The organism is Halomonas sp. G15 (assembly GCF_021282295.1).
GTDB lineage: Bacteria > Pseudomonadota > Gammaproteobacteria > Pseudomonadales > Halomonadaceae > Halomonas > Halomonas alimentaria.
In genome coordinates this window covers 1-57,290 of the sequence record NZ_JAJSPA010000012.1, presented here as the reverse complement: position 1 = coordinate 57,290, position 57,290 = coordinate 1, and the positions used below count along the sequence as shown (strand labels likewise).

General features: G+C 66.1%; 49 protein-coding genes, 2 tRNA genes and 1 other RNA gene (1 of these 52 running past the window's edge). 35 read left to right on the top strand and 17 right to left on the bottom strand.

What is annotated here, in order from left to right:
* Positions 1–468 carry the 3' portion of a molecular chaperone TorD gene (gene torD, locus LWH48_RS07860; protein WP_232912145.1) on the top strand. Its footprint begins 222 nt before the window's first position, so 468 of the gene's 690 nt are visible here — the last part of the coding sequence; the start codon falls outside the window, past its left edge; its stop codon occupies positions 466–468.
* 73 nt (positions 469–541) lie between these two features.
* On the opposite strand, the gene ssrA is transcribed toward torD, so the two are convergent.
* Positions 542–922, bottom strand: a transfer-messenger RNA (tmRNA) gene (gene ssrA, locus LWH48_RS07855).
* A 40-nt stretch (positions 923–962) separates the two neighbouring features.
* Complete coding sequence (smpB, locus tag LWH48_RS07850) at positions 963–1,454, bottom strand: SsrA-binding protein SmpB (RefSeq protein WP_161430112.1); 492 nt, start codon at positions 1,452–1,454, stop codon at positions 963–965.
* 127 nt (positions 1,455–1,581) lie between these two features.
* Here smpB and LWH48_RS07845 point away from each other — a divergent pair, with 127 nt between their 5' ends.
* On the top strand, positions 1,582–2,016 hold the full coding sequence (locus LWH48_RS07845; protein WP_161430113.1) for a type II toxin-antitoxin system RatA family toxin: 435 nt from the start codon (positions 1,582–1,584) through the stop codon (positions 2,014–2,016).
* Between the two features lie 3 nt (positions 2,017–2,019).
* Positions 2,020–2,316 (top strand): RnfH family protein, encoded by a 297-nt coding sequence (locus tag LWH48_RS07840; RefSeq protein WP_232912144.1) that lies wholly within the window; start codon positions 2,020–2,022, stop codon positions 2,314–2,316.
* A 42-nt stretch (positions 2,317–2,358) separates the two neighbouring features.
* On the opposite strand, the gene LWH48_RS07835 is transcribed toward LWH48_RS07840, so the two are convergent.
* Entirely contained in the window at positions 2,359–2,784 is a 426-nt protein-coding gene (locus tag LWH48_RS07835; RefSeq protein ID WP_232912143.1) for an outer membrane protein assembly factor BamE, read from the bottom strand.
* A 72-nt stretch (positions 2,785–2,856) separates the two neighbouring features.
* On the opposite strand from LWH48_RS07835, the gene fur reads away from it, so the two are divergent.
* On the top strand, positions 2,857–3,303 hold the full coding sequence (gene fur / locus LWH48_RS07830) for a ferric iron uptake transcriptional regulator (RefSeq protein WP_161430116.1): 447 nt from the start codon (positions 2,857–2,859) through the stop codon (positions 3,301–3,303).
* An 88-nt stretch (positions 3,304–3,391) separates the two neighbouring features.
* On the opposite strand, the gene recN is transcribed toward fur, so the two are convergent.
* Positions 3,392–5,065, bottom strand: coding sequence for a DNA repair protein RecN (gene recN, locus LWH48_RS07825; RefSeq protein WP_232912142.1), 1,674 nt, complete (start codon positions 5,063–5,065; stop codon positions 3,392–3,394).
* A gap of 241 nt (positions 5,066–5,306) precedes the next feature.
* On the opposite strand from recN, the gene grpE reads away from it, so the two are divergent.
* The 3 genes from grpE (at position 5,307) to dnaJ (ending at position 9,248) form a co-directional block, all read left to right on the top strand.
* Complete coding sequence (gene grpE, locus LWH48_RS07820; RefSeq protein WP_161430118.1) at positions 5,307–5,936, top strand: nucleotide exchange factor GrpE; 630 nt, start codon at positions 5,307–5,309, stop codon at positions 5,934–5,936.
* Positions 5,937–6,060: 124 nt separating this feature from the next.
* Positions 6,061–7,992 (top strand): molecular chaperone DnaK, encoded by a 1,932-nt coding sequence (dnaK, locus tag LWH48_RS07815; protein WP_232912141.1) that lies wholly within the window; start codon positions 6,061–6,063, stop codon positions 7,990–7,992.
* Between the two features lie 104 nt (positions 7,993–8,096).
* Positions 8,097–9,248 carry a molecular chaperone DnaJ gene (gene dnaJ, locus LWH48_RS07810; protein WP_232912140.1) on the top strand — a complete coding sequence of 384 codons (1,152 nt, stop codon included), beginning with the start codon at positions 8,097–8,099 and terminating at the stop codon, positions 9,246–9,248.
* 84 nt (positions 9,249–9,332) lie between these two features.
* On the opposite strand, the gene LWH48_RS07805 is transcribed toward dnaJ, so the two are convergent.
* Positions 9,333–10,289, bottom strand: a complete 957-nt coding sequence (locus tag LWH48_RS07805) for an HNH endonuclease (protein WP_232912139.1) — start codon at positions 10,287–10,289, stop codon at positions 9,333–9,335.
* 182 nt (positions 10,290–10,471) lie between these two features.
* Here LWH48_RS07805 and LWH48_RS07800 point away from each other — a divergent pair, with 182 nt between their 5' ends.
* The 6 genes from LWH48_RS07800 (at position 10,472) to greA (ending at position 17,708) form a co-directional block, all read left to right on the top strand.
* Positions 10,472–10,750, top strand: a complete 279-nt coding sequence (locus LWH48_RS07800) for a DUF2218 domain-containing protein (RefSeq protein ID WP_161430122.1) — start codon at positions 10,472–10,474, stop codon at positions 10,748–10,750.
* Positions 10,747–11,655 carry a DMT family transporter gene (locus LWH48_RS07795; protein ID WP_232912138.1) on the top strand — a complete coding sequence of 303 codons (909 nt, stop codon included), beginning with the start codon at positions 10,747–10,749 and terminating at the stop codon, positions 11,653–11,655. Before LWH48_RS07800 ends, LWH48_RS07795 begins: the two co-directional genes overlap by 4 nt.
* Positions 11,656–11,720: 65 nt before the next feature.
* Positions 11,721–12,527 carry a 4-hydroxy-tetrahydrodipicolinate reductase gene (gene dapB / locus LWH48_RS07790; RefSeq protein WP_232912137.1) on the top strand — a complete coding sequence of 269 codons (807 nt, stop codon included), beginning with the start codon at positions 11,721–11,723 and terminating at the stop codon, positions 12,525–12,527.
* A 270-nt stretch (positions 12,528–12,797) separates the two neighbouring features.
* Positions 12,798–13,946: a glutamine-hydrolyzing carbamoyl-phosphate synthase small subunit gene (gene carA / locus LWH48_RS07785; RefSeq protein WP_232912136.1), complete on the top strand. Its 1,149-nt coding sequence runs from the start codon at positions 12,798–12,800 to the stop codon at positions 13,944–13,946.
* A gap of 58 nt (positions 13,947–14,004) precedes the next feature.
* Entirely contained in the window at positions 14,005–17,235 is a 3,231-nt protein-coding gene (gene carB, locus LWH48_RS07780) for a carbamoyl-phosphate synthase large subunit (RefSeq protein ID WP_232912135.1), read from the top strand.
* Complete coding sequence (gene greA, locus LWH48_RS07775; RefSeq protein ID WP_213312212.1) at positions 17,232–17,708, top strand: transcription elongation factor GreA; 477 nt, start codon at positions 17,232–17,234, stop codon at positions 17,706–17,708. Before carB ends, greA begins: the two co-directional genes overlap by 4 nt.
* A gap of 129 nt (positions 17,709–17,837) precedes the next feature.
* Here the strand turns inward: greA and LWH48_RS07770 are convergent, their stop codons facing one another.
* A complete protein-coding gene (locus tag LWH48_RS07770; RefSeq protein WP_232912134.1) occupies positions 17,838–18,164 on the bottom strand; it encodes a YhbY family RNA-binding protein in 327 nt (108 codons plus the stop codon).
* A gap of 167 nt (positions 18,165–18,331) precedes the next feature.
* Between LWH48_RS07770 and rlmE the strand changes: the two genes are divergently transcribed.
* The 15 genes from rlmE to pnp all read left to right on the top strand — a co-directional run bounded on the left by rlmE (position 18,332) and on the right by pnp (position 34,215).
* The gene (gene rlmE / locus LWH48_RS07765; RefSeq protein ID WP_232912133.1) at positions 18,332–18,991 is read left to right on the top strand and encodes a 23S rRNA (uridine(2552)-2'-O)-methyltransferase RlmE; all 660 of its coding nucleotides are present in this window, start codon (positions 18,332–18,334) and stop codon (positions 18,989–18,991) included.
* Between the two features lie 367 nt (positions 18,992–19,358).
* A complete protein-coding gene (ftsH, locus tag LWH48_RS07760) occupies positions 19,359–21,344 on the top strand; it encodes an ATP-dependent zinc metalloprotease FtsH (RefSeq protein ID WP_232912132.1) in 1,986 nt (661 codons plus the stop codon).
* Between the two features lie 88 nt (positions 21,345–21,432).
* Positions 21,433–22,284, top strand: coding sequence for a dihydropteroate synthase (gene folP, locus LWH48_RS07755; protein ID WP_232912131.1), 852 nt, complete (start codon positions 21,433–21,435; stop codon positions 22,282–22,284).
* Positions 22,284–23,642, top strand: coding sequence for a phosphoglucosamine mutase (gene glmM, locus LWH48_RS07750; protein ID WP_232912130.1), 1,359 nt, complete (start codon positions 22,284–22,286; stop codon positions 23,640–23,642). Before folP ends, glmM begins: the two co-directional genes overlap by 1 nt.
* Positions 23,643–23,716: 74 nt before the next feature.
* A complete protein-coding gene (gene tpiA, locus LWH48_RS07745) occupies positions 23,717–24,466 on the top strand; it encodes a triose-phosphate isomerase (RefSeq protein ID WP_161430131.1) in 750 nt (249 codons plus the stop codon).
* A gap of 4 nt (positions 24,467–24,470) precedes the next feature.
* Positions 24,471–24,830, top strand: coding sequence for a preprotein translocase subunit SecG (gene secG / locus LWH48_RS07740; RefSeq protein ID WP_161430132.1), 360 nt, complete (start codon positions 24,471–24,473; stop codon positions 24,828–24,830).
* Positions 24,831–24,860: 30 nt separating this feature from the next.
* A tRNA-Leu gene (locus LWH48_RS07735) sits at positions 24,861–24,947 on the top strand.
* Positions 24,948–25,074: 127 nt separating this feature from the next.
* A tRNA-Met gene (locus LWH48_RS07730) sits at positions 25,075–25,151 on the top strand.
* 235 nt (positions 25,152–25,386) lie between these two features.
* The gene (gene rimP, locus LWH48_RS07725) at positions 25,387–25,848 is read left to right on the top strand and encodes a ribosome maturation factor RimP (protein ID WP_161430133.1); all 462 of its coding nucleotides are present in this window, start codon (positions 25,387–25,389) and stop codon (positions 25,846–25,848) included.
* Between the two features lie 81 nt (positions 25,849–25,929).
* Positions 25,930–27,420: a transcription termination factor NusA gene (gene nusA / locus LWH48_RS07720; RefSeq protein WP_161430134.1), complete on the top strand. Its 1,491-nt coding sequence runs from the start codon at positions 25,930–25,932 to the stop codon at positions 27,418–27,420.
* A gap of 117 nt (positions 27,421–27,537) precedes the next feature.
* Positions 27,538–30,060, top strand: a complete 2,523-nt coding sequence (gene infB / locus LWH48_RS07715) for a translation initiation factor IF-2 (protein WP_161430135.1) — start codon at positions 27,538–27,540, stop codon at positions 30,058–30,060.
* A gap of 18 nt (positions 30,061–30,078) precedes the next feature.
* Complete coding sequence (gene rbfA, locus LWH48_RS07710; protein ID WP_161430136.1) at positions 30,079–30,486, top strand: 30S ribosome-binding factor RbfA; 408 nt, start codon at positions 30,079–30,081, stop codon at positions 30,484–30,486.
* A complete protein-coding gene (truB, locus tag LWH48_RS07705) occupies positions 30,486–31,403 on the top strand; it encodes a tRNA pseudouridine(55) synthase TruB (RefSeq protein WP_232912129.1) in 918 nt (305 codons plus the stop codon). The genes rbfA and truB overlap by 1 nt, the downstream gene beginning before the upstream one ends.
* 76 nt (positions 31,404–31,479) lie before the next feature.
* A complete protein-coding gene (gene rpsO / locus LWH48_RS07700) occupies positions 31,480–31,749 on the top strand; it encodes a 30S ribosomal protein S15 (RefSeq protein ID WP_161430138.1) in 270 nt (89 codons plus the stop codon).
* Between the two features lie 330 nt (positions 31,750–32,079).
* A complete protein-coding gene (pnp, locus tag LWH48_RS07695) occupies positions 32,080–34,215 on the top strand; it encodes a polyribonucleotide nucleotidyltransferase (protein ID WP_232912128.1) in 2,136 nt (711 codons plus the stop codon).
* A 109-nt stretch (positions 34,216–34,324) separates the two neighbouring features.
* Here pnp and LWH48_RS07690 read toward each other — a convergent pair whose 3' ends face one another.
* From LWH48_RS07690 to dksA, 11 genes are all read right to left on the bottom strand, one after another.
* A complete protein-coding gene (locus LWH48_RS07690; protein WP_161430140.1) occupies positions 34,325–35,500 on the bottom strand; it encodes an acetyl-CoA C-acetyltransferase in 1,176 nt (391 codons plus the stop codon).
* Positions 35,501–35,693: 193 nt separating this feature from the next.
* Positions 35,694–36,074 carry an aspartate 1-decarboxylase gene (gene panD, locus LWH48_RS07685; RefSeq protein ID WP_232912127.1) on the bottom strand — a complete coding sequence of 127 codons (381 nt, stop codon included), beginning with the start codon at positions 36,072–36,074 and terminating at the stop codon, positions 35,694–35,696.
* Between the two features lie 27 nt (positions 36,075–36,101).
* A complete protein-coding gene (gene panC / locus LWH48_RS07680; protein ID WP_232912126.1) occupies positions 36,102–36,950 on the bottom strand; it encodes a pantoate--beta-alanine ligase in 849 nt (282 codons plus the stop codon).
* Between the two features lie 51 nt (positions 36,951–37,001).
* A complete protein-coding gene (panB, locus tag LWH48_RS07675; RefSeq protein WP_232912125.1) occupies positions 37,002–37,793 on the bottom strand; it encodes a 3-methyl-2-oxobutanoate hydroxymethyltransferase in 792 nt (263 codons plus the stop codon).
* A gap of 101 nt (positions 37,794–37,894) precedes the next feature.
* Positions 37,895–38,401: a 2-amino-4-hydroxy-6-hydroxymethyldihydropteridine diphosphokinase gene (folK, locus tag LWH48_RS07670; RefSeq protein WP_232912124.1), complete on the bottom strand. Its 507-nt coding sequence runs from the start codon at positions 38,399–38,401 to the stop codon at positions 37,895–37,897.
* Positions 38,398–39,807 carry a polynucleotide adenylyltransferase PcnB gene (pcnB, locus tag LWH48_RS07665; RefSeq protein WP_232912123.1) on the bottom strand — a complete coding sequence of 470 codons (1,410 nt, stop codon included), beginning with the start codon at positions 39,805–39,807 and terminating at the stop codon, positions 38,398–38,400. The genes folK and pcnB overlap by 4 nt, the downstream gene beginning before the upstream one ends.
* A 907-nt stretch (positions 39,808–40,714) precedes the next feature.
* Positions 40,715–42,109, bottom strand: coding sequence for a sigma-54-dependent transcriptional regulator (locus tag LWH48_RS07660; RefSeq protein WP_161430146.1), 1,395 nt, complete (start codon positions 42,107–42,109; stop codon positions 40,715–40,717).
* Entirely contained in the window at positions 42,106–45,039 is a 2,934-nt protein-coding gene (locus LWH48_RS07655; RefSeq protein ID WP_232912122.1) for an ATP-binding protein, read from the bottom strand. The genes LWH48_RS07660 and LWH48_RS07655 overlap by 4 nt, the downstream gene beginning before the upstream one ends.
* Positions 45,029–45,205, bottom strand: a complete 177-nt coding sequence (locus tag LWH48_RS07650; protein WP_170293762.1) for a hypothetical protein — start codon at positions 45,203–45,205, stop codon at positions 45,029–45,031. Before LWH48_RS07650 ends, LWH48_RS07655 begins: the two co-directional genes overlap by 11 nt.
* A 27-nt stretch (positions 45,206–45,232) precedes the next feature.
* Positions 45,233–46,126: a tRNA glutamyl-Q(34) synthetase GluQRS gene (gene gluQRS, locus LWH48_RS07645; RefSeq protein WP_232912121.1), complete on the bottom strand. Its 894-nt coding sequence runs from the start codon at positions 46,124–46,126 to the stop codon at positions 45,233–45,235.
* Positions 46,127–46,210: 84 nt separating this feature from the next.
* Positions 46,211–46,648: an RNA polymerase-binding protein DksA gene (gene dksA / locus LWH48_RS07640; protein WP_161430149.1), complete on the bottom strand. Its 438-nt coding sequence runs from the start codon at positions 46,646–46,648 to the stop codon at positions 46,211–46,213.
* 236 nt (positions 46,649–46,884) lie between these two features.
* Here dksA and LWH48_RS07635 point away from each other — a divergent pair, with 236 nt between their 5' ends.
* The 7 genes from LWH48_RS07635 (at position 46,885) to lhgO (ending at position 57,138) form a co-directional block, all read left to right on the top strand.
* On the top strand, positions 46,885–48,045 hold the full coding sequence (locus LWH48_RS07635; protein WP_232912120.1) for a pyridoxal phosphate-dependent aminotransferase: 1,161 nt from the start codon (positions 46,885–46,887) through the stop codon (positions 48,043–48,045).
* A gap of 8 nt (positions 48,046–48,053) precedes the next feature.
* Entirely contained in the window at positions 48,054–48,812 is a 759-nt protein-coding gene (gene sfsA / locus LWH48_RS07630; RefSeq protein WP_232912119.1) for a DNA/RNA nuclease SfsA, read from the top strand.
* A gap of 182 nt (positions 48,813–48,994) precedes the next feature.
* Positions 48,995–50,806, top strand: coding sequence for a sensor histidine kinase (locus LWH48_RS07625; protein WP_232912118.1), 1,812 nt, complete (start codon positions 48,995–48,997; stop codon positions 50,804–50,806).
* A complete protein-coding gene (locus LWH48_RS07620; RefSeq protein ID WP_232912117.1) occupies positions 50,803–52,179 on the top strand; it encodes a sigma-54-dependent transcriptional regulator in 1,377 nt (458 codons plus the stop codon). The genes LWH48_RS07625 and LWH48_RS07620 overlap by 4 nt, the downstream gene beginning before the upstream one ends.
* Positions 52,180–52,486: 307 nt before the next feature.
* Positions 52,487–53,503, top strand: coding sequence for a TAXI family TRAP transporter solute-binding subunit (locus LWH48_RS07615; protein ID WP_232912116.1), 1,017 nt, complete (start codon positions 52,487–52,489; stop codon positions 53,501–53,503).
* A 126-nt stretch (positions 53,504–53,629) separates the two neighbouring features.
* The gene (locus LWH48_RS07610) at positions 53,630–55,771 is read left to right on the top strand and encodes a TRAP transporter permease (RefSeq protein ID WP_232912115.1); all 2,142 of its coding nucleotides are present in this window, start codon (positions 53,630–53,632) and stop codon (positions 55,769–55,771) included.
* A gap of 167 nt (positions 55,772–55,938) precedes the next feature.
* The gene (gene lhgO / locus LWH48_RS07605; RefSeq protein ID WP_232912114.1) at positions 55,939–57,138 is read left to right on the top strand and encodes an L-2-hydroxyglutarate oxidase; all 1,200 of its coding nucleotides are present in this window, start codon (positions 55,939–55,941) and stop codon (positions 57,136–57,138) included.
* The last annotated feature ends 152 nt before the right edge of the window (positions 57,139–57,290 follow it).

Genomic DNA, 57,290 nt, shown 5'->3' with positions numbered 1-57,290 from the left:
GAGGCGCTGTCACGGCTGGTGATGTTCACGACTCCCCAACTGGAGCTGGCGGCCGACTTTGCCGAGCTCTTCCTGGCAGATGCGCGCAGCGGAGCGCCGCCCTATGCCTCCCTGTATGAAGGCAACAAGGAGGGCTTTCACGGTGAGGCGGCGGGGCGCATGGAAGAGCGTCTCTCCGCCGCGGGGTATGCGGTCCGACGCGAGGTGAGCGAGCCTGCCGACCATCTTGCCGTGATGCTCGACTACCTTGCCACACGCCTGCAGATGCTGGCCGAGGCGGAGGGCTTAGCACGAGAGTCGCTGCGCTTGGATATCGGGGCATTCCTGGAGCATGAGTTGTGCAGCTGGCTGCCGCAACTGGTGACGCGAAGCACCGCTGTGAGGACGGCCAGCGATTTCTATCCGGCGCTGCTGGCGCTGACCGATGGCTACTGTCGCAGCCTGGCAGGGCGTGTAAGGTCGGCGTGAAGGTCCAGGACGTCGCAGAGATATTGATTGGCAAAGAAAAAGGCGCCCTAAGGCGCCTGATTCTTTTGGGGTTTGGTGGAGGCGGCGGGAATTGAACCCGCGTCCGCCAGCACGCGCCCATTGGCTCTACATGCTTAGATTCCGTTTTTTGATTTAACGCCTCTGGCTCCAACGGTCAGGATCCAGCGACGCGATTCCTCTTAAGTTTAACGACCGGCATGAGGACGCTACCGATCGCGATCCCATCATTCTTGGCTCGTATCCCCTCCGTGATGAATGGGCACATCACTTCGGGGCCGGACTAGAAGCTAACAGCTATTAAGCTGCCAGCGCGCCCTGAGCGTAGTTGTCGTCGTTTGCGACTATTTAGTCGTGATGTTGGATTTACGAGATACATCACGCTCTCGGCATGCACCGCAGGGGTTGTCACCGGCGTCGAAACCATGTCGCCCCCTCAATCGGCATCCTAACAGGATGTCCGAGCTTATGACAGATCAGCCACGGTTTTGTTCCCGCATGATGCGTCCCTTCTGACGCTGCCAGTCGCGATCCTTCTCGGTGGCGCGCTTGTCATGCAGCTTCTTGCCGGTCACCAGCGCCAGTTCGCACTTCACCCGGTTGCCCTTCCAGTAGAGCTTGAGCGGCACGCAGGTGTGGCCCTTGTCCTGGGTGCGCGAGAAGATCCTGGCGATCTCCTTTCTGTGCAGCAGCAGCTTGCGGGTGCGCGTGGGGTCAGCCACCTCGTGGGTGCTGGCGGTGTTGAGCGGCAGGATATGGCTGCCCAGCAGCCATGCCTCGCCGTTCTTGACCAGGATATAGGTGTCGGTCAGCTGGGCCTTGCCCGCACGCAGGCTCTTGACCTCCCAGCCAGCCAGCACCAGGCCAGCCTCGAAGGTCTCTTCGATGTGGTATTCGAAGCGCGCCTTCTTGTTCAAGGCGATGACGTTGCTGCCTGGGCCCTTGCCCTTGGCTTTCTTGTTGGCCATGAAACCTCGTATCGTGTCCTTGCCTGTGGCGGCTCCCTCCGAGATGGGGGGAAGCGTGGTACCATTCAAGGCCTGAAATGACGGCCCATGATACGCCCTGGGCACCGTGAAGTCAGCGAGGAGCGCAATGCCAACGGTCAACCGAACCGCCATGGTGCGGCATACCCCCCAGGAGATGTTCGATCTGGTCAACGATTTCGAACGCTATCCGGAGTTCCTGCCGGGCTGCCGCCGCGCCCGCCTGGTGGAGCGCGACGAGTCGCACCTGATCGGCGAGATGACCCTGGGGCGGGCCGGCATCGAGCAGAGCATCATGACCCGCAACGACCTGATCGAACCCGAGCGCATCGAGATGTCGCTGGTCAGCGGCCCCTTCAAGCGCCTGCGCGGCCGCTGGCTGTTCACGGCGATGGGTGAGGATGCCTGCAAGGTGAGCCTGGAGATGGAATTCGAGTTCGCCAATCGCTTGCTCGGCATGGCCTTCGGCAAGCTCTTCCAGCAGGTCGCCGGGCAGCTGGTCGACTCCTTTACACGCCGCGCCAACGACCTCTACGGGAACTGAGGGATGGCCGAGATCGCGATCGAGGTGGCCTTTGCCCTCCCGGAAAAGCAGCGGATCATCAGCCTGCGGGTGCCGCTGGGCACCACCGCCCGCGAGGCCGTGGCGCTGGCCGATCTGCCGTCACACTTCCCCGAGCTGCCCGCCGACACCTTCAGCGACCCCAACCTGGGCCTGTTCGGCAAGCGCCTTCGCGAGCCGGGGGCCCATCGCCTGCGCGCGGGTGACCGGGTCGAGGTCTACCGCGGGTTGATCATCGACCCCAAGGCGGCGCGTCTGGCGCGGGCCGGCACCAGACGCTGACGCCCCGCCGGGCAGGAGCGCGGGGGGCAGTGCGAGCGGGTATCAGCGCTGGTCGGCGGGTGCCGCGTTGGGCGTCACCAGCGGCGTAGTGGTGCCACCCTCCGGCAGCGGGCCGCCTTCGCTCTGGCGCATCTCGATCGCCTCATCGAGGTCGCCCTCGCGCTGGATATCCACCAGGCGGTTGCCGTCGAAGGTCAGGGTCACGCGGCGGCGTTCGATGTCCTCGTAGGCCTTGTCCAGATAGAAGACGTAGTCCCACTGGCTGGCGTCGAAGGGCGCCTCCAGCAGCGGGCTGCCCATCACATAGACGACGTCGTCGCGAGTCATGCCCGTCCGCAGCTGCTCGACCATCTCGGCAGTCACCAGGTTGCCCTGGGGGATGTCGCGCTTGTAGACGCCGAAGTAGCTGCAGCCGCTGGCCATCAGCAGGGCGGCGGTAAGGGTGACGATTCTGGTCAACTTTTGCATTTGCGCCTGTTCTTCACTATCGTGGTTTCGGTCGATCATACCCGACCCTACCTGATACTGCGAAGAGCAACCATGGCCGACCAGAACCATGAATTACGCAAGGCCGGTCTGAAGGTGACCCTGCCCCGCGTGAAGATCCTGCAGATCCTGGAAAACGCCCAGGGCGAGCATCACATGAGCGCCGAGGATGTCTACAAGACGCTGCTCGATGCCGGCGAGGATGTAGGCCTGGCCACCGTCTACCGGGTCCTGACCCAGTTCGAGACCGCGGGCCTGGTGGTGCGTCACAACTTCGACGGCGGCCACGCCGTATTCGAGATCTCCCAGGAGGAGCACCACGACCATATGGTGTGCCTGGAGAGCGGCGAGATCGTCGAGTTCTTCGACGAGGTGATCGAGCGTCGCCAGCAGGAGATCGCCGAGGAGCATGGCTACGAGCTCGTCGATCACGCCCTGGTGCTCTATGTGCGCCCGCGTGGCTCCAGCGTGACCCGCCAGGACGGCCCGCCGCGCAAGTAGCCGGCAGCGCCAGCCAGCAGCATGACGGCCCCGATCATCGATCGGGGCCGTCGTCGTTTGGGGGCATCGTATGGGGTGATGGCAGGCCCTAGTGGTGGGGGCGCTGGCTGGCGTCGAGCATCTCCCGGGCATGGGCGAGGGTGCGGTCGGAGAGATTGACCCCGCCCAGCATGCGCGCCAGCTCGCCCACGCGGCCGGCCTCGTCGAGCAGCGCCATGCGGGTCAGTGTGGTATCGCCCTCGGCCTGCTTCTCGATATGCAGGTGGCGGTGGGCCTGGGCCGCCACCTGGGGCAGGTGGGTCACGGTCATCACCTGGCCCTGCTCGCCGAGCCGGCGCAGCAGCTGACCGACGATTTCGGCGGTGGCGCCGGAGACCCCCACGTCGACCTCGTCGAACACCAGGCTGGGAATGGTGGAGTGGCGGGCCGCCACCACCTGGATCGCCAGGCTGATGCGTGACAGCTCGCCGCCCGAGGCGACCTTTGCCAGTGGGCGTGCCGGCTGGCCGGGGTTGGCACTGATCAGGAAGCGCACCGCGTCGAGCCCCTCGGCGGCGGGCGCCTCGCGCTCGCTGACTTCCACCTCGAAGCGCGCCTTGCCCATGGCCAGGAAGGCGAGCTGCTCCTGCACCGCCTCGCCGAAGCGGCCGGCGGCCTGGCGGCGGGCCTCGCCCACCTCCCGGGCCAGGCGCTTCCACGCCTCGCGCAGCGCCTCGACCTCGGCGGAGAGGGTGTCTAGGTCCTGGTCGCCCTCTTCCAGTGTCGCCAGTTCGGCCTGCAGGCGCTGATGTAGGGCCGGCAGCTCCTCGGGCATCACGTGGTGCTTGCGCGCCAGGCGGTGTACGTCGCCCAGGCGCTCGTCTACCCAGGCCAGGCGTTCCGGGTCGAGCTCGGTGTCCGCGGCGAGGTGGGAGAGCTCCCGGGCTGCCTCCTCGACCTGGATGCGCGCCTCGCCGAGCATGGCCAGCGCCTCGCCCAGGCGCCCACGCTCGCAGCCGGGCAGCGCCTCGAGGCGGCCGATCGCCTGGGTGAGCAGGCTGATGGCGCCACCCTCGTCATTGTCGCAGCACTCGCTGGCGAACTGCGTCTCGCGCAGGCGCTCCTCGGCGTGGGCCAGCTCCTCCTGCTCCTCCTCCAGGGTCTTCAGCTCACCCTCGGCGAGGCCCAGCTGGTCGAGCTCCTCCACCTGGTAGCGCACCAGCTGGCGGCGGGCGTTCAGCTCGTCGCCATCCTCGGCCAGGCGCTTGAGCCGGCGGCGAGCGGCCTGCCAGGCGCGGAAGGTCACGGCCATCTCGGCCACCGCCTCGCGGTGACCGGCGAAGTCGTCGAGCAGCCGCAGATGGGTCTCCTCGCGCAACAGCTGCTGGTGGGCGTGCTGGCCATGTACCTCGATCAGGTGCTCGCCCAGGGCGCGCAGGTCGGCCACGGTGGCCGGCTGGCCATTGATCCACGCCTTGGAGCGTCCGCTGGCACTGACCACCCGCCGCAGCAGGCAGTCGTCGTCGGGCAGCTCCCGGGCGGCCAGCCAGGCACGAGCCTGGGGCAGGTCGGCGATATCGAAGCGAGCGGAGAGGTCGGCGCGATCGCGGCCGTGGCGCACGCTGGCGGCATCGGCGCGCTCACCCAGGCACAGGCCCAGGGCACCGAGCAGGATTGACTTGCCGGCGCCGGTCTCGCCGGTGATGGCGGTCATGCCGCCGGCGAGTTCCAGCTCGAGATGGTCGACGATGGCGAAGTCGCGAATGGCAAGTTCCGTGAGCATGTTGCCTCCCCGGTCGGGCCTGTTATCGGGCACCTGTTCATTCATACATAATGTGAGTGTTTATACAGTAGTCCAGGATTTCCGACAATGCACGGCAGGCTCGTCTCGCCCGATGCCTTGAGTTCCGCGACGACGTCCCCATATAGCGGGCATAACCGTTTCATGTCCACATTCATCATCTTGCATCGGCGGCCCTTGGCCGCCGCATCTGAATTTCACAGAAGAGCTTCAGGAGAGACCCATGGCCAAAGATCCCCAGACCCCGCTGGACGAGGAGCTCAAGCGCCAGGAGGAAGAGGCGGAGCCCCAGGCCGAGCCGCAGCCCGTGGAGGGTGAGCTGGAGGAGGTTGCCGAGGCCGCCGATCAGGCGGAGCAGGCCGCAGCGTCCGGCGACAATCCCGAGGCCGAGGTTCTGGCCGCACGCGTCGAGGAGCTCGAGCAGAGCGTGGCCGAGGCCAAGGACCAGGCGCTGCGCGCCGCCGCCGAGGCACAGAACGTGCGCCGCCGCGCCGAGCAGGAGGCCGAGAAGGCCCGCAAATTCGCGCTGGAGAAGTTCGTCAAGGAGCTGCTGCCGGTGGTCGACAGCCTGGAGAAGGCGCTCGAGGCGATGTCAGATGAGGCCAGCGAGGCCCACCTGGAGGGGGTCTCCATGACCCTCAAGATGCAGCTCGACGTGCTCGGCAAGTTCGGCGTCGAGGTGGTGGACCCCGCCGGCGAGCCCTTCGACCCGCAGTACCACGAGGCCATGGCCATGGTGCCCAACCCTGAACTCGACCCCAACAGCGTGATGGAGGTGGTTCAGAAGGGCTACCTGCTCAACGGCCGCCTGGTGCGCCCGGCCATGGTGGTGGTCAGCCAGGCCGCCGGCTGAACGGCAACAATTCCGGGGCGCGGGGCTTGAAATGCTTCCCGCGGCCCCCAGATAGATGGCAACTCCGCGGCGAAGGCCGCTGAACACGACTCCTGAATACATCACACGACTTCGAGGATTTCCTATGGGACGCATCATCGGAATTGACCTTGGCACCACCAACTCTTGCGTGGCCGTGCTCGACGGCGACAGCGCCAAGGTGATCGAGAACGCCGAGGGTACCCGCACTACGCCCTCCATCATCGCCTACACCGAGGACGGTGAGACCCTGGTGGGCCAGGCGGCCAAGCGCCAGGCGGTCACCAACCCCGAGAACACCCTGTACGCCATCAAGCGTCTGATCGGTCGTCGCTTCAAGGACGACGTCGTCCAGAAGGACATCAAGATGGTGCCCTACACCATCACCGAGGCAGACAATGGTGACGCCTGGGTCGAGGTGAAGGGCAAGAAGCTGGCACCGCCCCAGGTCAGCGCCGAAGTGCTGAAGAAGATGAAGAAGACCGCGGAAGACTACCTGGGTGAGGAAGTCACCGAGGCGGTCATCACCGTGCCGGCCTACTTCAACGACAGCCAGCGCCAGGCGACCAAGGACGCGGGCCGCATCGCCGGCCTCGAGGTCAAGCGCATCATCAACGAGCCCACCGCGGCGGCGCTGGCCTACGGCATGGACAAGTCGCGCGGCGACAAGACCATCGCGGTCTATGACCTGGGCGGCGGCACCTTCGACATCTCCATCATCGAAGTGGCCGACGTCGACGGCGAGACCCAGTTCGAGGTGCTGGCCACCAACGGCGACACCTTCCTGGGTGGCGAGGACTTCGACCTGGCGCTGATCAACTACCTGGTCGATCAGTTCAAGAGCGACAGCGGTATCGACCTCTCCGGCGACAACCTGGCCATGCAGCGCCTCAAGGAAGCCGCCGAGAAGGCCAAGATCGAGCTCTCCAGCGCCCAGCAGACCGACGTCAACCTGCCGTACATCACGGCTGACAACACCGGTCCCAAGCACCTCAACGTCAAGGTGACCCGCGCCAAGCTGGAGTCGCTGGTCGAGGAGCTGGTCAAGCGCTCCCTCGAGCCGTGCAAGACCGCGCTCAAGGATGCCGGCCTCTCCGCCTCCGAGATCGATGACGTGATCCTGGTCGGCGGCCAGACCCGCATGCCTATGGTGCAGAAGTCCGTGGCCGACTTCTTCGGCAAGGACGCCCGCAAGGACGTCAACCCGGATGAAGCCGTGGCCGTGGGCGCAGCGATCCAGGGCGGCGTGCTGGGCGGCGACGTCAAGGACGTGCTGCTGCTCGACGTCACCCCGCTGACCCTGGGCATCGAGACCCTGGGCGGCGTGATGACCCCGCTGATCGAGAAGAACACCACCATCCCGACCAAGAAGACCCAGACCTTCTCGACCGCGGATGACAACCAGACCGCCGTGACCATCCACGTGCTGCAGGGCGAGCGCAAGCAGGCGGGCGGCAACAAGTCGCTGGGCCGCTTCGACCTGGCCGACATTCCGCCGGCACCGCGCGGCGTGCCGCAGATCGAGGTCGCCTTCGACCTGGACGCCAACGGCATCCTCAACGTGTCCGCCAAGGACAAGGCCACCGGCAAGGAGCAGTCCATCGTCATCAAGGCCTCCAGCGGCCTCTCCGACGACGAGATCGAGCAGATGGTCCGCGACGCCGAGGCCCACGCCGACGAGGACAAGAAGTTCGAGGAGCTGGTGCAGCTGCGCAACCAGGCCGACGGCATGGTCCACGCCGCACGCAAGACCGTGGAAGAGGCCGGCGAGCACGCCAGCGACGAGGAGAAGGAAGCCATCGAGAGCGCCGCCAAGGAGCTCGAGGAGGCGATCAAGGGGGATGACAAGGACGACATCCAGGCCAAGCTCGACAAGCTGACCGAGGCCTCCGGCAACCTGGCGCAGAAGATGTATGCCGCCCAGGCCGAGGCCGGCCAGCAGCCTGGTGGCGAAGCCGGCGACGCCGGTGCCAAGCCGGAAGATGACGTGGTCGACGCCGAGTATGAAGAAGTCAACGACGACCAGAAGAAGCAGTAAACCACGCATCTGAACTACGCATCTAAGCCATGGATGACACCAGCGCGGGGGCCTGACTCCCGCGTTGGTGTTTCCGAGGGACCGCGACGGAGGCGGACAGACCCATGTCCAAACGCGACTATTACGAGGTACTGGGCGTAGAGCGCGGTGCCGATACCAAAGAGATCAAGAAGGCCTACCGCCGGCTCGCCCAGAAGTTTCACCCCGACCGTAACCCGGATGACGAGAGTGCGGCGGAGAAGTTTCGCGAGGTCTCCGAGGCCTACGAGGTGCTCAGCGACAGCGAGAAGCGTGCCGCCTACGACCAGTTCGGCCATGCCGGTGTGGATGGCCAGGCCGGTGGCTTCGGCGGTGGTGGCTTCGGTGGCGCCGGGGCCGGTGGCTTCAGCGATATCTTCGGCGATGTGTTCGGCGATATCTTCGGCGGCGGTGGTGGCCGGCGGCATCCCAACGCCCCGGCCCGGGGCAGTGACCTGCGCTACAACCTCGAGCTCGACCTCGAGGACGCCGTGGCCGGCACCAGCGTGGATATCCGTGTGCCGCGCCACGTGGAGTGTGAGCGCTGCGACGGCGACGGCGCCGAGCCGGGCTCCAGCAAGGAGACCTGCCCGACCTGTGGCGGTCACGGCCAGGTGCGCATGCAGCAGGGCTTCTTCGCCGTGCAGCAGACCTGCCCGACCTGCCATGGCTCCGGCCAGCACATCAAGGTGCCGTGTCACAAGTGCCACGGCGAGGGCCGGGTACGCGAGACCCGCACGCTGTCGGTGAAGATCCCTGCCGGCGTGGATACCGGCGACCGCATTCGCCTCAATGGCGAGGGTGAGGCCGGTATCAACGGTGGCCCGCCCGGGGATCTCTACGTGCAGGTGCACCTCAAGCCGCACCCGATCTTCCAGCGCGACGGCCGCAACCTGCAGTGCGAGGTGCCGATCAACTTCGTCGACGCAGCGCTCGGCGGCGAGCTGGAAGTGCCGACCCTGGGTGGCCGGGTCAAGCTGAAGATCCCGCCCGAGACCCAGACCGGCAAGCTCTTCCGCCTGCGTGGCAAGGGCGTCAAGCCGGTGCGCGGCGGCGCCCCGGGCGACCTGATCTGCAAGGTGGTGGTCGAGACCCCGGTGAAGCTCAAGGAGGAGCAGAAGGAGCTGCTTCGCCAGTTCCAGGAGAGCCTGGGCGGCACCAACAGCGCCCACCACTCGCCCAAGAAGAGCGGCTTCTTCGACGGCGTGAAGAAGTTCTTCGAGGACATGAAGCCCTGACGCTATCACCCCAGCGGCATCGCTCCTCGAGGCGTTCCAGGAGACCCCGGCATCGCGAGATGCCGGGGTCTTCGTGTATGGGCCTCAGCGCTGCAGGTGTGCCAGGCGCCAGGCCAGCGCCTCTCGGTCGGGCTGCCAGCGCGGGTCGCGGGGCAGCACCAGTGGTTGTTCGTCGAGTTCGCACAGCCAGCGGCTGTCGGGCACCAGTGCATCCACCGTGGGGCTGACGTGCCAGCGATGATCCGGCCCCGGGGCGATCAGGTGGTTGTCCATGGCCCAGTGCAGGTTGGGTGTGAGTGCCACGCCGTTGCTGGGGCGGTCATCCTGGCTCTCGGCGAAGGGCACGAGGTGAGCCGCCTCCACCAGGTAGCGGTAGTCGGGGGTGATATAGCGTAGCCGGCTTGCTGCACAGCGGTAGTCATAGGCCTCCAGGACCAGCGAGCGGAAGGCGGCAGAGCGGGCCTTGGCCTGCTGAGGTGAAACCGGGCTTGAGCCCTTGAGTTGCTCCGGCGACTTCTCATAGGAGCCGCTGGCAAAGGCTTCGTCCAGGTAGTCATGCAGCTTCGCCTGGGTGTCCGGGCTCCATGCGAAATAGCGGGTGACCAGGTGTGCACCTGCTTCGCGGGCGGCCTGCTCGCTGCCGAGCCTCGCCAGCAGTTCCGGGTGCAGCCTGGCAGCGCCGAAGCGCTTGAGCAGCTGGTCGAGTGATCGCGGTGCACCCAGTTGGTCGACGACACCTGCCAGAGTGGGAGAAAGTTCGGGCTGCCAGAGTGAACCGGCTGCGCCGTCCGGCCCCTTGTCGCTGGCAAGAAACCACAGCGGCAACCAGGGCCGTGCTTCGTGGCGCGCGCCGGCTGCGAGCTCATACAGCTCGTGATAGCGGCTGACCAGACGAGTGTCGATGACTACCCGGGGCGAGGTGATATGCCCCGCCTGGATCTCGCAGAGGATGGCCAGCATCAGGCAGGGCTTGTTGGGGGCGGGGTTGCCTCGGCTATGCCCGACCCTCAGCCGTGTCAGGCAGCCAAGTGCATCGACCATGGCGCTCTCTCCTTCGTCCTTGAGTGGTGACGGCTCCCAACGTTACCACGCCGTCGGCAGGACGGGCCTCTCGCACAAAAGCGCAGAGGCGGTTCGCCAATGCTGTTGAAAGAAGCCGCTTGGCGGCGAGGGTGGTGTCGTCATAGTCTGGTAGTCCGACATTTCTGCAGGAGGAGAGCGCCATGCCCATTTCACGCGCCGAGCTGCACGCCGACGATGCGGCAGCCCTGATCGATCAGCTGTGCGAGCGCTGGTCGGACGCCAAGGAGGTGGACCGTTCCGCCGACCCGGTGCGGGTCGATTTCGAGAACGGCAGCTGCTATTTGCAGGCGCAGCCGGACAAGCTGCTGGTGGTGGTGGAGGCCGTCGATGACGAGAGTCACGACCAGCTGGAGGGCCAGGTGGATCACGCCCTGGATACCCTCAAGGGTGTCGAGCTGGATATCGTCTGGGAGGCGTGAGCCGAAGCGTTACCTCCCGCGGCGCCCACCTCGGCATGCTGCTGTGGGCGGCCCTGGTGGGGCTCTCCTTTCCCGTCGTGGGGCTGATGAGCGAGCTGCCGCCGCTTTTGCTCACCGCCCTGCGTTTCGCCATCGCCTGTGCCGGCCTCTTCGTGCTGGCCAGGCGCTCGCCTGACTTCCTGCCCCGGGGGCGGAGCCTCCCCCTATATGCGCTGATGGGGCTCTGCCTGGCCGGCTTTTTCTCGGCCATGTTCTGGGCCGCACACCACGCCACGCCGCTCTCCATGGCCACCCTCTTCGTCACGGTGCCGCTGCTGGCCTTCCTGCTGGGCTTGGGATTGCGGGTGGAGAGTCCAGGCTGGCGGCTGCCAGCGATCCTCGCCCTAGGGGCCATCGGCGCCCTGGGGCTGGCCGTCGCCGAGGCGTGGCAGCAAGGTGGCGGGCTGCGCTTCGGGATCGGCGAGGCGGTGTTCTTCGCCGGCTGTGTCGCCACGGCGCTCTATCCGGTGCTCAGCCGCTGGGGGCTGGCCAGTGGCCGCCTGCCGGAGTCGGCGGCGGTGCGCACCTTCTGGAGCCTGGGTCTGGGTGGCCTGCTGGTTGGCCTGGCGGGCCTTGTAATCGAGCCGGTGGGACGCCTGGCGGCCATGCGTGCCACGGACCTGGCGTTGCTGGTCTATCTGGGGCTCTGCTCCAGCGCCCTGACCTTCTGGCTGATGCAGCGGGCCACCGCGGTGCTCACCCCGGGGGTGGTCACCGCCTACGGCTATCTGGTGCCCTTCGTCTCCATGCTGCTGCTGTTCCTGCGTTCGCCGCAGCATATCGGCTGGGTATGGCTGCCGGGCAGCCTGATGGTGCTGATGGCGATGGCGCTGCTGATGCGTGGTGACGTCAGGGTGGGCGGCTGACGGCGGCTCGCCTCTGGTATACTGGTGTGCATTGTCGAGCCGCTATCGTTTCTAAAGGAGCCCTCATGACCCGAATCGCCATCGTCGGTGTCGCCGGCCGCATGGGCCGCACCCTGGTCAATGCCGTTCAGCAGGATGACGGCGCCACCCTGGCGGGGGGCATCGTTGAGCCGGGCAGTTCGCTGGTCGGTGCCGATATCGGCGAGCTGGCCGGGGTCGGCCGGGTGGGTGTGGCCGCGGTGGACGCGCTGGACGCCATCGTCGATGACTTCGATGTGCTGATCGACTTCACTGCCCCTCGGGTGACGCTTTCCAACCTGGCGTTCTGCGCCGCCCACGGCAAGCGCATGGTGATCGGTACCACCGGGCTCTCCGACGAGGAGCTGGCCGAGCTCGACGCCTTCCGTGAGCAGCTGCCCTTCGTCTTCGCCCCCAACATGAGCGTGGGGGTGAACCTGACCCTCAAGCTGCTGGAGACCGCGGCCCGGGCGCTGGGCGACGAGGGCTACGATATCGAGGTGATCGAGTCCCACCACCGCCACAAGGTGGATGCCCCCTCCGGCACCGCGCTGAAGATGGGCGAGGTGGTGGCCGAGAGCCTGGGCCGCACCCTCAAGGAGCATGGCGTCTTCGAGCGGGTGGGGCAGTGCGGGCCGCGCAGCGACAAGGAGATCGGCTTCGCCACCGTGCGCGCCGGGGATATCGTCGGCGAGCACACGGTGATGTTCGCCACCGAGGGCGAGCGCATCGAGATCACCCACAAGGCCTCGAGCCGCATGACCTTCGCCAAGGGGGCGGTGCGCGCCGCGCGCTGGGTGGCCGGTCAGGACAAGGGGCGCTACGCCATGCAGGATGTGCTCGGTCTCGACTAAAGGGGTAGTCGAAGGGCGGAGTTTCCTGTAATATCCCCAAAATTTTGGCCGGGCGCCTGGGCGAAAGCCCAACACAGCGCTTGTTGCTTCGGCCCTTTGTTCTGAGCGAACCAGCTCTGAGCACATCAGTTCCGAGCGAATGACAACAAGCGGGATGAAACCGGTCACCATCGGGTTTCGTCCCGCTTTTTTGCGGGCCGGCCATCGGCCACCGTATGCCTTGACGAGCTGTCTCGATAGCTCGCTCTAAAAACCTGGGAGGACGTTGCATTGAACAGACCCGCGATACTGGCCCTGGAAGACGGCAGTGTGTTTCACGGCACGGCCATCGGTGCCGATGGACAGACCAGCGGTGAGGTGGTGTTCAATACGGCCATGACCGGCTATCAGGAGATCCTGACCGACCCCTCCTACACCCGACAGATCGTCACCCTGACCTACCCCCATATCGGCAACACCGGCGTCAACGCCGAGGACGTGGAGTCCGGGGCCATCGCCGCCGCCGGCCTGGTGATCCGCGACCTGCCGCTGCTGGCCAGCAGCTTCCGCTGCGAACAGACCCTCTCCGACTACCTCAAGGGCCAGAACGTGCTGGGCATCGCCGAGATCGATACCCGCCGCCTGACGCGCATCCTGCGCGACAAGGGCGCCCAGAACGGCGCGATCCTGGCCGGCAGCGAGGCCGAGGGCGAGGACGCCGTGGAGCGTGCCCTGGCCGCCGCCCGCGCCTTCCCGGGCCTCAAGGGCATGGATCTGGCCAAGGTGGTCTCCTGCCAGAGCCCCTACGAGTGGAGCGAGGGCGAGTGGGCCCTGGGTCAGGGTTACGCCGACACCACCCAGGGTGAGCGTCCCTTCCACGTGGTCGCCTACGACTTCGGCGTCAAGCGCAACATCCTGCGCATGCTGGCCTCCCGCGGCTGCCGCCTGACCGTGGTGCCGGCCCAGACTCCGGCGTCCGAGGTGCTGGCCATGGCCCCCGACGGCATCTTCCTGGCCAACGGCCCCGGTGATCCCGAGCCCTGCGACTACGCCATCAAGGCGATCCAGGAGATCCTCGAGACCGAGATCCCGCTGTTCGGCATCTGCCTGGGCCACCAGCTGTTGGCCCTGGCCAGCGGGGCGAAGACCGTGAAGATGAACCACGGCCACCATGGTGCCAACCACCCGGTACAGGACCTCGACACCGGCCATGTGATGATCACCAGCCAGAACCACGGCTTCGCCGCCGACGAGGCGAGCCTGCCGGCCAACCTGCGGGCCACCCACCGCTCGCTGTTCGACGGCACCCTGCAGGGGATCGAGCGCACCGACCGCCCGGCCTTCAGCTTCCAGGGTCACCCGGAGGCGAGCCCCGGGCCCCGGGACGTCGCGCCGCTGTTCGATCGTTTCGTCGAGATGATGCGGACCCGCCAGGCCTGAGCCTGGGGAATCGCCACACTCACGTCGCCACTCGTCACCCTTTTCAGCGGGAAGCACCATGCCCAAGCGTACCGACATCCAGAGCATCCTGATCATTGGCGCCGGCCCCATCGTCATCGGCCAGGCGTGTGAATTCGACTACTCCGGCGCCCAGGCCTGCAAGGCGCTGCGCGAGGAGGGCTACCGGGTCATCCTGGTCAACTCCAACCCGGCCACCATCATGACCGACCCGGCCATGGCCGATGCCACCTATATCGAGCCGATCACCTGGCAGGCGGTGGAGAAGATCATCGAGGCCGAGCGCCCCGACGTCATCCTGCCCACCATGGGTGGCCAGACCGCGCTCAACTGCGCCCTGGAGCTGGACAAGCACGGCGTGCTGGCCAAGTACGGCGTGGAGATGATCGGCGCCAACGCCGACGCCATCAACAAGGCCGAGGATCGCGACCTCTTCGACCAGGCCATGAAGCGCATCGGGCTGGAGTGCCCCAAGGCCGAGGTGGCCCACAGCATGGAGGAGGCCTGGCGCATCCAGGGGGATCTGGGCTTCCCGGTGATCATCCGCCCCTCCTACACCATGGGCGGTTCCGGCGGCGGCGTGGCCTACAACAAGGAGGAGTTCGAGGAGATCTGCCAGCGGGGCTTCGAGCTCTCCAACAACCACGAGCTGCTGATCGACGAGTCGCTGCTGGGCTGGAAGGAGTACGAGATGGAGGTCGTTCGTGACAAGAACGACAACTGCATCATCGTCTGCGCCATCGAGAACTTCGATCCCATGGGTGTGCACACCGGCGACTCCATCACCGTGGCCCCGGCCCAGACGCTGACCGACAAGGAATACCAGATCATGCGCGACGCCTCGCTGGCGGTGCTGCGCGAGATCGGCGTCGAGACCGGCGGTTCCAACGTGCAGTTCGGCATGGATCCGAAGACCGGACGCATGGTGGTCATCGAGATGAACCCGCGGGTGTCGCGCTCGTCGGCGCTGGCCTCCAAGGCCACCGGCTTCCCGATCGCCAAGATCGCCGCCAAGCTGGCGGTGGGCTACACCCTGGACGAGCTGCAGAACGACATCACCGGCGGGCGCACCCCGGCCTCCTTCGAGCCGTCCATCGACTACGTGGTCACCAAGATCCCGCGCTTCACCTTCGAGAAGTTCCCCCAGGCCAACGACCGCCTGACCACCCAGATGAAGTCGGTGGGCGAGGTGATGGCCATCGGGCGCACCTTCCAGGAGTCGCTGCAGAAGGCGCTGCGTGGCCTGGAGACCGGCAACGATGGCCTGGACCCCAAGGTCACCCGCTTCGACGCCGACGGGATGGCGCATATCAAGGGCGAGCTGCAGGCCGCCGGCGCCGAGCGCATCTTCTTTATCGCCGATGCCATGCGCGCCGGCATGAGTCGCGACGAGATCTTCACGCTGACCAATATCGATCCCTGGTTCCTGGTCCAGCTCGAGGACCTGGTCGCCACCGAGGCCGAGGTGGCCCGTCGCTCGCTCTCCGAGCTCGACAAGCGTGAGCTGTTCCGCCTCAAGCGCAAGGGCTTCAGCGATGCGCGACTGGCCAGCCTGCTCGGCGTCTCCGAGAAGGAGTTCCGCAAGACCCGCCAGCAGGCCGGTATCCGCCCGGTCTACAAGCGCGTCGACACCTGCGCCGCGGAGTTCGCCTCGGACACCGCCTACATGTACTCCACCTACGAGGAGGAGTGCGAGGCGGAGGTCTCCGACCGCCAGAAGATCATGGTGCTGGGCGGCGGGCCCAACCGCATCGGCCAGGGCATCGAGTTCGACTACTGCTGCGTCCATGCCGCCTTCGCCATGCACGACGACGGCTATGAGACCATCATGGTCAACTGCAACCCGGAGACCGTCTCCACCGACTACGACACCAGCGACCGCCTCTACTTCGAGCCGGTGACCCTGGAGGACGTGCTGGAGATCGCCGACAAGGAGCAGCCGGTCGGCGTGATCGTGCAGTTCGGTGGCCAGACCCCGCTGAAGCTGGCCCGCGAGCTCGAGGCCGCCGGCGTGCCGATCATCGGCACCACCCCCGACGCCATCGACCGCGCCGAGGACCGCGAGCGCTTCCAGCAGATGATCGAGAAGCTGGGCCTCAAGCAGCCGCCCAACGCTACCGCGCGCAGCTTCGAGGAGGCCTTCGCCAAGGCCGAGACCATCGGCTATCCGCTGGTGGTCCGCCCCAGCTACGTGCTGGGCGGCCGCGCCATGGAGATCGTCTACGACGCCTCGGAGCTGGAGAACTACATGACCCACGCGGTCAAGGTCTCCAACGACTCGCCGGTGCTGCTCGACCACTTCCTCAACGCCGCCATCGAGATCGACATCGATGCGGTCAGCGACGGCAAGGAAGTGGTGATCGGCGGTATCATGCAGCATATCGAACAGGCCGGGGTGCACTCCGGCGACTCCGCCTGCTCGCTGCCGCCCTACTCGCTGCCCGCCGAGGTGCAGGATGAGATGCGTGACCAGGTCCGGCAGATGGCGGTGGAGCTTGGCGTCAAGGGCCTGATGAACGTGCAGCTGGCCTGGCAGGACGGCGAGATCTACATCATCGAGGTCAACCCCCGCGCCTCGCGCACCGTGCCCTTCGTCTCCAAGTGCATCGGCACCTCGCTGGCCCAGATCGCCGCCCGCTGCATGGCCGGCACCACCCTGGCCGAGCAGGGCTTTACCCGGGAGATCGTGCCGCACTTCTTCAGCGTCAAGGAGGCGGTCTTCCCGTTCAACAAGTTCCCCGGGGTCGACCCGATCCTGTCGCCGGAGATGAAGTCCACCGGTGAGGTGATGGGCTCAGGCGATACCTTCGCCGAGGCCTTCTACAAGGCGCAGCTGGGTGCCGGCGAGGCGATTCCGCCGCTTTCCGGGCCGCGCAAGGCGTTCCTTTCGGTGCGCGAGCCGGACAAGGCGGGTGTTATCGAGGTGGCGCGTTCTCTGGTAACATTGGGCTTCACGCTGTGCGCGACCCGCGGTACCGCCGCGGCCCTAGAGGCCGCCGGTATCGATGTCGAGGTCGTGAACAAGGTCTTCGAAGGCCGCCCGCATATCGTCGATCTGCTCAAGAACGACGAGATCGCCTACATCGTCAATACCACCGAGGGTCGCCAGGCGATCAACGACTCCTCGGTGATCCGTCGCACCGCGCTTGCCCGCAAGGTTCCCTACGCCACCACGCTGGCGGGGGCCAGTGCCGTTTGTCTGGCGCTCGAGTACGGCAACGAGATCACGGTGCGGCGGCTACAGGAACTGCATGCAGGAGCTGCACAATGAACAAGGTCCCGATGACCGTCGCCGGAGAGTCGCGCCTGCGCAAGGAGCTCGAGCACCTCAAGAGCGAGGCGCGTCCGAAGGTGATCGCCGCCATCGCCGAGGCCCGTGAACACGGCGACCTCAAGGAGAACGCCGAGTACCATGCCGCCCGCGAGCAGCAGGGTTTCATCGAAGGGCGCATCCAGGAGATCGAGGGCAAGCTCTCCAGTGCCCAGGTGATCGACGTCACCAAGCTGCCCCAGACCGGCAAGGTGATCTTCGGCGTCACCGTGGGGCTGCTCAACCTCGATACCGACGAGGAGGTGACCTACCGCATCGTCGGCGAGGACGAGGCCGACATCAAGCAGGGCCTGATCTCCGTGACCTCGCCCATCGCCCGCGCCCTGATCGGCAAGGAGGAGGGCGACGTGGTGGTGGTCAAGACTCCCGGCGGTGACGTCGAGTATGAGATCTCGAGCGTGGAGCACCTCTAGCCCTTCGGGCAGCTGTAAGCCATAAGCTTTAAGCTATAAGAAGAACACCTCCAGCTCAGGTTTGAGCTGGAGGTGTTCTGGTTTTGACTTACAGCTTACGGCTTAAAGCTTACAGCTCTGAGCGGCAGCTCAGCGGCGGCCGTGGTGCCCCTCGTAGCGCTGCACGTTGGAGAGCTTCGGATTGGCCTGGGGGTTGCGCCGATAGAGCAGCGCCATCTTGCCGATCTTCTGCACCAGCTCGGCGCCGCTCGCCTCGATCAGCTCGTCGAGCATGGCGCCGCGTTCGTCGCGTTCCGGCAGGGCGAACTTCACCTTGATCAGCTCGTGGTCGTTGAGGGCCCGGTCGAGCTCCGCCAGCACTCCTTCGGAGATGCCGTTCTCGGAGATCATGACCACCGGATTCAGGTGGTGACCGATGCTGCGAAATGCTTTCTTTTGTGCCTGTGACAAGCTCATGGTATCTTGCGTCTTCTCGGTTGCGCGCAGCCAGCCATGGTACGCGCAAATCGTCACGCCGAAAACGTCTTCGGTGAAAGCGCCGGACCAACCGGCCATTCTTCGGCGCTTCAGTACCGTATTCCGCTCCGCGCCAGTCACACCCCCGCTACGTTCCAGGTGATGCCGTGGCTCGTTCCCGCACCCCATCTCCCGCCTCCAGCAAGCACTCCGCCAGCAAGACCAGCAAGGGCTGGCTGAAGGAGCACTTCGACGACCAGTACGTGCAGCGCTCCTGGCAGGAGGGCTACCGCTCGCGGGCCAGTTACAAGCTGTTCGAGCTCGACGAGAAGGACCGTCTCCTGGCGCCGGGCATGACGGTGATCGACCTGGGGGCGGCGCCCGGCGGCTGGAGCCAGGTAGCGGCCGAGAAGGTGGGCCCCGAGGGGGTGGTGATCGCCTCCGATATCCTCGAGATGGATGCCCTGGCCGGGGTCGACTTCATCCAGGGCGACTTCACCGAGGAGGCGGTCCTCGAGGCGATCCTCGCCACCCTGGGCGGCCGCCCTGTGGACCTGGTGATGTCGGATATGGCCCCCAACATGAGTGGCATGGCCGCCATCGACCAGCCCCAGGCGATGTATCTGGTGGAGCTGGCGCTGGACCTGGCCGGCCAGACCCTGCGTCCCGGCGGCACCTTCCTGGCCAAGGTGTTCCAGGGCGAGGGCTTCGATGAATACCTGAAGGCGCTGCGCAGCGCCTTCACGCGGGTGGTGACCCGCAAGCCCGGCGCCTCACGGGCGCGCTCCCGTGAGGTCTACCTGCTGGCCCAGGGCTTTCGCGGCTGAGCCTGACCGGATGGGCGCCGTGATAGTCCCGGCCTACCGGGCAGGGCTATCGCAGTTTCAGGAAACCAAGGGGCGCTGGGGGCAAGCCGTAGAGGAGGTCCTACGCCAGGGATGGCGTCGGTAGCGCCCATGGAGGGGTTCACAGCGCCTCCTCGAAGGCTTGTCGCCAGATCAGCCCCGGACGACAAGCTATCCGCGATAGCCCTGGCCTACCGGGGCGATTGCCGGACAGCGCAGCACAAAGTGTGTCACAGTGCCTGCTGCGGTGGACCGCCCGGCGGGCGGTGGCCGAACGCGGCCGGCTCCTGTAGTGTCCAAGGTGCCAGGTCCCTGCGGCCGACAGATTTCAGATATTGAGGGTAGTCCCTTGAACGATATGGCGAAGAACCTGATCCTGTGGTTGGTCATCGCGGCAGTCCTGCTGACGGTGTTCAACAACTTCAGTGTCGATAGTTCACCTCAGGCGATGAACTACTCCCAGTTCGTCCAGCAGGTGCAGAACGAGCAGGTGCGCAGTGTCACCATCGATGGCTATACCATCACCGGTGAGCGTACCGATGGGTCGCAGTTCCGGACCATCCGCCCCGCGGCGGAGGACCCCAAGCTGATGGACGATCTGCTCTCCAGCAATGTCACCGTGGTGGGCAAGGAGCCCGAACAGCAGAGCCTGTGGATGCGGCTGCTGATCGCCAGCTTCCCGATCCTGCTGATCCTGGCCATCTTCATGTTCTTCATGCGCCAGATGCAGGGCGGTGGTGCCGGCAAGGGCGGGCCCATGAGCTTCGGCAAGTCCAAGGCCAAGCTGCTCTCCCAGGATCAGATCAAGACCACCTTCGCCGACGTCGCCGGCTGTGACGAGGCCAAGGAGGAGGTCGAAGAGCTGGTCGACTTCCTGCGCGATCCCACCAAGTTCCAGCGCCTGGGCGGTACCATCCCCCGCGGCGTACTGATGGTGGGCCCGCCGGGTACCGGCAAGACGCTGCTCGCCAAGTCCATCGCCGGCGAGGCCAAGGTGCCGTTCTTCTCCATCTCCGGCTCCGACTTCGTCGAGATGTTCGTCGGTGTGGGTGCCTCCCGCGTGCGTGACATGTTCGAGCAGGCCAAGAAGCAGGCGCCCTGCATCATCTTTATCGACGAGATCGATGCCGTGGGCCGCTCCCGTGGTGTCGGCATGGGCGGCGGCAACGACGAGCGCGAGCAGACCCTCAACCAGCTGCTGGTGGAGATGGACGGCTTCGAGGCCAACGAGGGCATCATCGTCATCGCCGCCACCAACCGTCCCGATGTGCTCGACCCCGCGCTGATGCGCCCGGGCCGCTTCGATCGCCAGGTGGTGGTGCCGCTGCCCGATATCCGCGGCCGCGAACATATCCTCAACGTACACCTGCGCAAGGTGCCGCTGGCCGACGACGTCAAGCCGTCGCTGATCGCCCGCGGTACCCCCGGCTTCTCCGGCGCCGACCTGGCCAACCTGGTCAACGAGGGTGCCCTGTTTGCCGCGCGGCGCAACAAGCGCCTGGTGGGCATGGAAGAGCTGGAGATGGCCAAGGACAAGATCATGATGGGCGCCGAGCGCCGTTCCATGGTCATGACCGAGAAGGAGAAGCTCAATACCGCCTACCACGAGTCGGGCCACGCCATCATCGGCCTGGTGATGCCGGAGCACGACCCGGTCTACAAGGTGACCATCATCCCGCGGGGCCGCGCCCTGGGCGTGACCATGTTCCTGCCCGAGCAGGACCGCTACAGCCTGTCGCGCCAGCAGATCATCAGCCAGATCTGCTCGCTGTTCGGCGGTCGCATCGCCGAGGAGATGACTTTGGGCCCGAATGGCGTCACCACGGGTGCCTCCAATGACATCAAGCGTGCCACCGAACTGGCCCATAACATGGTCGCCAAGTGGGGCCTCTCCGAGGAGATGGGGCCGATCATGTACGACGAGGACGAGTCCCATCAGTTCATGGGCGGTCCCGGCCAGGGCGGCAAGCTCAAGTCCGGCGAGACCATCTCCAAGCTTGATAAGGAGGTGCGCAAGGTCATCGACGGCTGCTACGCAGAGGCCAAGCGCATCCTCGAGGAGAATCGCGACAAGCTCGACGCCATGGCCGATGCGCTGATGAAGTACGAGACCATCGACGCCGACCAGCTCAAGGACATCATGGAGGGACGCACGCCGCGTCCGCCCAAGGATTGGGAGGACGGCGACTCCTCCGGCCCCGGTGCCCCGGTGACCGAGGGTCCCCAGGCCGAGGCTTCCCCGGACGAGCCGGAGCAGGTCGACGGCGACGAGGACGATGACGAAGAGCCGCGGCGGCGGCCCTCCGACCCGCTTGGCGGGCCGGCCGGCTCCTGAGCCCACCGCGTCACTGCCTGTCAGGCGCCCCCGCGGGGGCGCCTTTGCCTTTCTGGTCCACCCCTTTCCGATTACCAGCCGAGCGAAGATGAACCCGAACCACGCCTCCCTGATGTGCGGCCGACACCGGCTCGACCTCTCCTATCCCCGCGTCATGGGGATTCTCAATGTCACTCCCGACTCCTTCTCCGACGGCGGCCGCCATGTGGCCCTGGACGACGCCCTGCGTCACGCCGAACGGATGCTGGCCGAGGGTGCGGCGATGATCGATGTCGGCGGCGAGTCGACCCGTCCGGGGGCCGATCCGGTCTCGCCCCAGGAGGAGCTCGAGCGCGTGGCGCCGGTGGTGGAGGCGCTGGTGCGCGAGCTCGACGCCCTGGTCTCGGTGGACACCAGCTGCCCCGAGGTGATGCGCGAGAGCGCGGCGCTGGGTGCGGGAATGATCAACGACGTGCGCTCGCTGGAGCGCGAAGGGGCGCTGGCCGCGGCCATCGGCAGCGGACTGCCGGTGTGCCTGATGCACCGCCAGGGCGAGCCTCGCGACATGCAGCAGGCGCCCCGCTATGATGTGCCTATCGAGGAGGCGGTGGCCGACTATCTTGCCGCCCGCGTCGCCGAGTGCGAGGCGGCCGGCCTGCGCCGGGAGCGCCTGCTGCTCGACCCGGGCTTCGGCTTCGGCAAGACGGTTGAGCATAACCTGCGCCTGCTCCACCGCATGGGTCGCCTCAGCGAGCTCGAACTGCCGCTGCTGGTGGGCATGTCGCGCAAGAGCATGATCGGCAAGGTGCTGGAGCGTCCGGTGGAGGAGCGCCTGCCCGGTGGCCTGGCGCTGTCGACCCTGGCGGTAGAGCGCGGTGCCCGCATCCTGCGCGTCCACGACGTGGCCCCCACCGTGGATGCGGTGAACATGACCTGGGCCGTACTCAAGGAGGGATGCTGATGGCTCGACGCTACTTCGGAACCGACGGGATTCGCGGCACGGTGGGCGAGCCGCCCATCACTGCCGACTTCATGCTCAAGCTGGGCTGGGCCACCGGCCGCGTGCTGGCCTCGCGCAACCCCAAGCGCCGCCACCGGGTGCTGATCGGCAAGGATACCCGTATCTCCGGCTACATGTTCGAGTCGGCCCTGGAGGCCGGGCTCTCTGCAGCGGGGGTGGACGTGGCCCTGCTCGGCCCCATGCCGACCCCGGGCATCGCCTACCTGACCCGCACCTTCCGTGCCGACGCCGGCATCGTCATCTCGGCGTCGCACAACCCCTTCGCCGACAACGGCATCAAGTTCTTCTCCACCGAGGGCGCCAAGCTCGGCGACGAGCTCGAGGCGGAGATCGAGGCGATGCTCGACGAGCCGTTGACCACCGTGGCCGCCGACCGGCTCGGCAAGGCCGCGCGCATCGACGATGCCGCCGGGCGCTATATCGAATTCTGCAAGTCGACCATTCCCGATCGGGTCAGCCTCGCGGGGCTCAAGGTGGTGCTCGATTGCGCCCACGGCGCCACCTACCACATCGCCCCCAGCGTCTTTCGTGAGCTGGGCGCCGAGGTGAGTCTGATCGGTGCCGCCCCCGACGGCCTCAATATCAACCGCGAGGTGGGCTCCACGCACCCCGCGGCACTGCGTGCGGCGGTGATCCAGCAGGGCGCCGACCTGGGGGTGGCCTTCGACGGCGACGGCGACCGCGTGCTGCTGGTCGACAGCGACGGTCGCGAGATCGACGGCGACGACATCCTCTACCTGATCGCCCGGGACCGCCACGCTCGCGGCGAGCTGGGCGGTGGCGTGGTAGGGACCCTGATGACCAACTTCGGCCTCGCCGCGGCACTCGAGGCCATGGGCGTGCCCTTCGAGCGCGCCAAGGTGGGCGACCGCTACGTGATGGAGCGTCTCGCCGCCAACGGCTGGCAGCTGGGTGGCGAGTCCTCCGGCCATATCGTCTGCGGCCACGTGCAGACCACCGGCGATGGCATCGTCTCGGCGCTGCAGGTGCTGGCCTTCATGGTGCGCGAGGGCAAGTCGCTGCAGCGCCTGCTGGATGGCCTGGAGAAGGCGCCCCAGGCGCTGGTCAATGTGCGCCTCACGCCGGGCAGCGATGCCCGGGCGGTGATGGCCATGCCGGCCCTCCAGGAGACGGTGAGCGAGGTCGAGGGTGAGCTGGGCGACGAGGGGCGGGTGCTGCTGCGACCCTCCGGTACCGAGCCGCTGATCCGGGTGATGGTGGAAGGGCGCCCGCACCTGGACGTGGACGGCCTGGCGCGGCGTCTCGCCGAGCGGGTCGAGGCACTGCTCGACGCCTGAGCGCGCAAGACCACCGGTTGTCTTGACAGGGCCTCTCCTATACCATTTCGCTCCACCTTGAAAGAGGACAGTCGATGCGCACGCCGCTGATTGCCGGCAACTGGAAGATGAATGGCTCGACCGAGCTGGTCGAGGCCTTCGGCCGGACCTTCTCCAGTGCCGCGCTGCCGAGTTCGCTGGAAGCGGCGATCTTTCCGCCCTATCCCTATCTGGAGGCGGCGCGGCGTGCCTTCGCCGAGACCCCGCTGCGGCTCGGCGCCCAGACGCTCAATCCGCTCCACTCCGGCGCCCATACCGGCGAGGTGAGCGGGCGCATGCTGCGCGAGTTCGGCGTCTGTTATGCGTTGGTGGGCCACTCCGAGCGACGCCAGCTCTACCGCGAGAGTGATGAGCAGGTGCACGACCGCCTGCTGGCCGCCCTCGGTGTCGACATCACGCCGGTGCTCTGTGTCGGCGAGACCCTCGAGGAGCGTGATGCCGGTCACACCATGCAGGTGGTGCTGCGCCAAGTCGGTTATGTGATGGCGCGGCTGGAGCCGGAGCAGCGCGAGCGCGTGATCATCGCCTATGAGCCGGTATGGGCCATCGGCACCGGCCGTACCGCGACGCCGGAGCAGGCTCAGGAGGTGATGGCCGGCATCCGCGACTACCAGGCCGGCTTCGATCGCGACCTGGCGGCCGCTCTGCGGCTGCTCTACGGCGGTAGCATGAACGCGGGCAATGCGGCGGAGCTGCTTGCCCAGCCCGATATCGACGGCGGCCTGGTGGGCGGTGCCTCGCTCAAGGTCGACGATTTCCTAGCCATCTGTCAGTCAGCAGGTTGATTCCATGCAAGTTGCCATTCTCATGATCCACGTGGCGATCGCCATCGCCCTGGTCGTCCTGATCCTGCTGCAGCAGGGCAAGGGGGCCGAGGCCGGTGCCGCCTTCGGTGGCGGTGCCTCCCAGACCGTGTTCGGCTCCCGCGGTAGCGGCGGCTTCCTGTCGAAGTTCACCGCCTTGCTGGCAGCGGCCTTCTTCGCCACCTCCCTGACCCTGGCCTGGTTCGCCAGCCAGGCCGGTGATGCCCCCGAGGCGGGAATTCCCGACTCGCGGCTGATCGAGCAGCAGAACAGTGTGCCGACCCTTGACGACGAGGGCTCGAGCATGGATAATGCTGCGCCAGTGCTGGAGGGCAGCGACGAGTAGCTCGCTGCGCAGTTTCCAGCCTCCCCTGATGCCGAAGTGGTGGAATTGGTAGACACGCTATCTTGAGGGGGTAGTGACCTTACGGTCGTGCGGGTTCAAGTCCCGCCTTCGGCACCATCTGATTCATCGCGACGCGCATGCAAGTTTCCGAGCGTCGACGATCCTTCAGAAGCAGGATTGGCAACGCGGTGTGCGCCCCTTGACGGATTCGTCAGTGGCGTGTAACATCACCGACCTAGATTGATGCGGGGTGGAGCAGTCTGGTAGCTCGTCGGGCTCATAACCCGAAGGTCATCGGTTCAAATCCGGTCCCCGCTACCATCTTCCGGCAGGTGCCTGGCGAACAGTAGCATGTTCGTGTGAAGGGGCAGCTATATTACCGGAGTGGTCTACAGGTTTCTTGTGAAAGCCCCTTCCTGTGAAGGGGCTTTTTGTTAGCAGCTTGCCCAGGGCGCCAGGCGCCAGGGCACTGTTCCGGGCAATGCCAATCAGCCACCTGACTTCCCAGTTCACTCCCGGCCAGGTGCCTGATGCAACGGCTGTAGGAGTCTATTCCGTGGCTACCAAGGATGCAGCGCTACACGCATTGATCGACCCCGTGGTCACCGCCATGGGCTTCGAGCTGTGGGGCATCGACCATCTCTCCCAGGGCAAGCACTCGCGTCTGGTGATCTACATCGATCACGAAGACGGCATCAACGTCGACGACTGTGCGGATATCAGCCGCCAGGTCAGTGCCCTGCTCGATGTGGAGGATCCGATCCACGGCGAGTATCGCCTCGAGGTCTCCTCCCCGGGGATGGATCGCCCGCTGTTCACCCTCGATCAGTTTTCCCGCTATCGCGGCCACGAGGTGGCGCTGAAGTTGCGTGCCCCCTTCGAGGGGCGTCGCAAGTTCCAGGGCCTGCTGGCCGGCGTGGAGGGCGATGAGGTGCTGCTGCAGGTCGATGGCGAGGAGTATTGTTTCCCCGTCGATGGCATCGATCAGGCCCGCGTGGTGCCCCGTTTCGAGGACTAGCCCGCGGTTCAAGGATTCGGCCTCCCCCGGGAGGCATGTTGAGCAACAGCTCGAGAACAGGTTTTCTGGCGAGGCAAAGGCATGAGTAAAGAGATTCTGGCGGTCGTCGATGCGATCTCCAACGAGAAGGGGGTTCCCCGCGAGGTGATCTTCGAGGCCGTCGAGGCGGCCCTGGCCAGCGCGTCGCGCAAGCGCTTCGAGGACGAGGAAGCCAGCGTACGGGTGCATATCGATCGCAGCACCGGCGATTACGAGACTTTCCGCCGTTGGGAAGTGGTCGAGGACGATGACTTCGACGGCCCCGATCACCAGATCAAGCTCACCTTCGCCGAACGTCGCGACCCGCCCCTGGGCCTGGGCGACGTGGTCGAGGAGAAGATCGAGAACGCCGACTTCGGCCGCATCGCCGCCCAGACCGCCAAGCAGGTGATCGTGCAGAAGGTCCGCGAGGCCGAGCGCGCCGAAGTGGTGCGCCTCTACGCCGACCGCGAGGGCGAGCTGGTCTCGGGCATCGTCAAGAAGACCACCCGCGACGGGCTGATCATCGATCTGGGGGATAACGCCGAGGCGTTCCTGCCGCGCAGCGAGATGATTCCCGGCGAGCGCTATCGCATGAACGAGCGGGTGCGTGCCCTGCTGATCAAGGTCGACGCGGAGGCTCGCGGTGCGCAGCTGATCCTGTCGCGTACCTGCCCCGAGCTGATCATCGAACTGTTCAGCATCGAGGTCCCGGAGATCGCCGAGCAGCTCATCGAGATCAAGGGTGCCGCCCGCGATCCGGGCTCGCGAGCCAAGATCGCCGTCAAGACCAACGACCGCCGCATCGATCCGGTGGGCGCCTGCGTCGGCATGCGCGGCTCGCGGGTCCAGGCGGTCTCCTCGGAGCTGCAGAACGAGCGTGTCGATATCGTGCTGTGGGACGACAATCCGGCCCAGCTGGTGATCAACGCCATGGCACCGGCGGATGTCGCCTCCATCCTGGTTGACGAGGATGCCCACGCCATGGATGTGGCCGTCGCCGAGGACAACCTGGCCCAGGCCATCGGCCGCAGCGGCCAGAACGTGCGCCTGGCCTCCGAGCTCACCGGCTGGCGGATCAACGTCATGACCGAAGCCGAGGCGGAGGACAAGCGCGACCAGGAGATCGACAGCCTGGTGGAGCACTTCGTGCAGCACCTCGACATCGACGACGATGTGGCGCGCCTGCTGGTGGAGGAGGGCTTCACCACCCTGGAGGAGATTGCCTACGTGCCGGTCGAGGAGATGCTCGAGATCGAGGAGTTCGACGAGGAGACCATCGAGGAGCTGCGCGCTCGCGCCAAGGACGAGCTGCTCAACCTCGCCATCGCCTCCGAGGAGGAGCTGGACGGTGCCCAGCCGGCCGACGACCTGCTGGAGATGGAAGGCATGGAGCGCCACCTGGCCTTCATCCTGGCCAGCCGCGGGATCGTCAGCATGGAGGATCTGGCCGAGCAGTCCGTCGATGACTTGCTGGATATCGAGGGCATCGACGAGGAGCGTGCCGCGTCACTGATCATGACTGCCCGTGCGCCCTGGTTTGAGAACGAGTAGTTCGCATACGAACCGCTCGAAGGCGAATAGCGTGCAGACAAGGGTCCGATGCCCCGCGCTCGGACCGGCAGTATTCGAAGCGAACAGAATTGGGGTCACGGGCTCAGGAGGGTCTACATGTCAGACATGACCGTTAAGGATTTTGCAGCGAAGGTGGGACGCGACGTTCCCCGCCTGCTGGAACAGATGAAAGAAGCCGGGCTCAAGCACAAGTCCGAGGGTGATGCCGTGTCCGAGGAGGACAAGCGTCAGCTGCTCGACTACCTGACCAAGAGCCATGGCGGCGACGCCGAAAAGGCCGCGCCGAAGAACCGCATCACCCTGACGCGCAAGACGCGCAGTCGCATCAACACCGGTGAGCGTGGCAAGACCATCGAGGTGCAGGTGCGCAAGAAGCGCACCTACGTCAAGCGCGCCGAGGAAGAGAGCAAGCCGGAGCCGGTGGAGGACACCGGGCCGCGTCAGCTGGTCGGTGACATGGCCGACTCCCAGCAGGCCCAGGCCGCCAAGGAGGCCCGCGAGGCCGAGGAGGCCAAGGCAAAGGCCGCGGAGCAGGCCGCCCAGGAGGCTGCCGCCAAGCTCGAGGCCCAGAAGGCTGCCGAGGTTCCCGATATTCCGGTACCCGAGCTCGAGACTCCGGCACCTTCCGACGAACCGCCGGCTCCCCCCAAGGAGGGTCGTTCCGATCGTCGCACCGCGCCGCCCAAGAAGGCCGCGGCCAAGAAGGGTCGCCACGAGCGTGACGACGACGACCGCGAGGAGCGGCGTCGTGGCGGCGGCAAGAAGGCCAAGCGCGCCGAGCGCCGTGGCGGTCGCCGCGGTGGCAGCAGCCAGGGCGGTGGCAAGCACGGCTTCCAGAAGCCGACCCAGCCCATCGTTCGCGAGGTCTCGATCCCTGAGTCGATCAGCGTTGCCGACCTGGCCGACAAGATGTCGATCAAGGCCAACGAGGTCATCAAGACCATGTTCACCATGGGCGCGGCGGTGACCATCAACCAGACCATCGATCAGGACACCGCGGCCATCGTGGTCGAGGAGATGGGCCACAAGCCCAAGCTGGTCAAGGATGATGCGCTGGAAGAGGAAGTGCTGGAGAGCATCTCCTACGAGGGGGAAGAGCTCACTCGCGATCCGGTCGTCACCGTGATGGGTCACGTCGACCACGGCAAGACCTCGCTGCTCGACTACATTCGTCAGGCCAAGGTGGCCACCGGCGAGGCCGGCGGCATCACCCAGCATATCGGCGCTTACCACGTCGCTGCCGAGAAGGTGAACGGCTCTCACGGTGTGACCTTCCTGGATACCCCCGGACACGCGGCATTCACCGCCATGCGTGCCCGCGGCGCCAAGGCCACCGACGTGGTCATCCTGGTGGTGGCCGCCGATGACGGCGTGATGCCCCAGACCATCGAGGCCGTTGAGCACTCCAAGGCTGCCGGCGTTCCCATGGTGGTCGCCGTCAACAAGATCGACAAGCCGGCCGCCGACCCGGATCGCGTCAAGAACGAGCTCTCCCAGCACGGCGTCATCTCCGAGGAGTGGGGTGGCGACACCCAGTTCGTGCACGTCTCCGCCAAGACCGGCGAAGGCATCGACGAGCTGCTCGAGGCAGTGCTGCTGGTCTCCGAGGTGCTCGAGCTCAAGGCCGTGCCCGAGGCGCCCGGCAAGGGCGTGGTGGTCGAGTCGCGCCTGGACAAGGGTCGCGGCCCGGTGGCCACCGTGCTGGTCCAGAACGGTACCCTGAAGAAGGGCGACATCGTGCTGGCCGGCCTGCACTACGGCCGCGTGCGCGCACTGACCAACGAGCTCGGCAAGCAGGTCGATGAGGTCGGCCCGGCGATGCCGGTGGAGATCCAGGGCCTCGACGGCACCCCCGAGGCGGGTGACGACTTCATGGTGCTGGCCGACGAGAAGAAGGCCCGCGAGGTCGCCAACTTCCGCCAGGGCAAGTACCGCGAGGTGCGCCTGGCGCGCCAGCAGAAGGCCAAGCTGGAGAACATGTTCAGCCAGATGGGCCAGGAGGTCGCCGCCAAGCTCAATATCGTGCTCAAGGCCGACGTCCAGGGCTCGCTGGAAGCGATCAAGGGCGCACTGGAAGAGCTCTCCACCGACGAGGTGGAAGTGGCTGTGGTCTCCTCAGGCGTGGGTGGCATCACCGGAACCGACGCCAACCTGGCGCTGGCCTCCGAGGCCATCGTGATCGGCTTCAACGTGCGTGCCGACGCCGCCGCCCGCGAGATCATCGAGCGCGAAGGCCTCGACCTGCGCTACTACAGCGTCATCTACCAGCTGATCGATGAGGTCAAGCAGGCGATGACCGGCATGCTGGCACCGGAGTGGAAGGAAGAGATCGTCGGTGTGGCCGAGGTCCGCGACGTCTTCCGTGCGCCCAAGATCGGCGCCATCGCCGGCTGCATGGTCATCGAGGGCAGCGTGCACCGCAACAAGAAGATCCGTGTGCTGCGCGACGATGTGGTCATCTACGAGGGCGAGCTCGAGTCGCTGCGCCGCTTCAAGGACGACGTCCAGGAAGTGCGCAACGGCATGGAGTGCGGCATCGGCGTGAAGAACTACAACGATGTCCAGGTCGGCGACAAGATCGAGGTCTTCGATCAGGTCAAGGTCGAGCGGACCCTCTAAGGGCTCGAGGAGTCGTACATGCGCGAGTTCAAGCGTACCGACCGGGTGGCCGACCAGCTCCAGAAGGAGCTGGCGGTACTCATCCAGCGCGAGGTCAAGGATCCGCGCCTGGGCATGGTCACCGTCAGCGGGGTCGAGGTCAGCCGTGACCTCGGCTACGCCGATGTCCATGTGACCCTGCTGGGCGAGGATACCCCGGAGCGCATCAAGGAGAACCTCAAGGTTCTCAAGCAGGCCGCCGGCTTCCTGCGCGGGCAGATCGCCCGGCGCATCAAGCTGCGCCACGTGCCGGAGCTGCGCTTTCACTACGACGAGAGCGTGGTCCGTGGCCAGCGCCTCTCCTCGCTGATCGACGAGGCGGTGGAGAGCGACCGCGTCCGTCATGGCGATGAGTCCTCCCCCGAGGATGAGGGCGAGCGCGGCTGATGGCGCGTCGACGTCGCGGCCTGCCGGTCAACGGGGTGCTGCTGCTGGACAAGCCTGCGGGCATGTCCAGCAACCATGCCCTGCAGCGAGCCAGACGCCTGTTCCAGGCGCAGAAGGCGGGTCACACCGGAACCCTGGATCCGATGGCGACCGGGCTGCTGCCGGTGTGCTTCGGCGAGGCGACCAAGTTCTCCGCCCACCTTCTGGCGTCCGACAAGGTCTATCGCACCCGGGTGGAACTGGGCGTGGTGACCGACACCGGCGACGCCGAGGGTGAGGTGGTCGAACGGCTGGCGGTGCCGGCGCTGAACACCACCGACGTGGAGGCGGTGCTCGCGCGCTTCCATGGCGAGATCGAGCAGGTGCCGCCGATGTACTCGGCGCTCAAGCACCAGGGCCGCAAGCTCTACGAGCTGGCCCGCGAGGGCAAGTCGATCGAGCGTGCAGCACGCCGCGTGACGGTGTATGATGCGCGGCTCGTTGCCTTCGAGGGCAGCGCCTTCGAGCTCGAGGTAAAGGTCAGCAAGGGCACCTATGTGCGCACCCTGGCCGAGGATATCGGTCGCGCTCTGGGCAGCGGCGCGCATATCAGTGTGCTGCGTCGCCTGGCCACCGGTCCCTTCGGCGCCGAGGGCATGCTGACCCTCGAGGCGCTGACGGCACTGCCCGACCAGGACGCCCGGGAAGCGACGCTGCTGCCGGTGGACATCCTGGCCGCGCACTTGCCGCGGCTCGAGGTCGACGCCGACGCGGCCCGGCGACTGACCCACGGTCAGTCGGCCCGGGCGGACACCGGCGGCCTCGCCGTCGGCGATACGGCAAGACTCTACTGTGACGAGGCCTTCCTGGGTCTCGGCGCGGTAACGACGCCACAGGAGGTGGCGCCGAAACGGTTGCTGAGCACCGCAACTGACTAGGGAGCAACGCGGAGACTGCAAATATGCGTGGTCTCACACATTCATCATTCAGGCATATTGCTTACTGGAGAGACAGATGGCACTCACAGCCGAACAGAAGGCCTCAATCGTCAACGAATTCGGTCGTGGCGATAACGATACCGGTTCCCCCGAAGTGCAGGTTGCCCTGCTGAGCGCCAACATCGATGGCCTGCAGGACCACTTCAAGACCAACAAGCAGGATCACCACTCCCGTCGTGGCCTGATCCGCATGGTCAACCAGCGCCGCAAGCTGCTGGACTACCTGAAGCGCAAGGACTTCGAGCGCTATCAGGCTCTGATTCAGCGTCTGGGCCTGCGTCGCTAAGCGACGTACCCCACGCGGTAGAGAAACGGGCAGCCTTCGGGCTGCCCGTTTTGCTTTTTGGGAGGGTAGGGAAATTCAGGGCCGCTTTCTCGGGGCTCATCCGGCGACAGGTCTCGAGGGGGCGCTGTGAACCCCTCCCTGGGCGCTACCGACGCCATCCCTGGCGTAGGACCCCCTCTACGACCCGTCCCCGGCGCCCCTCGTCATGTGCCGCCGTGATTGCCAAGGGGAAATGTCGCTATCCGGTGGCCGCGGGACGCGTCAACCCCTAAAATGGTCGGCGAGTCGAAACGACCCAAACACAGAAAAGTAACGTTGAAGGAAGTCGCCGTGAATCCGGTCAAGAAGACATTTCAGTACGGTCGCAGCACCGTCACCCTGGAAACCGGGCGCATCGCCCGCCAGGCCACCGGTGCCGTGATGGTCACCATGGACGATACCGTGGTGCTGTGCACCGTGGTCGCCAAGAAGGAGGCCAATCCTGCCCAGCCCTTCTTCCCGCTGGGGGTGTTCTACCAGGAGAAGACCTACGCGGTCGGCAAGATCCCCGGCGGCTTCTTCAAGCGCGAGGGGCGTCCCACCGAGAAGGAGACCCTTACCTCGCGGCTGATCGACCGCCCGATCCGCCCGCTGTTCCCCAAGGGCTTCATGAACGAGGTGCAGGTCGTCTGTACCGTGCTCTCCACCGACCGCAACCATGACCCGGATATCGCGGCGCTGCTGGGTACCTCCGCGGCCCTGGCCATCTCCGGCGTGCCCTTCAACGGCCCCATCGGTGCGGCCCGCGTCGGCTTCGACGAGGAGAAGGGCTACTTCCTCAACCCCACCGTGGAGGAGCTCGCCAGCTCCGAGCTGGATATGGTCGTTGCCGGTACCGAGAAGGCGGTACTGATGGTGGAGTCCGAGGCCGATGAGCTACTCGAGGACGAGATGCTCGGCGCCGTGCTCTACGGCCATATGGAGATGCAGGTCGCCATTCAGGCGATCAACGAGCTGGTCGCCGAGGCCGGCAAGCCGAAGTGGGACTGGCAGCCGCCGGCGGAGAACACCGCCCTCAAGGCCGCCGTGGCCGAGGCCTTCGAGGCCCGCGTGGGCGAGGCCTATCGCATCACCGACAAGATGCAGCGCCAGGACGCCCTCTCCGCCCTCAAGGCCGAGGCGGTCGAGCAGCTCGCCGGCGAGGAAGAGGGCAAGTTCGACAGCGATGAGGTCAAGGGCGCCTTCTCGGGGCTGGAGAAGCGCGTGGTGCGCCATCGCGTGGTCAAGGGCGAGCCGCGTATCGACGGCCGCGACCACAAGACCGTGCGTCCGCTGGATATCGAGGTCGGCAGCCTGCCCAAGACCCACGGTTCGGCGATCTTCACCCGTGGCGAGACCCAGGCCATCGTGGTCGCCACCCTGGGCACCCTGCGTGACTCCCAGCTGATCGAGTCGCTGGAGGGCGAGCGCAAGGACCGCTTCCTGCTGCACTACAACTTCCCTCCCTACAGCGTGGGCGAGGCCGGCTTCATGGGCGGCCCCAAGCGTCGTGAGATCGGCCATGGCCGCCTGGCGCGTCGCGGCGTGCAGGCGATGCTGCCCGACGAGGCGGACTTCCCCTACACCATCCGCGTGGTCTCCGAGATCACCGAGTCCAACGGCTCCAGCTCCATGGCTTCCGTATGCGGCTCCTCGCTGGCCCTGATGGACGCCGGCGTGCCGATGAAGGCCCCGGTGGCGGGTATCGCCATGGGCCTGGTCAAGGACGCCGATGGCTTCGCCGTGCTGACCGATATCCTCGGTGACGAGGACCACCTCGGCGACATGGACTTCAAGGTGGCCGGCTCCGCCGATGGCGTCACCGCCCTGCAGATGGACATCAAGATCGAGGGCATCAACGAGGAGATCATGGAGCAGGCGCTGCAGCAGGCTCTGGAAGCGCGCCTCGGGATCCTTGAGCAGATGAATGCGGTGATCGCCCAGAGCCGCGCCGAGGTCTCCGAAAACGCCCCTTCCATGGCGACCATCAAGATCGCCCCGGACAAGATCCGCGATGTCATCGGCAAGGGCGGCGCCACCATCCGCAAGATCTGCGAGGACACCGGCGCTTCCATCGACCTGGACGACGACGGCACCGTGCGCATCTACGCCGAGGACAAGTCGGCGGCCAAGGCGGCCATCGATACCGTGCTGGCGATCACCGCCGAGCCCGAGATCGGCAAGCTCTACCGCGGCAAGGTGGTGCGTATCGCCGACTTCGGTGCCTTCGTCAACATCATGCCCGGCACCGACGGCCTGGTGCACATCTCCCAGATCGTGCCGGAGCGAGTCAACGACGTGCGTGACTTCCTCAACGAGGGCGACGAGCCCATCGTCAAGGTGCTCGATATCGACAACCGCAACCGGGTGAAGCTCACCATCAAGGAGATCACCCCGGAGGAGAAGGCGGCATTCGAGGCAGAAGCGGCCGCCGAGCCCGAGCTGTAAGAACCGCCTTCGGCGAGCTGAAAGCTGTAAGCCTGAAGCTGGAAGAAAAACCGCCCCCGCAGCGATGCTGCGGGGGCGGTTCTGTTTCGGCTCTGCTCGAGCTTGCGCGTTACCGCTCGATGGCGAGCGCCACGCCTTGCCCACCGCCGATGCACAGGGTGGCCAGGCCCTTCTTGGCGTCCCGGGCGATCATCTCGTGGACCAGCGTCACCAGGATGCGGCAGCCGGAGGCACCGATGGGGTGACCGATGGCTATGGCACCGCCGTTGACGTTGATCTTGCTGGCATCCCAGCCCAACTCCTTGTTGACGGAGAGTGCCTGGGCGGCGAAGGCCTCGTTGGCCTCGATCAGGTCGAGGTCGTCGATACTCCAGCCGGCCTTCTCCAGGCAGCGGCGGGTGGCCGGGGCCGGGCCGATGCCCATGATGGCGGGGTCGACGCCAGCATTGCTGTAGGCCTTGATGCGGGCCAGCGGCTCGAGGCCCAGGGCCTTGGCCTTCTCGGCGCTGCACAGCATCACCACGGCGGCGCCGTCGTTGATGGAGGAAGCGTTGCCGGCGGTAACGGTGCCATCCTTCTTGAACGCCGGACGCATGCCGGCGAGCTTCTCGGCTGTCACGTCGCGTGGGCCCTCGTCGGTGTCGAAGACGACCGGGTCACCCTTGCGCTGGGGGATCTCCACCGGGACGATCTGCCCCTTGAACTTGCCCTCGCGAATGGCGGCGGCGGCCTTCTGCTGGGAGCCGGCGGCGAACTCGTCCATCTCCTCGCGGGTGATGCCGTACTTCTCGGCCAGGTTCTCGGCGGTGATGCCCATATGGTAGTTGTTGAAGGCGTCCCACAGGCCGTCATGCACCATGCTGTCCACCGCCTTCCAGTCGCCCATGCGCTGGCCGTTGCGCGAGTTAGGCAGCACGTGGGGCGAGGCGGACATGTTCTCCTGGCCGCCGGCGATGATCAGCTCGGCGTCACCGCAGCGGATCGCCTGGGTGGCCAGGTGCAGCGCCTTGAGGCCTGAGCCGCACACCTTGTTGATGGTCATGGCCGGCACGGCCTCGGGCAGGCCGGCCTTGATGGCCGCCTGGCGTGCGGGGTTCTGGCCGACACCGGCGGTCAGTACCTGGCCGAGCAGCACCTCGTCCACCTGATCGCCGGCCACACCGGTGGTGGCCAGAAGGTCCTTGATGACCACGGCGCCCAGGTCGCTGGCAGGGATGCCGGCCAGGGAGCCGCCGAAGGAACCGACGGCGGTACGGCGGGCGGCAACGATAACCACTTCTTGCATGTGAGCACTCTCCTCGCTGGAAAGACGGGCTTGCGGCCTTGTCGCGACAGCCTGACACGACCGGGCCTTTCAGCATAGGGGAGTCTTGTGCGGCGCCGCAATGTTTGCATGGCGGCAATTGGTGGTAGGCGAGCGCCCAGGGGAGGATTCGGGCGGCAACCCGGCTTGCAGCGGCGGGTTACCGCCCCGGGGCTCAGGCCATCTGGACGGGGATGGCGTGGCTGGTGTGGCTGACGTGGTTGCCTTCCTGCAGGTAGACCAGGGCGGGCTGGTGGCTCGCGAGCTCGGCGTCACTGTAGTGGGCATAGCTACAGATGATCACCCGCTGACCTTCGCTTGCCAGGTGGGCGGCAGCGCCGTTCACCGAGATTACCTTCGAGCCCTCCTCGGCACGGATGGCGTAGGTGGTGAAGCGCTGGCCATTCTCGACGTTGTAGATCTGGATCTGCTCATTCTCGCGGATGCCGGCCATGTCGAGCAGCTCACCGTCGATGGCGCAGGAGCCCTCGTAGTTGAGCACGGCGTGGGTGACGCGGGCCATGTGCAGCTTGGCCTTGAGCATGATGGTGTACATGGAAACAGGGTCCTCCAGAGGGCTGCCTCAGCGGGGCAGGGTCAGGGTCAGGTTATCGATCAGCCGGGTGGTGCCCAGCCGGGCGGCGGCGAGCAGTACCGCCTCGCGGGTGGCGGTGGTGGCCGGCCCGAGATCGGCGGCGCGCAGCTCCAGGTAGTCGGGCTCGAAGCCGGCCTCGTCCAGGCGTGTCCGGCCCTGCTCGAGGAGAGCAGATGGGGCGCTTCCGGCCTCCAGGCCCTCGCGCAGTTCGCACAGGGTGGCGTAGAGGCGCGGAGCGATGGCTCGCTGCTCGGGGCTCAGGTAGCCGTTGCGTGAGGAGAGTGCCAGGCCATCCTCGGCGCGCACGATGGGCACGCCGACGATCTCGATGGGGAAGTGCAGGTCGGCGACCATGCGGCGGATCACCGCCAGCTGTTGGTAGTCCTTCTCGCCGAAGCAGGCGAGGTCGGGTTGCACCAGGTTGAAGAGCATGCCGACCACCGTAGAGACGCCGTCGAAGTGGCCGGGGCGCGAGGCGCCGCACAGCCCTTCGCTGACCTCGGGGACCACGATGCGGGTCTGGGCTTCCAGGCCGCGGGGATAGAGAGTGGTGGTATCCGGGGCGAACAGCAGGTCGCAACCGGCCGCCTCGAGTCGCGCCTGATCCTCTTCGAGGGTGCGCGGGTAGGCCTCGAGGTCCTCGCCGGCGCCGAACTGCAGCGGGTTGACGAAGATGGTGGCGATCACTACATCCGCCCGCTCGCGGGCGGCGGCGACCAGTGCCAGGTGGCCGTCGTGCAGGTTGCCCATGGTGGGGACCAGGGCGATGCGCTCGCCGCGACGACGGGCGTCGCCCAGCGTCTCGCGCAGGGCGGGTATCTCTCTCAGGGTGCGCATGGCAAAGTTCCGGCTGGAAGCGGTATTCAATACCGTGTTTAACACTCGAATCTAGAAACAGTGCTCCTCGGCGGGGAAGCGCCGCGCCTTGACGTCCTCGTGATAGCGACGGAAGGCGCCGTGGATGTCCTCGGCCTCGGCCATAAAGTTCTTGACGAAGCGCGGCTTGCGGCCAGGAGTGACGTCCAGCATGTCGTGCATGACGAGTATCTGGCCATCGGTGTCGGGGCCGGCACCGATGCCGATCACCGGCACATCGAGGGCTTCGGTGATTGCGCGCCCCAGGCTCGCCGGCACGCACTCGAGCAGGATGACCGAGGCGCCGGCCTCGACCAGGGTGCGGGCGTCCTCGAGGATCTGGCTGGCGCGATCGGCATCGCGTCCCTGCACCTTGTAGCCGCCCAGCTGGTAGACGGTCTGTGGCGTCAGGCCCAGGTGGGCGCACACCGGTACGCCACGGCGGGTCAGCTCACGGATACCGTCGGCCATCCACGCCTCGCCCTCCACCTTGACCAGCTCGGCCCCGGCGCGCATCAGCTCGCCGGCGTTCTCCAGCAGGCGCTCGGTGCTGGCATTGCCCATGAAGGGCAGGTCGACCATCAGCAGGCTGGCGCCCTTGCCACGGGCCACGCAGCGGGTGTGGTAGCAGATCTCCTCCAGGGTGACCGGCAGGGTGCTGGCGTGGCCCTGCAGGACCATGCCCAGGGAGTCGCCCACCAGCAGCACCTCGATGCCGGCATCGCTGGCTACCCTGGCGAAGGAGGCGTCGTAGGCGGTCAGGGAGCTGAAGGTGTCACCGGCGCGCTTGTAGGCCTGCAGCGTGCTCAGGGTGATGGGTTTCATGGCGTGCTCTCTCGTTTGTGACGTCGGGTCGCGGCGCGGGGGCCGGCCCTTGTAACCCGCGATTGTTACCTGAAAGGCCGCGTTGTGTCGATGGGTAACACTTATCGTCCATTGACGCCGCTGGGTAACACTCGCAGTGTCGCTGCGTCGGCATGCGCGGCCTCCAGGTCGGCCAGCCGCCGGCCATCGGGCAGCCGCATCCGCGGCTCCACCGCCAGCAGCGGCACCAGCACGAAGGCGCGCCGGGTCATCTCCGGGTGCGGCACCGTCAGGCGCGGCAGGCAGAGGGTGCTGTCATCGAACAGTAGCAGATCCAGGTCGAGGGTGCGGGGTCCCCAGCGGCGGCTGCGGACCCGGCGGTGGCGCTGCTCCAGGGCCTGCAGCTGGTCGAGCAATGCCAGCGGCGAGAGACGGGTCTCCACGCAGGCCACGGCATTGATGAAATCGGGCTGATCCTGGGGACCGACGGGGCGACTGGCATACAGCGGTGAAGCGGCGATGCGACGCGTCAGAGGCAGCCGGTCGAGTGCCTCGAGGGCCCGGGCGACCTGCGCCTCGGGATCCTCGAGGTTGCTGCCCAGGCCGATCCAGGCGCGCTGCACGCTCATGCCTCGGGGCTACCGCCATCGTTGTCGCGGCGCGGCTTGCGCCGGCGGCGCCGCTTCTTGCGGCCGGGTTTGCCGCTACCGGCGGGGTTGGCGCCGGCCTTGTCGAGCAGGCGGGCCTGTTCGTGTTCATCGGCCTTCTGGAAGGCGGTCCACCAGTCGCCGAGGCCGGGCTCGAGTTCGCCGGCCGCCTCGCGCAGCAGCAACAGGTCATAGGCGGCGCGGAAACGCGGGTGCTCCCGGGTCTGGAACACCCGGCGACCGCGGCGCAGCGGCAGGCGTTGCTGGAGGTCCCAGATGTCGCGCATGGGCAGGCTGAAGCGCTTGGGGATCGACACGTGCTGGAGCTGGCGCGAGACCACCTGCTGGGACGCGGCCTGCAGCGCCGGGATCGGCGGCAGGCCCCTGGCCTCCTGTTCGGCCTGGCGCTGCACCACCGGCCCCCACAGCATGGCCGCAAACAGGAAGGCCGGGGTCACCGGGCGCTCCTCGAGGATGCGTCGATCGGTGCTGGCCAGGGCCTCCTCGACCAGGCGCTCGGCCCAGGGCAGCTCATCCATGGCCTCGGCGGCCTCGGGGAAGAGCATCTCGAACAGGCCGTAGTGTCGCAGCAGTCGGAACGTCTCGACGCCGTGACCGGCCATGAACAGCTTGAGCACCTCGTCGAACAGACGCGCCGGGGGGATCTGCAGCATCAGGGGGGCGAGCTCGCGGATCGGCGCTTCGCTGTCCGGGGCCAGCTGGAAGTCGAGCTTGGCCGCAAAGCGCACGGCACGCAGCATGCGCACCGGGTCCTCGCGATAGCGGGTCGCCGGGTCGCCGATCAGACGCAGTGTGCGCGCCTCGATGTCGCGAACGCCGTTGGCGAAGTCGTGGATCGAGAAGTCGGCGATGCTGTAATAGAGGGCGTTGATGGTGAAGTCGCGGCGCAGGGCATCTTCCTGGATGTTGCCCCAGACGTTGTCGCGCAGCAGCAGGCCGTCATCGGACTGCTGGGCGATATGGTCGGCGTGGTCGTCGCCGGGCTTGCCGCGGAAGGTGGTGACCTCGATTACCTCGCGGCCGAAGCGCACGTGGACGATGCGAAAGCGGCGACCGATGATCCGCGAATTGCGGAACAGCCCCTTCACCTCCTCCGGCGTCGCGTCGGTGGCGACATCGAAGTCCTTGGGCATGCGTCCCAGCAGGGAGTCGCGGATGCAGCCGCCGACCAGATAGGCCTCGAAGCCGGCGTTATGCAGCCGATAGAGGACCTTGAGGGCGGCATCGCTGAAGTGCTGGCGCGATACCGGGTGCTCCTCGCGGGGAATGACGCGCACCTCGGGTACGCCGGCGGCGGCCTCGGTACCGAACAGCGACTTCAGGCTCTCGCCGGGGCTCTGCAGAAAACGGGTAAATCCTTTGAACATGCGGCGATATCGACTCGCAAGGCGGAGAAAGCTCGTGGAAAGCGTATAAAAGCATTGAGTGTAGCGGACCCCCGAAAGCTTGCATAGCGCAGGGCGCCTGCCGAGCGGCCACACGTAGAAGGGGGAGGCCGATGGCCTCCCCCTCAAGTAACGGTGCAGCATCCCTGCTGCTGGTTCTTCTTCGTGATGGCACATCGCCTTGAATACGCACCACAGTCACCAAGGAGTACAGGCAAGCAGTGTTGTTATCCTTGTTGGCGCTCCCGGGGGTAACCGCCTCGTATTCAAAACAATAATCCAACCACGACGGCAGAAAATCTGCCTTCCCCCGGCGTCTTGGTATTGTTTCCGGGGGTGCGCCTCGCTTGCCCATTGTTCTTGTTGTGGGCGTGGCTGGCGCGTCGCGTCCTGAGTCTTCCGGTGCCTCGGGTTGCTGTTGTTGTTGGGGCCGAGGGGCCGGGCACGTCATTCAGTTGTTCTTGTTGGTCTCGTGCCTGTAGCGGCACTCGCCCACGCTGTTGGCATTGTTGTGGTGGGCGTCTGCCATCCGGGCTGCACTGTTGTTGTTGTGGCGGGCAGCGGATGACGCCGGAACTTGTTTTTCTTGCCCTGTTATATTGCAGACGGCATGCCAGGATTTGTTTTTTTCATTTTATTCAGATGGTTACTGTTGTCGATGAAAAGGGTGGCGTCGGATGTGGGCGTGAGTGTTACCCGGCTGGCACCGTGTTGGGGCCCTGTCTGTGTGGGACGGTAACAAATGGTGCGTGGCTGGCCCGGAAGCTGCCCCCGGGCGTCGACAGGAGGCCATGAGAGGGCTCTTGCACCTTGGTCGAAGGTGCCTCGCTTCGAGCACGCCCTGGCCGGGCGAAGGGTGGTCGCGGCCTGGTCAGCAGGGGGGCAGGAATCAGTCGGCCCTGCGGCGGGGGCTCTTCTTGCGGGGAATGCCGAGGCGCTGGCGCCGTTCCCAGAGCGACTTGCGGCTGATGCCGAGCTTCTGGGCCAGCTCGGTCTCGCTCATCTGGTCCTGATGCTCCAGCACGAAGTGCTGGAAGTAGTCCTCCAGGGAGAGGTCGTCCTCGGGTGCGCTCTCCTCCTTGTCGTCCGCGGGTGCCTCCGGGGGTGGGGTAGGGCGTCGGGCCATCGCCGGGGCCCCGCCGGCCGCGGAGAGGCCCAGATCGTCGGGGTGGATCAGATGGCCCTCGGCGAGGATCACGCCGCGTTCCAGGGCGTTCTCCAGCTCACGCACATTGCCGGGCCAGGGGTAGTGGCGAATCTCGTCGCGTGCGGCCCGGGAGAGGCGCAGCCCCTCGCGCTCATGGCGCCGGCAGGCCTTCTCCAGCAGGGCGTCGGCGATCAGCAGCACATCATCCTCGCGCTCGCGCAGGGGCGGCAGGTCGATCTGCATCACGTTGAGGCGATAGTAGAGGTCGAGGCGAAATTCGCCGGTCTTCGACAGCGACTGGAGGTCACGGTGGGTGGCGGCGATCAGGCGCACATCGACGTGACGGGTCTCCACCGAGCCGATCTTGCGGATCTCGCCCTCCTGCAGCACGCGCAGCAGCCGCGCCTGGGCGTCCAGGGGCAGCTCGCCGATCTCGTCGAGGAACAGGGTGCCGCCGTCGGCGGCCTCCACCAGGCCGGTACGGGCCGCACTGGCTCCGGTAAAGGCGCCCTTCTCGTGTCCGAACAGTTCCGACTCGATCAGCGTCTCGGGAATCGCCGCGCAGTTGACGCAGATCAGCGGCGCCTGGGCGCGCTTGCTCTGCTGGTGCAGGGCGCGGGCTACCAGCTCCTTGCCGGTACCGGACTCCCCCTGGATCAGCACGGTGACATCGGCCGGGGCGGTCTTGCGGATCCGCGAATAGACTCGCTGCATCGCCTCGCAGTGACCGATCATCGGCCGCGCCTGGCCATCGGGTTCGGCGACGTCGGGGGGCTCGGCGCGCAGGCTGCCCTGCTGGTGGAGCACCCGGGCCACGGTCTCGAGCAGTTCATCATGGTCGAAGGGCTTGGCGACGTAGTCGACGGCGCCCAGCTTGAGCGCGTCAACGGCCGAGCGCATGCTGGCGTAGCTGGTCATGATCAGCACCGGCACCGGGGCGGCGCGGGCGATCAGCTCGGTGCCGGGCTCGCCCGGCAGGCGCAGGTCGCTGATCACCAGGTCGAAGCGCTGCGGATCCAGGGCCATGGCATCGGCGACCGAGCCTGCCTCGTCGACCCGGTAGTCGTGGCGCTCGAGCAGGCGGCGCAGCGCGCGGCGGATGATGGCTTCGTCTTCTACGATCAGGATCCGGCTCATCGGGGTGTCTCACCCTCCTTCTGGTGGCGTGGCAGCCACAGGCTGATGCGGGTGCCGCGCTCGCTGCCCGGTAGTGGCGATTCGACGTCCAGGCTGCCGTGGTGCTCGGCGACGATGCTGTAGACCAGCGGCAGGCCGAGGCCGGTACCTTCGCCGGGGGGCTTGGTGGTGGTGAAGGGCTCGAAGAGGTGGTCGCGCACGCTGGGGTCGATACCGGCCCCCTCGTCGGTGACGCTGATCCTTAGCCCCGCGCCCTCCGGGACCGCCTCGATGGTCACGCCATCCCCCGGCTCGCTGGCATCGCGGGCGTTGCCCAGCAGATTGACCATTACCTGCAGCAGGCGCTGGGCGTCGCCCTCGACCCGCTCCGCCGCCGGGCAACGGTTGTCGAAGCGCACATCCTCCCTCGAGCGGGCGAGATGGATCAAGTGGATGGCCTCGTCGACCACCTCGGCGATGCCAACCGGGGCGAGTTCGCGGCCGGCCAGGTGACGCCCGCCATGGGCAAAGCCTACCAGCGAGGAGACGATGCGCGAGACGCGGTCGGTGAGCTGCTGGATCTGCTCGGTGGTCTCCAGCACCTCGGGGTCATCGGTCTCGTAGCGCAGGTTCTGGGCCAGCGAGGAGATGCCGGTGATGGGGTTGCCGATCTCGTGGGCCACGCCGGCGGCCAGCTGACCGATGGAGGCCAGGCGGGCGGCGTGGACCAGCTCGTCTTCCAGCCACTTCATCTCGCTGTGATCCTCGACCAGGATCACCATGCCGCCGGGCTCGTTGTCGCTGCCCTCCAGGGCGGCCTTGTGCAGGCTCATGTAGCGGGTGGCGCCGTCCAGGCTGACCGGCTGCTTGTAGAGGTGGCTGCCGGGCTCCGCGATGATGCGTCCCAGCAGTTCGCCCCAGGGGGCAGGCAGGCTCTCGCGCCGTGCGCCGACCACACCGCCGCCCTCGATGCCCGAGAGCCGGGCCAGGGCGTCGTTCCACATCAGCAGCTCACCATCCTCGCCGAAGGCGCACAGCCCCACCGGTAGCCGGGTCAGGGTGCGGCGGTGGTAGCGGCGCAGGCCGTCGAGCTCCCGGGCGAGACCGGTGAGCCGCGAGCGGTAGGCCTCCAGGCGGCTCTCCACGAAGTGGATGTCCTCGGTGGCGCCGGGACCATCCTGACGGTAGGGCAGGTAGCGGTCGACGATGTCCTGGGCCACCGAGGGACCCATCAGCCCCGAGAGGTTGGCCTGCAGGCGGTCGCGCAGCCGGCGCAGTGCATAGGGGCGGCCGTCCAGGGGTGACAGGCCCAGGTCATCCAGGGCGCGATCCACCTCGCGGGCCGCCACCGACTCGCCCAGGGCGCGTGCCAGGTGCGACTTGAACTCCTCGCCGTTGGCAGCCTCCAGCGGCAGCCGCTTGGGGCGGATCACCGCGTCCACCGAGCAGGCCTCGGCGGCGGCGCGCTCCCCCTCGGAGGTCGGGGTGGCCAGGGAGACCACGATGAATACCAGGGCGTTGCTCGCCAGCGAGACCAGGGTCACCGCATACCAGGCGGGCTCGCCGGCCAGCGCCTCGAGTCCCGGAGGAATGATCACCAGGGCGGGCAGTCCGGTCAGCAGCGGCAACCACAGCCCGGCGAGCCACACCAGGATGCCGCTGGCCAGCCCGGCCAGCATGCCCCGCCGGTTGGCGCCCGGCCAGTAGAGCAGGGCCAGCAGGCCGGGCAGGCACTGTGCCATGCCCACGAAGGCGGCAAGCCCCAGGCTGGTCAGGTCGTGGTGCACGCCGACGATGCGATAGAACAGCCAGCCACCGAGCACCACGGCGGCGACCAGGCCGCGGCGCAGCCAGCGCAACCAGCGGTAGAGGTCGTGGTGGGCCTCGGGAGGGTGCGCCACCAGGAAGACATGGTTGACCAGCATGCCCGACAGCGCCAGGGCGATCAGCAGCGTGGTGGCACTGGTGGCGGCCAGGCCGGCGAGGAAAGCCAGGGCCTGGAGTGCCACCGACTCGGAGAGGCCGAACGCCAGATAGGCGGTGCCCAGCGGACCATCGGCGCCCAGCCGCTGGCCCGCCCACAGGATCAGCGGCACCGGCAACGCCATCAGCAGCAGGAACAGGGGCAGTGCCCAACTGGCCTGCAGCAGGGTGTGGCGCGAGCGGGTCTCGGTGAATACCAGGTGGAAGATGTGCGGCATCAACAGGCCGGCGAAGAACAGCAGCAGCAGCGAGCGCCAGTGCGCCGGGTCGGTCTGGACCACGCTGGCCTGGAAGGCCTGGCCAGGACCCTCGAGCCAGGCCTGGACGTCGGCGGGACCCTCGAACACGGCGAACAGCGCGAAGGCACCCAGGCCCAGCATGGCGGAAAGCTTGATCAGCGAGGAGAGTGCCATCACCGCCAGCAGGCTGTCGTGCTGGCCGTCGATGCGCCGTCGCCCCACGAAGGTCATGTCGAACAGCGCCAGCAGCACGCAGAAGACCAGCGCCAGCGTTGCCGGCGAGGCCGCGCCGGTCATCAGGTAGATGGCGTTGCCCATGGTCTGCACCTGCAGCGCCAGCAGCGGCAGTACCGCCAGCAGGCTGACCAGGGTGATCAGGGTACCGACCCAGCGCGAGCGATAACGGAAGGCGAAGAGGTCGGCCAGCGAGGCCAGCTGATGGGTGCGTACCATGCGCTGGATCGGCACCAGCAGCACCGGTGCCAGCAGGAAAGCGCCGGCCACGCCCAGGTAGTAGGTCAGGTAGCCGTAGCCGGAGGTGGCGGCCAGCTCCAGGCTGCCATAGATCGCCCAGGCGCTGGCGTAGACTCCCAGCGCCAGGGCGTAGACCAGCGGGTGGCGGGTGATGCGCGTGGGGATCCAGCCGCGATCCACGGCCAGGGCGCAGAGCCACAGCAGCAGCAGGAAGCCGGCCCCCACGCCGAGCATGGTCGCCAGGCTAGCGTTCATCGAGCTTCCTCTTCTGCTCAAGCCACACGGTCAGGGCGATCAGCACGCCCCAGATGACGAAGGGACGGTACCAGGCGACGCCGGGAGTGGCCCAGCCGCTCATGATCAGTGGCGAGAGCAGGTAGCCACCGAGCACCAGGAACAGCATCAGCCGATAGACGTACATGGAGCCTCCTTCTCTTTCAGCGCGCCGCTACCCCGGCGTGTCGGTGAGCGGGCGCTCGGCCAGCGGGCGGATGCGTGCCACCGACCAGGCCTCCAGGGCCCAGGCAAGCTGCTCGGCCACCGGGGCGGTGGCCAGGGCTTCCGGTGGGGCCTGGTCCAGCGCTGCCAGGGCGGCGTGCAGCAGCGGGCGCACCGCGGCATCGTCGGTGGGCAGGGCCGGTGCCAGGTTCTGCTTGGAGAGCTTCTGGCCGCCTTCGCCGGTGATCAGCGGCAGGTGCAGGTAGCGCGGCTCGGGATAGCCCAGGGCGTGCTGCAGCTGGCGCTGCCAGGGGGTATTGTCGAGCAGGTCGAAGCCGCGCACCACGTCGCTGATGCCCTGGTCGGCGTCGTCCACCACCACGGCGAGCTGATAGGCCCACAGGCCATCCTTGCGCTTGAGCACCACGTCGCCGAGCTCGGCCGGGTCGAAGCGCTGCTCCCCGAACAGGCGGTCCTGCCATACCACCGGTCGCAGTCCCAGGTCGCTGCGCAGCCGCCAGGCCACCGGCTTTTCGGGTTCGCGCACGCCGTCGCGGCACCAGCCGGGATAGATGGGGAAGTCGCGCCACTGCTTGCGTGAACAGCTGCAGGGGTAGGCGAGGCCCAGTGCGGTCAGCCGCTCGAGGGCGGTCTGGTAGGCGTCGCCGCGATTGTGCTGCCAGAGCACCGGGCCGTCCCAGTGCAGGCCGAAGGCCTCCAGCTGGCGCAGGATCGCGTCGGCGGCGCCGGATGGGCAGCGCGGCGGATCGATATCCTCGATGCGCAGCAGCCACTCGCCCCCGGCGCGGCGGGCATCCAGGTAGCTGGCCAGGGCCGCCACCAGCGAGCCGAAGTGCAGCGGCCCGGAAGGGGTGGGGGCGAAGCGTCCGCGGTAGTGGCTCATGGGCGGCTCCGGGCAGCGGATACGCGGACGGGCACCCAGGGGTGCCCGTCACGGAGGGTCGGCCAGGCCATCGGCATGCCTGGATCAGCCGCCCAGCTGCTTTTCCTTGAGCTCGGCCAGCGTCTTGCAGTCCACGCACAGGGTGGCCGTGGGACGGGCCTCCAGCCGGCGAATGCCGATCTCGACGCCACAGGCCTCGCAGAAGCCGTAGTCGTCCTCGTCGATCTTCTCGAGGGTCTCGTTGATCTTCTTGAGCAGCTTGCGCTCGCGATCCCGGGTGCGCAGCTCCAGGCTGAAGCCCTCCTCCTGGGTGGCGCGGTCGGCCGGGTCGGCGTAGTTGTTCGCCTCCTCCTGCAGGTGGCGCACGGTGCGGTCGACCTCCTCCATGAGCTCCTGCTTCCAGCCCAGCAGGATCTGCCGGAAATGCTCCAGCTGCGCCTCGTTCATGTACTCCTCACCCGCCGCCGGTTCGTAGGGGGTGAACTTCTTGGGCGCTTCCGTTTTCTTGTCGGCTACTGGCATGGGACTGCCTCATTACTTGAGTGACTGCTGATCAATACCCGCTGCGATGCAAGGTATCTCACGCCAAAGGCATGCTTGTTTAGCCGAAAAGGCGCGGGGTTGCAACCTCGGGCACGCCATTGGCTGCGATCCTGCCACCAAAGTCGCTACACTAGGGCCTTCGATGACACGATCTTTTGACCACGCCGCGGGGCCCTGGCTCCCCGGCGTACTGGCCTACCGACAGGAGTCCTGCCATGGCGTGGAGCCCGCGCATCGACCAGGTTGCCCCCTTCCGGGTGATGAGCCTGCTGGAAACCGCCCAGGCCCGCGAGGCGGCCGGCCATGACGTGATCCACCTGGAGGTGGGCGAGCCGGACTTCGCGACCCCGGAGCCGGTGGTCGCCGCTGGACAGGCGGCGCTGGCGGCGGGGCACACCCGCTACACGCCGGCGGCCGGGCTGCCCGCCCTGCGCGAGGCGATCGCCGGCCACTATGCCGAGCACTTCGGTGCCGCCGTCGACCCGCGCCGTATCCTGGTCACCCCCGGTGCCTCTGGGGCGCTGCTGCTCGCCAGCCAGCTGCTGGCCAGTCCCGGCGACCGGGTGCTGATGGCGGACCCCAACTACCCCTGCAACCGCCACTTCATGGCCCTGGCCGGGGCCGAGGTGGATGCCGTGCCGGTGGGGCCGGCAAGCGGTTGGCAGCTGGACGCCGAGCTGGTCGCAGCGCACTGGCACGACGCCACCCGCCTGGCGATGCTCGCCACGCCCTCCAACCCCACCGGCCATATGCTGGATGCGGGGCAGCTGGCGGCGGTGGCCGAGACGGTGGCAGCGCGGGGTGGCCACCTGCTGGTGGACGAGATCTACCAGGGGCTCTGCTATGACCTCGAGCCACTCTCGGTGGCGTCGATCACGCCGGACGCCTTCGTGGTCAACAGCTTCTCCAAGTACTTCGGCATGACCGGCTGGCGCCTGGGCTGGCTGCTGGCGCCGGAAGAGGCGGTGGAGCCGCTGACGCGGCTGGCCCAGAATGTCTTCCTGGCCGCCCCGACCCCGGCTCAGCACGCCGCCCTGGCGGCTTTCACCACGGAGACTCGGGGCATTCTCGAGGAGCGTCGGGCCGAGCTGGGCCGGCGCCGCGATGCCCTGCTGGCCGGGCTGGCGCGACTCGGCCTGGCGCCCTCGCTGCCGCCCCAGGGGGCCTTCTACCTGTGGCTCGACATCTCCCGCTACAGCGACGACAGCCAGGCCTTCTGCCGGCGCCTGCTGGAGGAGGAGAACGTGGCCATTACTCCGGGGATCGACTTCGCCCTGCAGGGCGGTGAGCACCATGTGCGCATCGCCTTCACCACCGGGGTCGAGCGCCTGGAGGAGGCGGTGAGTCGCCTCGAGCGCTTCCTGGCGCGCCAGTAAGGAGCCACATGGACTATCCCGAACTGCTGCCCGGCACCCTGCTGCGTCGCTACAAGCGCTTCCTGGCCGATGTGCGCCTCGACGATGGCCGTGAGTTGGTGGCCCACTGCCCCAATACCGGCTCCATGCGAGGAGTGAACGTGCCGGGCTGTCGGGTGTGGCTGTCGCCCAGCGATAACCCGAAGCGCAAGCTTGCCTGGACCTGGGAGCTGATCGAGCTGCCCCAACCCGACGGCCGCCTGGCCATGGCCTCGGTTCAGACGGGTCGCGCCAACCGCATCGTCGAGGAGGCACTGCGCGCCGACAGGGTGCCATCGTTGACCGGCTATGCCGAGCTGCGACGCGAGGCCCCGGTAGCCTGTGCGGGGGAGAAGGCCTCGCGACTCGATTTTCGCCTCGACGACCCCGAGCGCGGCACGGCCTTCGTGGAGGTCAAGCAGGTGACCCTCAGGGAGCCCGACGGGCACGGCTACTTCCCCGACGCGGTGAGCGAACGCGGCAGGAAGCATCTGGAGGTGCTGATGGCCCTGGCCGAGGCGGGGCAGCGTGCGGTACTGCTGTTCTGCGTGGCCCACGAGGGGATCGATGCCGTGGCGCCGGCCGAGCACCTGGATCCCGCCTATGCCCGAGCGCTGCGCGAGGCAGCAACACGCGGTGTGGAGGTGCTGGCGCAGCGCTGCGAGATCCGGCGCGAGGGCAAGCGTCCGGTGGCGATCCATCTGGGCGAGGTGCTGCCGGTGGATCTGGAGCGGCGCTTCACCGCGTAAGGCGTGCTAGGGAAACACTGCATAAATCCAGCCACAGCTGCCTGACAGCCGTCGGCGGGGTAAAATCGGGCTACCCTGTCACCACCTGATGGACTGTTTTCCTCCGTATATGGAGTGCTCGTCATAGATATGGTCAGCAACTTGGTCTACCGGCCGCCTGCATGCCAGCGGGAGGCTGGCCCGTGAACCAAGTACTTCGTCGTAGACTGGGTCGCCTGACGATCGCCATCACCGCCGCCGCTCTCGCTGTGATGTTGTGGTGGGTGTGGCATTGGCAGTTAGAGCGTGTCACGAATGAGGCGCGTCGGCACGCCGATTCGCGCCTAGCGCTCTACAGCAGCAGCCTCAACGGGGCGCTGGAACGCTTCACCTATCTTCCAGGACTACTGGCTCGCCATTCCCTGGTCCAGGCGGCGGTTGTCGATGAGGTCGGCGTTTTCACTGAGCAGGTCAACCGATACTTGGCCCATGTGGCCGAAAGCTCGGGAGCCGAGGCCATCTTCCTGATGGATGATGAGGGTGTCACCATCGCTGCCAGCAACTATGCCAGCGATGCCAGTTTTCTCGGCCACCATTATGACTTCCGACCCTATTTCCAGGATGCCATGGCCGAGGGTCAGGGTGAGTTCTTTGCCATCGGCAGCACCACGGGGCGAGCCGGCTATTTTGTCTCTGCCGCAGTTCAGGGAGGGGCCTCGGGCCGCCCCGGTGGCGTATTGGTCGTCAAGATCTCTCTGGAAGCTCTGCAGGACAGCTGGCGACAGGCAGGCGAGCAAGTTCTGCTCTCCGATACCAACGGCGTGGTGATACTTTCGAGCCGCCCGGAATGGCGTTATCGTCGACTGGACGATATCGGTGTCAATGCCATGGAGGAGATCCACGAACAGCGACAATTCCTGAAGACACCGCTGCGCCCTCTTGGCGAACGCCTGCCTGACGGCTCCCTGCATGTTGGCGACACAAGCACTGGAGACCTGGGTGAACGCTACCTTGACCTGACCCTACCCCAGACGACCCTCGACTGGACCATGCACTACCTGCTGCCCGTCCGACCACTTTACACAGTCGCTCGCAATGCTCTGCTGGCTGCCTCAGGCACCACCCTGGCCCTGCTGCTACTGGGCCTCTGGCTACGCGAGCGCCAGAAGCGTCAACGTCTGCGTGACCGAGAAGCGCGCATCATTCAGGAGGCCAACGAGCGCCTCGAGGCAAGGGTAAAAGCGCGTACGCAGGAACTCGAAGCGGCCCAAGCGGAACTGGTGCAAGCTGGCAAGCTCGCGGCACTGGGCACCATGGCGGCAGGTATCGCTCACGAGCTGAACCAACCGCTGGCCGGCATCCGGACCTATGCAGTTAGCGGGGCTCGTCTGCTGGAGCGTGGTCGTGAGGCCACGGCCATCGACAACTTCCGCCATATCCACGACCTGTCCGACCGCTTGGCGACTCTGATCCGACAGCTCAAGATCTTCGCTCGCAAGGGTGGAACGCTTGAATCTGTCGACCTGGTCGCAAGACTACAGTTTGTGCTTGAGCTGCTCAGGGATCGCCTGGAGCGTCAAAAGGTCGAGCTGCATCTAGAGCTGCCCGAGGACTCCACGGCATGGGTCGCCGGGGATAGCGTCCGCATTGAACAGCTTCTTACCAACCTGCTGCGCAACGCCCTGGATGCCCTGCGCGATACCCCGTCCCCGCGTCTTGACGTCCGCGTGGACTTGGCCCCCGAGCAGGTCGAACTGGTCGTGGCGGACAATGGGCCTGGTATAGACGAGGCGACCCTCGAACATATTTTCGACCCTTTCTACACCACCAAGGAGGTGGGCGACGGCCTCGGCCTGGGGCTGTTCATCGCCTATGGGATCGTTCAGGATCTCAAGGGTCGCATCCGCGCCGAAAACCGCCCTGCCCACCTCGGCGGCGCCGTTTTCCATGTCATATTGACGCGGGTAAACGGTGAGTCATCACGGCAACCTGGCAACAAGGACATCCCGACATGAGCGAGCTACCCGTCTGGCTAGTCGACGACGATCCCGGGGTACGGGAGTCGCTGACCCAGTGGTTCGAGCTTTGTGACTTGCCGGTGCGCACCTTCGCGGGCGGCCAGGCAGTTCTTGACGAGCTCCGGGCGGGCTCTCCCTGCGGCGTGCTGATCTCGGACGTCAAGATGCCCGGCCTCGACGGATTGCAGCTCCTGCAGGCCGTACAGGATACCGATGATGACCTGCCCGTATTGCTGATCACTGGCCACGGCGATGTGCCCATGGCGGTGCATGCCATGCGGCAGGGAGCCTGGGATTTTATCGAGAAGCCTTACGATCCGGAACGACTCGAAGAACAGGTCCAACGGGCACTGGAGCGCCGCCGCCTGGGACAGGAGAACCGCCGATTGCGCCAAGCACTGCGCCAAGGCGGCTTGGCGGCGCGATTGATCGGCGAGGCACCGGGCATGCAGCGCTTGCGCGACCAGATCGCCAACCTCGCCTCGACTCGCGCCCATGTACTGATACATGGCGAAACCGGCAGCGGCAAGGAGGTCGTGGCGCGTTGCTTGCACGAGTTCGGTCCCGGCGAAGCCACACCTTTCGTGGTCCTTAACTGCGGGGCCATTCCCCCGGAGCTAGTCGAGTCAGAACTTTTCGGCCACGAGAAGGGTGCCTTCACCGGTGCGCTAGAAAGCCGCGTCGGCAAGCTCGAACACGCCAGCGGCGGCACCCTCTTCCTCGACGAGATCGAGTCAATGCCACTCGCCACTCAAGTGAAGTTGCTGCGAGCACTACAGGAGGGTGAGGTAACGCGGGTGGGCAGCAACCAGGTCATAAACGTCGATCTTCGCGTGGTGGCGGCGACAAAGACAGATCTCCTGCAGCAGGCGGCTCTTGGTGAGTTTCGCGAGGACCTGTACTACCGGCTGGCCATCGCCGAATTGAGGATCCCTCCCCTGCGTGAGCGCCGCGAAGACATTGCCACGCTGTTCATACACTTCAGCCGCCAAGCAGCCGAAGTTCATCAGCGCCCCCAACGCGAGGCCGATGGAGAGCTACTGGCGGCGCTTGGGCGCCATCACTGGCCCGGAAACCTGCGCGAGCTGCGCAACGCGGCGACGCGCTTCACGCTCAACCTGGACATCCCTTACCTTGAAGTCGCGTCCGGGGAGGCAACCGAAGGATCACTCGCCGATCAAGTCGCCGCCTTTGAGGCCTCCTTGCTGCGTGCAGCGCTGACTCGTCATCGTGGCAACATCCAGGCGGTACTCGAAGAGCTCGATCTACCGAGACGGACCCTTAACCAGAAGATGCAACGCCACGGGCTGCGTCGCGAGGCGTTCTGCGGGCAAGCCGATACCTCCACGGTGGCCAGCGGGAACGTCTGAAGGTTCAACTCCAACCGAGCCATCCGGCCAGGGATGAGAACATCAACCTCTCCCACCATTCCACGCCATATCGCTTCCGATGCCACGGGCGATCTGGCAAAGCTACCTGCAGGGCTGCCGTTGCATCGGCAAAAAATGGCCGACACCCCTCCGCAAGCAGGCAAGAACTTGCCGATGCCGCCCTTCTCCCTTGACCAAAAAAAACTTAACCATCTGATTTAATTCTACTTATATCTTTCTGGCAGGCCATCTGCTTATGAACTGACGCAACACAATAATCGCTAACTTTCCTCAAGGGAGACATGGCATGAATAAGCGTCAGTTCCTCAAATCCGCCATCGGCCTGGCCTCCGCCGCGGCTCTGGGCATCTCCGCATCCTCCGCACTGGCCCAGGAATCCCACCAGTACATCATGGGCACCGCCACCACTGGGGGTACCTACTATCCCGTCGGGGTCGCGCTTTCCACCCTGGTCAAGGTCAAGCTCGAACCCGAGACCGGCATTGCCCTTTCAGCGATCAGCTCCGCCGGTTCCAGTGAGAACCTGAAGTTGATGGACGAAGACCAGGCCCAGTTCGGGATTCTGCAGGGGCTATATGGTGCCTATGCCTGGGAAGGTGACGGCCCCGTGCCCAAGGCGTACAAGAACCTGCGCAGCGTGTCCATGCTGTGGCAAAACGTTGAGCACTTCGTGGTTGAGGACGACGTGGTCGAATCCGGCACCATCGACGACATGACTAATCTCTACGGCAAGTCGTTCTCGATCGGTGCACGCAACTCCGGTACTGAAGGGTCAGGTCGCTACATCCTCGGTCAGCTGGGCATCGAGCCAGACGAAATGGATATCGCCTACCTGGGCTATGGTCCGAGTGCAGACGCCCTGCAGAACGGCACCATCGACGGCATGAACATTCCCGCAGGTGTACCTGCCTCGGCCGTGACCCGTGCCTATGCCAATGCCGACGGCGATATCACCACACTGGACTTCACTGAGGAGCAGCTGGAGAAGGTCAACAGCAAGTTCGAGCTTTGGTCCGCCTACGACATCCCGGCAGGCACCTACCCGAACCAGGACGAGGTTATCCATACCATCGCCCAGCCCAATATTCTGGCGGCACGCGCCGACGTTCCTGAAGATGACGTTTACGCCATCACCAAGGCGATGTACGAGAACCTGCCGTTCCTCAACAACATCCACCCCGCGACCAAGGCGATGGCGCTTGAGAAAGCGATCGTCGGCCTGCCGATGCCCCTGCACCCGGGGGCGGCACGCTTCTTCGAAGAGCAGGGGCTGGAGATCCCCGAGCGCCTGATCGCAGAGTAACCCGAGACCCGCACCGGGCGTTCGGCCACTGGCTGGGCGCCCAGCCCTCCTTCCAACGGACGGTGCTGCGCTCGATTGCGACGCTGCCGCTCCCCTCATGATGCACGCCGCTATCAGGAGATCGCCGTGAGCAACTCAACCCTCGATTCCATCCGTGATGAGGATGCACAAGAGGCCGATGAACGCCTCTCGCATCCATGGCTGGGGCCATTTCTCATTGCCTTCGCCATCGTTATTGCCTGTGCTCATATCTACTTCAACACCTTCTCGACGCTATCCACGCTATGGACGAGCGCCATGCACTTCGGCCTGTTCGGCGCGCTATGCGCCCTGGCCGTCCCTCTGGCACGACCTCAACATACCGGGCCACGGCGGGCGGTGTTCGCCATTGATATTCTGCTCGCAGTAGCCGCCATCGGCTGTGCTGTCTACTTGATGGTGTTCGAGAATGCTCTCTATGAGCGTGGCGTGACCTTCATCGCCTCGGACTGGGTCGTCTCGATCGTTGCAGTGGGACTGATCCTAGAATTCGCAAGGCGCACCACCGGCTGGTTCATTCCCGTACTGAGCGTGATCGCGCTGACCTACGTGGCCTGGTGGGGGCAGTACGTCGGTGGCGTATTCAACTTCCCTGGCTTGTCGTGGGAAACGGTGCTGTTCCGAAGCTATATCGGCGGCGAGGGCATGCTGGGCTCAATCGCCCGGATCTCCTGGTCCTATGTGTTCATGTTCATCCTCTTCGGTGCCTTCCTGGTCAAATCAGGCGCCGGGGAATTCATCATCGAGCTCGCACGTTGTGCCGCGGGACGCTTCATCGGCGGCCCCGGCTTCGTGGCGGTGTTCTCATCGGGCTTGATGGGCTCGGTCTCAGGATCTGCCGTGGCCAACACCGTCTCCACCGGCGTGATCACGATCCCGCTGATGCGCAAGGCGGGTTTCCCGGCGCGCTTCGCCGCTGGTGTTGAGGCCTCTGCCTCGACAGGTGGCCAATTGATGCCACCGGTCATGGGGGCTGGAGCCTTCATCATGGCTTCCTATACCCAAGTCTCCTACCTGACCATCATCGGTGTCGCGGCACTACCAGCACTGCTCTACTTTCTATCCGTCGCCATGTTCGTGCGCATCGAAGCCAAGCGCAGCAACGCCCAGCACCTCGACGACCCCGATGCACCGCGCATCGGCGAGGTTCTCAAAAACGGCTGGCACTACCTGCTGCCGCTCGTCGTGCTGGTGGCAGCACTCGTTTATGGTTTCACACCGACCTATGCGGCGGGCATCGCCATCGTGTCGGTGATCGTCGCCTCCTGGCTTTCCAAGCAACCGATGACGCCGAAGTTGATCGTCGAGGCGTTGGTTCAGGGAACACGCAACATGATCACCACAGCGATCCTGTTGATCACCGTGGGCCTGATCATCAACGTGGTCTCGACTACCGGTATCGGCAACACCTTCTCGCTGATGATCACCGACTGGGCGGGCGGTAGCCTGCTGATAACCATCGTGCTGATCGCCATCGCCTCACTGATCCTCGGCATGGGCCTTCCGGTCACCGCGTCCTACATCGTGCTGGCTACGCTGTCGGCGCCTGCGCTGTACAACCTCATGGCCCATGGCCAACTACTCGACCTGATCGTCGCCGGCAACCTGCCAGAACAGGCCAAGGCGGTGTTCATGCTGGCTGCACCGGATCAACTGCAAGCCCTGGCGGCACCGATGAGCCTAGCCGAGGCCCAAGCCCTTCTCGATGCAGTACCCGATACCTTCACAAGCCAGCTCTATGAGCAGGCACTGTCGCCACACTTTTTAACCATGTCGCTGGTCGCGGCACACATGGTGATCTTCTGGCTTTCGCAGGACTCCAACGTCACCCCGCCGGTGTGTCTGACCGCTTTCGCCGCAGCGGCGATCGCTGGCACGCCGCAGATGCGCACCGGCCTGACCGCATGGAAGATCGCCAAGGGGCTTTACATCGTACCGCTGCTCTTTGTTTGGTCGCCGTTGATCACTGGCACGCCGCTGGAGATGACCATCGTGTTCGCCATGGCGCTGTTTGGCATCTACGCGATCATCGCAGGCCTTGAGGGGTACCTCGAACACGAGCTGACCTGGTGGCTGCGGTTGCTGATGTTCCCGATCGGCGCCCTGATGCTGTGGCCGCACGGCATGCTCACCATCGACCTGGTCGGCTTGGGTATCTTCGTTGCCATATTTGTGTGGAGCGTGCGCCAGGGACGCCACCAGGCTGGACATATCGCCCGCACTGCTTAAACGGCCAGGCGTGCTGGCGAGATCACCATCAAGTGGCTAAACCCTGCAACTCTCCTTGAAGCAGAGTTGCAGGGGGCAGCACTCACCAGCAAATGAAACGACACTGCTTCGGCTCCGTCAGGTCATGACGGAGCCCATACAGCTGGACAACGAGGAATTAGGACGGCATGTACGATTTCATCATTCTCGGCGGCGGCATCTTGGGCATGTCTACTGCCATGCAGCTCCAGCAGGCCTATCCCGAGCGCAGAATGCTTCTGGTGGAAAAGGAGTCCGAGGCGGCCCGCCACCAGACCGGACACAACAGCGGTGTGATCCACGCCGGGGTCTACTACACGCCGGGAAGTCTCAAGGCGCGTTTCTGCCTGGAGGGCAATAAAGCCACCAAGGCCTTCTGCGAGGCCCACGACATTCCCTACGACAGCTGTGGCAAGCTGCTGGTGGCTACCAACGAGCTGGAGATGCAGCGCATGCAGGCGCTGTGGGAGCGCACCGAGGCCAACGGCCTGGAGCGTGAGTGGCTAGAGCCCGAGGCACTCGCCGAGCGTGAACCCAACATTACCGGGCTTGGCGGCATCTTCGTGCCCTCCAGCGGTATCGTCGACTACGCGGCAGTGACCCGCGCCATGGCTGCCGAGTTCGAGCGTACAGGGGGTGAGATCCGCTATGGGGCGGAGGTCACCGACCTGGATGAACGGGAGCAAGAAGTGGTAGTGACCACCAGCGCCGGCGACTTCACCGGGCGCTATCTCGTCACCTGCTCAGGCTTGATGGCTGACCGGGTGATCCGCATGTTGGGCCAGGAGCCGGGGTTCAGCATCTGCCCCTTCCGCGGTGAATACTATCAGCTGCCGGAACAGCACAACGACATCGTCAACCACTTGATCTACCCGATCCCGGACCCCTCCATGCCCTTTCTGGGTGTCCACCTGACGCGAATGATCGATGGCTCTGTGACCGTAGGCCCCAATGCCGTGCTGGCCTTGAAGCGCGAGGGCTATCGTCGGCGCGATGTGTCTCCTCGTGACCTGACACAGATGCTGACCAACCCCGGCATCCTCAAGGTTCTGGCTAGGAACCTGCGCCCGGGCCTCTCGGAGATGAAGAACTCTCTGCACAAGCGGGGCTACCTTGAGTTGGTCCGCAAGTATTGCCCGAGCTTGACCCTCGACGATCTCACCCCCTATCCGGCCGGAGTGCGGGCTCAGGCGGTGTCTCGCGACGGGACGCTGGTGGACGACTTCCTGTTCGTCAACACCCCCCGGACCGTGAACGTCGGCAATGCGCCTTCACCGGCTGCCACCTCGGCGATCCCCATCGGGGCGCACATAGTTGAGCAGGTGAAGGCACAAGTCGAATCTATATAGTAGATGCCAGAATCAAGAGTATTAGGGAAACACTGCATAAATCCCGCCACAGCTGCCTGACAGCAGTCGGCGGGGTAAAATCTGGCTACCCTGTCACCACCTGACCGAGCCATCCGATGAAGCAGATCTCTTTCGCCCAGGCTGAGCACCAG

What these genes read in the sequence shown, in the direction of transcription:
- panC (WP_232912126.1), bottom strand. Translation starts at nt 36,950, where the DNA reads ATGCGCACCCTGAGAGAGATACCCGCCCTGCGCGAGACGCTGGGCGAC.
- LWH48_RS07845 (WP_161430113.1), top strand. Translation starts at nt 1,582, where the DNA reads ATGCCAACGGTCAACCGAACCGCCATGGTGCGGCATACCCCCCAGGAG.
- lhgO (WP_232912114.1), top strand. Translation starts at nt 55,939, where the DNA reads ATGTACGATTTCATCATTCTCGGCGGCGGCATCTTGGGCATGTCTACT.
- LWH48_RS07835 (WP_232912143.1), bottom strand. Translation starts at nt 2,784, where the DNA reads ATGCAAAAGTTGACCAGAATCGTCACCCTTACCGCCGCCCTGCTGATG.
- dapB (WP_232912137.1), top strand. Translation starts at nt 11,721, where the DNA reads ATGACCCGAATCGCCATCGTCGGTGTCGCCGGCCGCATGGGCCGCACC.
- rbfA (WP_161430136.1), top strand. Translation starts at nt 30,079, where the DNA reads ATGCGCGAGTTCAAGCGTACCGACCGGGTGGCCGACCAGCTCCAGAAG.
- panD (WP_232912127.1), bottom strand. Translation starts at nt 36,074, where the DNA reads ATGTACACCATCATGCTCAAGGCCAAGCTGCACATGGCCCGCGTCACC.
- LWH48_RS07620 (WP_232912117.1), top strand. Translation starts at nt 50,803, where the DNA reads ATGAGCGAGCTACCCGTCTGGCTAGTCGACGACGATCCCGGGGTACGG.
- glmM (WP_232912130.1), top strand. Translation starts at nt 22,284, where the DNA reads ATGGCTCGACGCTACTTCGGAACCGACGGGATTCGCGGCACGGTGGGC.
- LWH48_RS07615 (WP_232912116.1), top strand. Translation starts at nt 52,487, where the DNA reads ATGAATAAGCGTCAGTTCCTCAAATCCGCCATCGGCCTGGCCTCCGCC.
- recN (WP_232912142.1), bottom strand. Translation starts at nt 5,065, where the DNA reads ATGCTCACGGAACTTGCCATTCGCGACTTCGCCATCGTCGACCATCTC.
- gluQRS (WP_232912121.1), bottom strand. Translation starts at nt 46,126, where the DNA reads ATGAGCCACTACCGCGGACGCTTCGCCCCCACCCCTTCCGGGCCGCTG.
- panB (WP_232912125.1), bottom strand. Translation starts at nt 37,793, where the DNA reads ATGAAACCCATCACCCTGAGCACGCTGCAGGCCTACAAGCGCGCCGGT.
- grpE (WP_161430118.1), top strand. Translation starts at nt 5,307, where the DNA reads ATGGCCAAAGATCCCCAGACCCCGCTGGACGAGGAGCTCAAGCGCCAG.
- tpiA (WP_161430131.1), top strand. Translation starts at nt 23,717, where the DNA reads ATGCGCACGCCGCTGATTGCCGGCAACTGGAAGATGAATGGCTCGACC.
- secG (WP_161430132.1), top strand. Translation starts at nt 24,471, where the DNA reads ATGCAAGTTGCCATTCTCATGATCCACGTGGCGATCGCCATCGCCCTG.
- infB (WP_161430135.1), top strand. Translation starts at nt 27,538, where the DNA reads ATGTCAGACATGACCGTTAAGGATTTTGCAGCGAAGGTGGGACGCGAC.
- fur (WP_161430116.1), top strand. Translation starts at nt 2,857, where the DNA reads ATGGCCGACCAGAACCATGAATTACGCAAGGCCGGTCTGAAGGTGACC.
- dksA (WP_161430149.1), bottom strand. Translation starts at nt 46,648, where the DNA reads ATGCCAGTAGCCGACAAGAAAACGGAAGCGCCCAAGAAGTTCACCCCC.
- dnaJ (WP_232912140.1), top strand. Translation starts at nt 8,097, where the DNA reads ATGTCCAAACGCGACTATTACGAGGTACTGGGCGTAGAGCGCGGTGCC.
- LWH48_RS07690 (WP_161430140.1), bottom strand. Translation starts at nt 35,500, where the DNA reads ATGCAAGAAGTGGTTATCGTTGCCGCCCGCCGTACCGCCGTCGGTTCC.
- folK (WP_232912124.1), bottom strand. Translation starts at nt 38,401, where the DNA reads ATGAGCGTGCAGCGCGCCTGGATCGGCCTGGGCAGCAACCTCGAGGAT.
- LWH48_RS07805 (WP_232912139.1), bottom strand. Translation starts at nt 10,289, where the DNA reads ATGGTCGATGCACTTGGCTGCCTGACACGGCTGAGGGTCGGGCATAGC.
- smpB (WP_161430112.1), bottom strand. Translation starts at nt 1,454, where the DNA reads ATGGCCAACAAGAAAGCCAAGGGCAAGGGCCCAGGCAGCAACGTCATC.
- pcnB (WP_232912123.1), bottom strand. Translation starts at nt 39,807, where the DNA reads ATGTTCAAAGGATTTACCCGTTTTCTGCAGAGCCCCGGCGAGAGCCTG.
- greA (WP_213312212.1), top strand. Translation starts at nt 17,232, where the DNA reads ATGAACAAGGTCCCGATGACCGTCGCCGGAGAGTCGCGCCTGCGCAAG.
- nusA (WP_161430134.1), top strand. Translation starts at nt 25,930, where the DNA reads ATGAGTAAAGAGATTCTGGCGGTCGTCGATGCGATCTCCAACGAGAAG.
- folP (WP_232912131.1), top strand. Translation starts at nt 21,433, where the DNA reads ATGAACCCGAACCACGCCTCCCTGATGTGCGGCCGACACCGGCTCGAC.
- LWH48_RS07635 (WP_232912120.1), top strand. Translation starts at nt 46,885, where the DNA reads ATGGCGTGGAGCCCGCGCATCGACCAGGTTGCCCCCTTCCGGGTGATG.
- LWH48_RS07770 (WP_232912134.1), bottom strand. Translation starts at nt 18,164, where the DNA reads ATGAGCTTGTCACAGGCACAAAAGAAAGCATTTCGCAGCATCGGTCAC.
- LWH48_RS07840 (WP_232912144.1), top strand. Translation starts at nt 2,020, where the DNA reads ATGGCCGAGATCGCGATCGAGGTGGCCTTTGCCCTCCCGGAAAAGCAG.
- rpsO (WP_161430138.1), top strand. Translation starts at nt 31,480, where the DNA reads ATGGCACTCACAGCCGAACAGAAGGCCTCAATCGTCAACGAATTCGGT.
- LWH48_RS07650 (WP_170293762.1), bottom strand. Translation starts at nt 45,205, where the DNA reads ATGTACGTCTATCGGCTGATGCTGTTCCTGGTGCTCGGTGGCTACCTG.
- LWH48_RS07655 (WP_232912122.1), bottom strand. Translation starts at nt 45,039, where the DNA reads ATGAACGCTAGCCTGGCGACCATGCTCGGCGTGGGGGCCGGCTTCCTG.
- LWH48_RS07800 (WP_161430122.1), top strand. Translation starts at nt 10,472, where the DNA reads ATGCCCATTTCACGCGCCGAGCTGCACGCCGACGATGCGGCAGCCCTG.
- carB (WP_232912135.1), top strand. Translation starts at nt 14,005, where the DNA reads ATGCCCAAGCGTACCGACATCCAGAGCATCCTGATCATTGGCGCCGGC.
- LWH48_RS07660 (WP_161430146.1), bottom strand. Translation starts at nt 42,109, where the DNA reads ATGAGCCGGATCCTGATCGTAGAAGACGAAGCCATCATCCGCCGCGCG.
- truB (WP_232912129.1), top strand. Translation starts at nt 30,486, where the DNA reads ATGGCGCGTCGACGTCGCGGCCTGCCGGTCAACGGGGTGCTGCTGCTG.
- sfsA (WP_232912119.1), top strand. Translation starts at nt 48,054, where the DNA reads ATGGACTATCCCGAACTGCTGCCCGGCACCCTGCTGCGTCGCTACAAG.
- dnaK (WP_232912141.1), top strand. Translation starts at nt 6,061, where the DNA reads ATGGGACGCATCATCGGAATTGACCTTGGCACCACCAACTCTTGCGTG.